The following is a 57371-nucleotide window of genomic DNA, read 5'->3' as shown; positions in this document are numbered from 1 at the left end:
CGCTCCGGCTGGGCGTCCTTGCGATGGAAGAGCCGGACCGCGTGGAGCGCGTGGTGCTGGATGCGATCACCTATACCGGCGAGGGCGCGCCGGAAATCATGAGGCGGCGCGCGAACATCGCGGCCTCGAGGCCAGCAACTTCCGTCCAACCTCGCAAGCGAGCTTCGATGCCATCTTCGCCCGCGACGACCCGTCGACGGTCGATCCCAAAGTGCCGAAGGCATTGGGCGACTATGAACTCAAGCTCACCAACCGGACGCCGAACGGCACCTACATCGATATGGCGATTCATATGCCGATGGTCGATCCGAAACGGCTGCAGTGTCCCGTTTGCATGACGAGAGCCGAGCACGACGGCAATGCGACCGATGCGGAACTGCTCGATTTCTTCTCGCAGTTGCCGAATAAGGACAAGCAGTTTTGCGAGATCAAGGGCGTGGCGCACATTGCGGTGCTGGGTATCAACCGGCATCGTATCTGGCATGTGATGCATGCCTTCTTCACGATGCCTGCGCAGCGTTCAGCCTGACCTGAACGAGAGCGTGCAAAAGCCGGGGAGGGCCGCTCGAGCATCTGGCTGCCGCCTCGGCTTCGTGTGGGATGCGCTAATCAGTCGGGCCACTTTCTCGTGAGCACCGACTGCCGTCCTGGGCGGTGGCCGCCGTCAGAACTTGTGCCGCATGCCTACACGAAGCACGACCTGATGATTGTCGTTCGATGGCGTCACACCGTTGATCGCGGCAACCGCCGTACTTCCCGTCGAGTCCGTGCCGGAAGCCTTTTGATAGATTCCGACGAAGTAGACATCAGTGCGCCTCGAAAGGAAATAGTCAGCGCCGAGTTGGGCCTGATGATAGGTCGCGCCGTCCCGGCCGCTAACCGAACTGCCTTTCGTGTAATCGTAGGCGGCACCCACGAGGAACGAAGGCGTGATCTGATATTTGAAGTTCGCTTCGACGTTGTTGAATATCGCCGTGCCGCGATTGCCGAATGGATTCGGTCCCGAGCCGCCGCCATCGAGATTGTCGAAACGCGTATTCGAATAGGTGCCGCCGAACGTGGCCGCGCCGAACGTGTACGCAGCGCCCGCCGCATAGACTTCCTGCGTGCGCGCATCGGCAAAGCCGGAGAACACGGGCGATGCAATGTTGTTCAACGTCGCGAGCGGCGCCGAGCCGGTCGTGTTCGCGAGCACGCTGGTGCCGTAGAACGAAGTGTTCGGATTGCGGATGTTCAGATAGCCGACGCCAAGCCCGAGCGGCCCATTGTAGTAAGAGCCGCCCAGCGACCAGATCTGATTCTGACTGAAATGACCCGCTACGCCGCCGGGACTGTAGACGCCGCCGAACGTGAAGCCGCCGTAGTTGTTGCTCGTATACTTGATCGCATTGTTGACCCGGTTCGAATTGTTGATGTTATCCAGGTCGCCTGGGTGCGCGGTGTAAAAGCCGCCCCATTGATCGCCCACTTCGAACAGGCCAACGTAGTCCACCACGGAATCATATTGACGCCCGAGTGTCACCGTCCCATAACGCGTGGCCAGTCCGACGTATAACTGACGGCCGAATTCAAGCCCACCCTGGCCGAGTTTGCCGCTGCTCAGATCCATGCCGCCTTCAAGGAGGAAAACCGCTTTCATGCCGCCGCCCAGGTCCTCGCTGCCGCGCAATCCCCAGCGGCTCGCCTGAATCTCGCCGCTCACCATGCTGTACTGGCGCGCGCCGTGTGAGTTGTTATTGAAGGTCAACCCTTCGTCGACGATCCCATAAAGCGTAACGCTGCTCTGCGCCTGTGCGATAGCCGCGTGCGTTCCAAGCGCACCAATTACTCCCGCGATGCAAAGTGACTTTTTCATCCTGTTTCCAGACTGTATCGTTGACGTTGAGTCCCTCGGTGTCAAACCAGGGGCGGATTGCGCGGTCATGATGTGCCGGCCGCGAGGCATGCTACAAAGCAGGCATCCTAAAGAAATGAAATCGAGCGTATATCGACATGAATCCGCTTCGCTCTCTTTGCGTCGGCATTCGATAGCGCCTTTGCGTCCAGATCGATTCCGGTTGCGACGAAAATTAAGCAGCCTATTTTGTCTTGTCAATGGAACATTTGACGCGCGAAATGTTCTATTGGCGCGCAAAGCGTTGAGGCTTCTGCGAAGTGCGTCAGTTGAGTGTTTTCCCCATGGAACAAGCCATCACGCGACTTGTTCTATCGTTGATCCAATCTCGTCCAGCAAACTGTCCGCTCTGATGGATCGAGCGAAACATCGAGCTTGCACGTTACTTACTGCAAGCCAGTTGCTCCCGTCGGTGTTTACGATGTAGAACAATCTTTATTTTCCAATTTGTTCTATTGACCCGACATTACGACACTTCTAGAGTGAACCCCATGGAAACCACACTGCCCCTGCCGAAATATCACCAGATCTACCTGGTGTTGCGTGAGCAACTCCAGGAAGGACGCTTCGACGAAGAAGGCGTGCCCGGTGAACATCTCCTTGCTGAACAGTTTGCGGTCGCGCGCATTACGATCCGCAAGGCAATGGAGATGCTGGTGGCGGACGGGCTGGTCACACGCCGTCCAGGCGTGGGCACGTGGCCGCAGCGCATCGATACGGGAAAAAAGCAGGGCAATGCGAAAGCCACACCGGTTTCGCGCGAGAAAGCGCACCTCACCGGCCTGCTCGAGAACATCGTGAATATGGGGTTGCGCACCACGGTCGAAGTGATAGACAGCACGGAAGTGCTCGCTTCGGACGCCATCGCGGAGGCGCTGCATCTGTCTGTCGGCGATGCCGTCTACAAGAGTATCCGGGTTCGTAGCACGTCGGCGGGACCGGTGTCGTTCATCACGACACACGTGCCGAAAGCCGTCGCCGAAATCAACCGCCGCGACCTCAAGCGCAAGCCCTTGCTGATGCTGCTGGAGGAAGCGGGCGTGCAGCTCGGCGGCGCGACGCAAACCATTTCGGCGCGCCTCGCCGACGCCGTGGTGGCGCGCCATCTCGACGTCGCGGTCGGCTCGGCGTTGCTCGCCGTGACGCGTCTCGTGCGCGACACCGACGAACGGCCGGTGCAATTGCTCCAGGGTCTGTACCGGCCCGATCGCTATCAGTATCAGTTGCAGCTCTCTCGCATTGGCGATATCGACGCCAAGGTCTGGGTCAGCGAGGAACTGTCCGCCACCTTCAACTAACGCAATCTTACGGAGATCGCATGAGTTCGCGTCGCACTTTCCTGCGTCGGTCCACCGCCGCGGCAGCACTGGTTGCAGCACCTTGGGTCGCTCGTGCCGCGAGCGCGAAGAGCATCAAGATCGGCGTGCTGCATCCCGTCACGGGAGCGTTGGCCTATTCGGGGCAGCAATGCCGGCTGGGCGCTTTGCTGGCAATCGAGGACATCAACAACGCAGGGGGCATCAAGTCGCAAGGCGGCGCGCTCGTTGAAGCCGTGGTGGGCGACGCGCAATCGCGGCCCGAGGCGGGCGCCGCCGAGGTCGAGAGGATGAACGAGGCGGGCGTATCGGCAATCGTCGGCGCCTATGCATCGGCGATCTGTCTCGCCACGACCCAGACAGCCGCGAAGTACGGCTTACCGCATGTGGTCGATGTCGGCGTCGCCGATCAGATCGTCGAGCGCGGACTCACGAATACGTTTCGCTTCGGACCCGGCTACCGGATGTGCAGCCAGCGCGCGGTCGACAACCTCAATGCGTTGAATACCGACGCGGGCAAACCGGCCAGAACGGTGATGATCGTGCACGAAGAATCGCTGTTCGGCGCCGGCACGGCTGCGCTGCTCAGCAGCGAGTTGCCCAAGTACGGTTTCGAAATCAAGGAAGTCATCAAGCATCCGAATCCGACACGCGACTTCAACAACATCGTGCTACGCATGCGCGCGGTCAATCCCGACATCGTGATTCCCGCCAACTACTACAACGAATACGCGCTGTTGCTGCGCGCCATGAAACAGCAGAACGTGCGCCCCAAAGCGATTTATTCGGTGTTGGGCGGCGCCGCATCGAGCTACAAGTTTCTGAAGGAGTTTCCGGATATCGCGGACGGCATCATCGATTGCAATCACTGGTTCAATCCGAAGGATGCGCGTGTTGCGCCGTTGCGCAAACGGGTCGAAGCGAAGGGCGCGTACTTCTCATATGAAGTGTTCATGACCTACACCGCGACGATGCTGCTCGCTGACGCGCTGGAGCGCGCGAAATCCGCCGACCGCGCCGCCGTCAATGCGGCGCTCGCCTCGAGCGCTTTCAAGGACCACATGATGCCGTATGGTCCGACGCATTTCGTCAACGGTCAGAACACCGGCGCACAACCGCTTCTTACTCAGGTGGTTGGCAACGATATCAAGGTCGTGCTGCCGCCGGCCTATCGCGAAGTTGCGCCGCAGTTTCCGCTCAAGAGCTGAGGCATTGAATGTTCGATCCGGTGATTCTCCTCTCCGCGCTGCTCAACGGACTGACAACGGGCGCGGTCTATGCGCTCATCGCGCTCGGTCTCACACTGATTTACGGCGTGCTGCACATCATCAACTTCGCGCACGGCGCGGCGTTGATGGTCGCGCTGTATGCGGTCTATCTGCTGAAGGAGCGGCTGGGCATCGATCCTTATCTGGCGCTGCCGCTGGTGACACTCGGCATGTTCGCGTTCGGCTACGCACTGCAGCGCTGCGTGATCAATCGCGCGAGCCACGGCAAGGACGAAAACATTCTGCTGGTCACGCTCGGTCTGTCGATCGTGTTGGAGAATCTGGCGCTCGTGTGGTTCCACTCCGATACGCGCAACATCGAGACGTCTTATACGCTCGCCACGGTCGCTATCGGTCCCGCCATGATCGCGTTGCCAAAGGTCATCGGATTTTTCGGCGCGCTGGTGGTGGCGGCCGCGTTGTTCCTCGTAATCCGCATGACCGATCTGGGCCGCGCGATTCGCGCCGTGTCGCGCGAGAAGCACGGCGCGAAGCTGATGGGTATCGACGTCGACAAGGTCTACGCGCTGTCGTTCGGCATCGGCATGGCATGTGTCGGCGCGGCGGCCTGTTTTCTGTTGCCAACCTATTACGTCAATCCGCAGGTCGGCAACGGCTTCGTGCTGGTTGCGTTTACGATCGTCGTGCTGGGCGGCATGGGCAGCTTCGCAGGTGCACTGATCGGCGGTCTGCTCATCGGCGTGGTCGAGTCGCTCGGCGGCTTGTGGTTCGGCGATTCGCTGGGTCAGATGGGCATCTTCGCGATTTTCATCGTCGTGCTGCTGATGCGTCCGCAAGGGCTGTTCGGAGTGAGGACCTAGGCATGCGCGACGTTCTTTCGATCCTCGTCTTCGGCATCCTCGGGGCCGCGCTTGCAAGCATGCTGCAGTCGGGCGTGTGGCTCACCTTCCTGATGATGTCGCTGTACGCCGTGTTGCTGGCGCAATCATGGAACATCCTCGGCGGCTACGGCGGTCAATTGTCGTTCGGACACGCGTTGTTCTTCGGCGTCGGCGCATACACGCAGGCAATCGCGCAATTGAGTTGGGGCTGGAATCCGTGGCTCGCGTTGCCGCTCGCCATCGCCTTCGGCGTGATCGCCGGGCTGGTGGTCGGCGCGCTCGCGTTTCGCGGCGGCCTCAAAGGTTCGTACTTCGCGCTGGTGACGCTGGCCTTCGCCGAGGTCGCGCGCATTGTCGCGGTGTCGGTGCCGTTCACGGGCGGCGGCGTCGGGCTGATGGTGCCGCTGCATGCGAGCGCCGCGAACCTGCAGTTCGGCACGCGGCGCGGCTATGTGTTCCTGCTGCTGGCATTCGTCATGATGGCGCTCGCCGTCACCGCATGGCTGCGGCATTCGCGCTTCGGCGCCTATCTGCAGGCGGTACGCGACAACGAAAACGCCGCGCGGGCAATCGGCGTCAATCCCGTGCGCGTGAAGCTGGGCGCCATCGCGCTGTCGGCGGCATTCATGAGCGCGGCGGGTGTGTGCTACGTGCAGATGTTCCAGTACATCGACGCCGATATCGCGTTCGGTCCGGCGAAATCGATCGAAGCGCTGGTCGGCGTGATCGTCGGCGGCGTGGGCACGTTGTGGGGACCGGTGCTCGGCGCGGCGCTGCTCTACGTGCTGGGCGAGTTGACCCGCAACCTGTTCGGCGAGTTGCCCGGCATCAGCATGGTGATCTACGGCGTGGTGCTGGTCCTGATCGTGATGTTCCTCCCGCGCGGAATCACGGGCGCGGGTGCGTCGGTGCGGCGCATGACCGGCCGGCCCGCGACGTCGAAGCGCAGCGGCAAGCGCAAGGAGGAAGCCCATGTCTGAAGCGCTGTTACAAGCCCGTGGCCTGTCGATCACGTTCGGCGGCCTGAAGGCCGTGCAGGACGTGAGCCTCGATGTCATGCCGAATACGCTCACGGCGCTCGTCGGCCCGAACGGCGCGGGCAAGACCACGCTGTTCGCGTTGCTGTCGGGTTTTCTGCAGCCCGGCGCGGGCCGCGTGCAGTACCTGGGCCGCGACATTACCGGCATGGCGCCGCACGAGTCCGCGCGGCTCGGTCTGACGCGCACATTCCAGATCGTGCAGCCGTTCGGCGCGCAGACGGTCCGCGAGAACATCGCGGTCGGCGCGCATCTGCATCTGCCTGGACGGCGCGAGGCGCTGGCGGCGGCAGAGGAAGTCGCCGCGCGCGTGAACCTGCACGACCGTCTCGACCAGCCCGCGGCGGACCTGACTGTCGGTGGCCGCAAGCGCCTCGAACTGGCGCGCGCGCTCGCCACCAAGCCGCGTCTGCTGTTGCTGGACGAAGTGCTCGCAGGCCTGAATCCAAGTGAAATCGACGAAATGATCCCGGTAATTCGCGGTCTCGTCGAAAGCGGCGTGACGGTGCTGATGATCGAACACGTCATGCGCGCCGTGATGAGCCTTGCCGAACATGTGTGGGTGCTCGCGCAAGGCCGTCTGATCGCCGGAGGCACGCCGCGCGAGGTGACATCCGATAGCGCCGTGATCGAGGCGTATCTCGGTCACGGCACGGCCGAACGTCTGGCGCGCGAAGGAGGGCAATCATGAGCGCATTGCTCGAAGTGGATGGGCTTCGCACGGGTTACGGCCGAACCGAAGTATTGCGCGGCATCGATCTTCGTGTCGGCGAAGGCGAGATCGTCGTGCTGCTCGGCAGCAATGGCGTCGGCAAGACCACGCTGAACAACACGGTGTGCGGAATCAATGCCGTCTGGCAAGGCGCCGTGCGCTTCGACGGGCACGAGTTGACGGGCCGGCACTATCGCGCCGTCGTGAAGGCCGGGCTGATTCAGGTTCCCGAAGGCCGGCGGATTTTCCCGAATCTGAGCGTGCGCGAAAACCTCGAGCTTGGCGCGTTTTTACGCGGCAAGCCGAATCGCGCCCGCAACCTCGCGCGCATGCTGGAGACCTTTCCACGTCTTGGCGAACGCATCGATCAGCCGGCGGGCACGATGTCGGGCGGCGAGCAGCAGATGCTGGCGATCGGGCGCGGCCTGATGGCCGAGCCGCGCCTGCTGATTCTGGACGAACCGTCGCTCGGTTTGTCGCCGTTGATGGTCGAGGAGATGTTTGCGCTGATCGCGCGCCTGCGAGGCGAAGGACTCGCGATCCTGCTGGTCGAGCAGAACGTCATGCAGTCGCTCGAAACCGGGCAGCGCGGGTATGTGCTGGAGAACGGTCTCGTCCGTTACGCCGGCACGTGCGCGGAATTGATGGCCAGCGACGAGTTGCGTCGCGCGTATCTGGGGATGTAGTCAATGCCAGTAGCACAAACGCTTGCACAAAAACTGATTGCGGCGGCCTGCGGGCGGCCGGAAGTGGAAGTTGGGGAAATCGTCACCTGCAATGTGGATCTCGCCATGTTTCATGATTCGAGCGGTCCACGGCGCCTGAAGCCCATGCTCGAACAACTCGGCGCGTCGTTGTGGGACAAGTCGAAAGTCGTGCTCGTGATCGACCACTATGTACCCGAGACCGACGACGAATCGCGCCGCATCGTGCACATCGCGCGCGACTGGGCGGTGGCGCAGCAGTTGCCGAACGTCTACGACGGCGTCGGCATCTGCCACGTCGTCTTGCCGGAACGCGGCCACCTGCGGCCGGGCATGTTCTGCGTCGGCGGCGACTCGCATTCGCCGACGGGCGGCGCATTCGGCGCGTACATGTTCGGCATCGGCAGCACCGAGATGCTCGGCGTCGCGGTGTCGGGGCAAATCTGGGTCAAGGTGCCGCGCACGTTGCGGATGAACTGGCGGCAGCGCCTCGCGCCGGGCGTCACGGCGAAAGACATGATGCTGCATATGATCGGCCGCTTCGGCATGAATGGCGGCCGCTACCAGGCCGTCGAATTTTGCGGCGAGGCCGTGACGGCGCTGTCGATGCAGGAGCGCATGACGTTGTCGAACATGAGCGCGGAACTCGGTGCTCAAGTAGGCCTGATTGCGGCGGACTCGGTGACCGCCGACTATCTGCGCGCCGTCGGCGTGCAGGACGACATCGACCTCGGCCGCTGGCAAGGCGATCCGCAAGCGCAGGCCGAGACGCACGATTTCGACGCCGCGTGGCTCGCGCCTCAGGTGGCCGCGCCGCACAGTCCGGCGAATACGCGCGACGCCGGCGCATACGGCGATGTGGCCGTCGATGTCGCCTATATTGGCGCTTGCACGGGCGCGAAGCTGGAGGACTTGCGGGCGGCGGCGAGCGTGCTGCGCGGTCATCGCATCGCGAGCGGCGTGCAGCTCGTCGTCGCTCCCGCGAGCGTGCGCGATCGCGAGCAGGCCGCGCGCGAAGGCGTGATGGCCGTGCTGGAAGCGGCGGGCGCCCAACTGCTGGCGACCACGTGCGGCGCGTGCGCCGGTTACGGCGGCTCGATCCCCGAAAACAGCACGGTGATTTCGAGTACCGCGCGCAACTTCAAGGGACGCATGGGCGCGGCGTCGGCGCGGGTTTATCTGGGCTCGCCTTATACCGTCGCGGCGTCTGCGTTGCGCGGGCGTATTACCGATCCGCGCGAGGTGCTGGCATGAGCGAACGTCCGACCAACCCGCCGCAAGTCATGCATGGACAGACGGCCGCTTCGCATCGCGTCTGGCGCGTCGGCGCGGATATCGATACCGATGCGCTCGCGCCCGGCGCGTACATGAAATTCGGTATCGACGAAATCGCGCGGCACTGTCTGGAGATCGCGCGCCCCGACTTCGCGGCGGGCGTGCAGCCGGGCGACGTGCTCGTGGCCGGCCCGAACTTCGGCATCGGCTCGTCGCGCGAACAGGCTGCGGCCGCGCTTGTGCGCCTCGGCGTACGGGCCGTGATCGCGCCGGCATTCAACGGCCTCTATTTCCGCAACGCCTTCAACGTCGGCCTGTTGCTGCTGACGTGCGCCGACGCCGGATCCATCGAAGAAGGCGAGCACATCGCGATCGACCCGCGCGCAGGCCGCATCCGCCGCGCCGATGGCGTCGAACTGACGTGCGAGCCGGTGCCCGCGTTTCTGCTCGACATGGTCGACGCGGGCGGTCTGCTCAACCTGCTCAAGCAGCGTTACCCCACATCCAACGGAGTCATCTCATGCTAGATCCCGTCACGCTGGCGGTCCTCAAAGGGCGGCTGGAACAGATCGCCGACGAAATGGACGCGACGCTCTACCGCAGCGCGTTCAATCCGATCATCGCGGAAGCGCACGACGCCTGTCACGGCATCTACGACGCGCTGTCGGGCGCGACGCTGGTGCAGGGCAAGTCCGGCTTGCCCGTGTTCGTCGGCGCGATGGCGTTCGCGGTGCGGGCGGCGATACGCGTCGCGGGCGAGCGCGGCGGCATGGTCGATGGCGACGTCTGGCTTTTCAACGACCCGTATGAAGGCGGCACGCACGCGAACGACTTCAAGCTGGTGCGGCCCGTGTTTCGCGACGGCAAGCTGTTTTGCTTTCTGGCGTCGGCGGCGCACTGGCACGATGTCGGTGGCGCGGTGCCCGGCAATTACAATCCGGCCGCCACCGAATGCTGGCAGGAAGCCGTGCAGATTCCGCCCGTGCGTATCGTGCGGCGCGGCGAACTCGATGCCGACGTGCTCGCCATCCTGCAGGCCAACACGCGTCTGCCCGACAGCCTGTGGGGCGACCTCAACGGCCAGCTCGCGGCGCTCGAGCTGGGCGCGCGCCGTCTGGACAGCCTGCTCGACGACTACAGCGACGCGACCGTGCTCGAAGCGCTCGCGCTGCTGCGCGAGCGCGCCGTCAAGCTGATGCGCTCGCACGTGGCGGCGCTGCCGGACGGCGACTACGCGTTCGACGACATGCTCGACAACGACGGCGTGCGCGACGAGCCGCTGAAGATTGCGTTGCTTATGCGCGTGGCGGGCGACACGTTGACACTCGACTTCACCGGCACGTCGCCCGCCTGCGCGGGGCCGGTGAACATTTCGCGCGCCACGGCGATCGCCGCGTGCTATGTCGCGCTCAAGCATCTCTTTCCCGACGTGCCGGCCAATGCCGGCGTACTGGACGCCGTGTCGTTCGTGCTGCCGGACGGACTGCTGATCTCGGCGGACCGGCCGCGCCCCGTCGGCGGCTACACCGAAACGATCCTGCGCATGATCGACGTGATCTTCTGCGCGATGGCGCAGGCCGCGCCGGAACTGGCGATGGCCCAGGCATACGGCACCATCAACGCGTTGTCGATCGCCGGGCATCGCAGCGAGGGTGCGCGCAAGGGCCAGCGCTGGGTGATGTTCAGTTTCTTCGGCGGCGGCCATGGCGGCCATTCGCAAGGCGACGGTCTGAGTCACGGCAATGCGCCGATCTCGACGGCGACCATTCCGCCGCTCGAGATTCTCGAAGCGGCGTATCCGGTGCGTTTCACGCAGTGGGCGTTGCGTCCCGACTCGGGCGGCGACGGCACATATCGCGGCGGTCTCGGCGCGATCTACGAAATCGAACTGCTCGAAGTCGAGGCCGAAGCGTTCATTTTCGGCGAACGCGGACGCTCGGCTCCGCAAGGTATCGCGGGCGGCGAAGCGTCCGTGCCCAACGTGTTCCGCTATCAGCATGACGGTGCATGGCATACGCCGCCGATGGCGTCGAAGATGCTCGGCATTCGCCTGAAGCGCGGCGAACGGGTGCGGCTCGAAACGCCAGGCGGCGGCGGTTACGGCACGCCTTCCGGGCGTGACGATGCCGCCCGCAAGCGCGATTCGGCAATGGGTTATGTGACGACAGCTCGGAAGGAGCAACAGGTATGAAGGCGGCTGCACACGGTTCAATCGTCGTCGGTGTCGACGTGGGGGGCACGTTCACCGATCTGTTCGTGCTCGACGAAAAGGCGGGCACGGCGCGCGTCGTCAAGGTGCCGTCCACGCGGGGTGAGGAAGCGCGCGGCTTCATGAACGGCATCGAACGCATCGGCGCACAGGACGACGACGCAGGCGAGCGCGGCGCCGGTGCGATCGCGACGATCGTGCACGGCACCACGGTCGGCACGAACGCCTTGCTCGAACGCAAGGTGGCGCGCACGGGCATCATTACGACGGCAGGCTTTCGCGACGTGCTCGAAATGCGCCGCCGCGACCGGCCGCACACCTGGGGCTTGCGCGGCAGTTTCGAGCCGGTGGTGCCACGCGATCTGCGCCTCGAAGTGAAGGAGCGCGTGCTGGCCGACGGCACGTTGCACACGCCCGTGGACCTCGCGCAGGTGCGGGCCGCCGCGCGCGATCTGCTCGAACGTGGCTGCGAAGCGGTGTGCGTCTTCTTCATCAACGCCTACGCGAATCCGCTCAACGAAGCGCAAGCCGTCGAGGCGGTGCGGGCGATCTGGCCGAACGCGAACGTGACGGCGGCAACCGAGGTGCTGCCCGAAATCCGCGAATTCGAACGATGCTCGACAGCCACGTTGAACGCCGCGTTGCAGCCGGTCGTGGGCAGCTATCTGACGCGTCTGGAAGGCGATCTGAAGGCGCATGGCTTTCGTGGCGAACTGCTGGTCGTGCAGAGCAACGGCGGCATCATGTCGCGCCAGACTGCGTGCGACGTGCCGGTGCGCACGGCGCTGTCGGGTCCGGCTGCGGGCGTGATCGCGTGTGCCGCAATCGGGCGTGCGGCTGGCTATCCGAACCTCGTGACGGGCGACATGGGCGGCACGTCGTTCGATGTGTCGCTGGTGGCGAACGGCGAAGCATCCTTGTCCGCGCAGACTTCGATCGACTTCGGCATGGTGGTGCGCGCGCCGATGATCCAGATCGAGACGATCGGCGCGGGCGGCGGCTCGATCGCGTCGGTCGATGCGGGCGGCCTGCTGCAGGTCGGTCCCGAATCGGCGGGCAGCGTGCCGGGGCCGGCCTGTTACGGACGCGGCAATCTGCGCCCGACGGTGACCGATGCCAACGTGCTGCTCGGACGCATCGCGGCGGATCGTCCTTTGGGCGGAGGCCTGCTGGCACGGATGGACGTCGGCAAGGCGCGTGAGGCGATCAGCGAGCACGTCGCCGCGCCGCTCGGGCTGAATGTCCATGCGGCGGCCGAGGCGATCCTGACGGTCGCCAATGCCAAGATGGCGGGCGCGATCCGGCTGGTGTCGATCGAACGCGGCCACGATCCACGCGAGTTCGCGTACATGCCGTTCGGCGGCGGCGGCGCGTTGCACGTCTGCGCGATGATGCGCGAAGTCGGCACCACGACGGGCATCGTGCCGCGTTTTCCCGGCGTGACGTCGGCAATCGGCTGCGTGATCGCCGACATGCGGCACGACGCGGTGCAGACGCTCAATCGCGCGCTCGCCGATCTCGATGTCGAAGACTTGCGTGCGCGCGTCGCCAGCATGGCCGACGCGTGCCAGCAGCGGCTCGACTCCGCCGGTGTCGCGTTCGACGCGGTGCGCGAGAGCGTCGAACTCGACATGCTCTACGTCGGGCAAAGCCATACGGTGCGCGTGGAAGTGCCGCGCGATGCGCTGCAACGCGCCGCAATCGGCGCGGCCTTCGAAGCGGCGTATCGCGCGGCCTATGGGCGCGCGCTCGACGGCATCGCGGTGCGCATCCTGAACCTGCGTTATGCGCGTATCGGTGTGCGGCCCAAGTTCGATCTGGCGGTGCTCGCGCCGAAAGCCACGGCGATGCCGTCATCGCTCGGTACGCAAGCCGTTTTCCACGCGGGCAAATGGTGGGACGCAACGCGCTTTGCACGCCTCGATCTGCCGGTGGATGCAACGGTCGACGGTCCCGCGATTCTCGAGCAGGGGGATACGACGATCTGGCTCGAACCCGGATTCAGCGGGCGCGTCGATGCGCTCGGCAATCTGTTGATCACGCGCGAGCCCGACTAAGGAGCCGCCCATGACGACCGACACGACGCTGGACGCGCGTCATACCGCACTCATCATCGTCGATCTGCAGAACGACTTCGTGAGTGATGGCGGTGCATACGATCGCGGCGGCGCGGCTTCGGATGCCGCGCGCGCGTTACCGCCGCGCATTGCGCCCGTGGCGCGCACGTTGAAGCAGCGAGGCGGTTTTGTCGCGGCCAGCCAGTTTACGTTGTGGCCGGATGCCCACGGCGAGCCGATGATTTCACCGCATCTGAAGCAACTGCGTCCATTTTTGCGCCGCGGGGATTTTGTCGCCGGCTCGCACGGTCATGCGACGGTTTCCGCACTTCAAAGTCTCATCGACGTGTCGGTCTGGAAGGTTGCCTATTCGGCCTTCTTTAACACGCAGCTCGACTGGGTGCTGCGCCGCGCGCGTATCGACACCGTGGCGATTTGCGGCATCGTTACCAACGGCGGCGTGGCGAGCACCGCGCGCGACGCGCACATGCGCGACTATCGCGTGCTGGTGCTGGGCGATGGCTGCGCGGCATCGACGCAAGCCGCGCATGATACGGCGCTCGCCGATCTGCGCACGATCTGCGAATTGACGACCTGCGACGCTTTCGCGGATCGCCTCGCAATATAAGCGCCACGTTTGCGCGTGCGTGCTCGCGCGCGATCGGCCTTTTGCCTTTTTGAATTGCAGGAGAAAAAAAACCATGGCGACCGAAATCAAACCGCTGAAGACACTTCTCGCACAAGGCGCTTTGCTCGCGCCTGGCGTCTTCGATGCGTTGAGCGCGCTGGTCGCGCAACAGGCTGGCTTCGAAGGGTTGTATCTGTCCGGGGCGTCGATTGCGTACACGCGGCTAGGGCGTTCCGATGTCGGCTTGACGACGTTTCCCGAAGTCGAAGATACGCTCGCGCGCATTACCGAGCGCGTCACGTTGCCTGTGATCGTCGATGCCGATACGGGCTTCGGCAACGCGCTGAACGTCAAGCGTACGGTGCGCGGCTTCGAGCGCGCCGGCGCTGCGATGATCCAGCTCGAGGATCAGACATTCCCCAAGCGTTGCGGGCATCTCGATGGCAAATCGGTGATTCCCGCCAGCGAAATGTGCGGCAAACTGCGGGCGGCCGTCGATGCGAGAGTGAGCGCCAATACGCTGATTCTCGCGCGCACGGACGCAGCGGCTGTCGAAGGGCTGGACGCTGCGCTCGAACGTGCCGAGCGTTATCTGGAGGCGGGCGCGGACGCGTTGTTCATTGAAGCGTTGCGCTCACTCGACCAGATGGAAGCTGTGTGTGAGCGCTTCGCCGGCCGCGTGCCGCTGCTTGCGAATATGGTCGAGGGCGGCAAGACGCCGATACAGAATGCACAGACGCTCACGCAACTTGGCTTTCGTATCGTGATCTTTCCTGGCGGCACGGCGCGCGCGGTGACGCATACGTTACAGGGCTATTATGGCTGCCTGCATGCACACGGGACGACCGCGCCGTGGCGGGACCGGATGCTCGATTTCGATGGCATCAATGAGGTCATTGGTACTCCGGCCCTGATGGCGGAGTCGGAGTTGTACAAGTAGCCGCTTTTGCGCATCGCCGAAGTCATTGCGATTGTTTTAACGAGTCTGGCAAGGTTGGCGTCGGCGATTGGTAGCTTGTGCGCGGTGAGCCGCGTCAGACCGCGTTTTCGCGCTCCATGCGCTGGTCGTCAGCCCCGCGCTGCGGCGTCTGCTGTGCTTTCAGATAGCGTGCGACCTCAGGGTTAGTCACGAAGCTCGCGGCGGAGGAGGCCGCGAGAATATCCCTGGCCTCTTGCGGTTTCGCGATCGCGAAGCCCTGCACGTAGTCGACGCCCAGTTCCTTCAGCGCGCGCAAGGTCTCCAGGTCTTCGACCCATTCGGCGATGCTGCGCATGCCGAGATTGCGTGCGAGAGTAATGATCGCCTCGACGATCGCGATGTCGGCCGGATGGTTGCACATCGTGCGCACGAACTCGCCGTCGATCTTCAGTGCATCGGCCGACAGCTTCTTCAGGTAACGCAACGACGTCTGACCCGCGCCGAAATCGTCGATTGCGATCTTTGCGCCCATGTCGTGCACGCGCCCGATAAAGCGATCCGTATGCTCGAGATCGTGCAGCGCGACGCTTTCGGTGATTTCGATGCACAGGTAATGGACGACGTCCTCGTGACGCGAGAATAGCGTGAACAGTTCGTCGAGGAAGTGTTCGTCGTTGAGCGAACCACCGCTCAGGTTCACGCACACAAAACAAGTGTTGGGGAGCGACGCGCGGTTCTCTCTGAGCCATGCGAGCGTCGTCGAGAGCACCCAGCGGTCGATCGCGATGATGGTGCCGGAGTCCTCGGCGGCGGCGATCAGCTTCGCGGCGGTCGCCACCGAGCCGTCCGGCATGCGCAGGCGCAGCAGCACCTCGAAGTCGAGCGCTTCCGTGGGCGCGCGCATCGACATGATCGGTTGCATCACGAGGAACAACCCCTCGGGCAGCCGGCTCTGGCCCAGCGCCTCGATCAGACTGATTTCGGCGGCGCGCTCCTCGAACGCCGGCGCGCCCTTGCGTAGCGCGACGAGCCGTGCATTGCCGCCGCGTTTCGCGGCGCGACACGCGCGGTCGGCATAGGCGAGGGCGTCCAGCACCCGTTCACCTTGCGAGCACTCGACCACGCCGATCGATCCCCTGACCTGGAACGCTCGCGTGTCGACAAGAAAGGGTGCGGAGTTCAACGCCAGCACGAGTTCGCGGCAGCGCGCGATTGCATCGTCGATAGCCATGTCCGTGAGCACACACACGAATTCGTCACCACCGATGCGCCCGATCGGGACGTGGGAGCCGAGACGCTCGACCAGGCGCGCGGCGACATGCCGTAATATTTCGTCGCCGGTCCCGTGGCCGAACAGGTCGTTGAACAGTTTGAACCGGTCGAGATCGAGATACGCGAGTGCCCACGGGCCGGTTTCGCCGCGTTGCCGGTCAATTGCATGCTCGATGCCGCGACGGTTCAGGAGACCGGTGAGGGGATCGTGCTCGGCTAAAAAGTGCAGCCGCTCCACGGCTTTCGAGCGGTCCGTCACGTCCTCGAGCGAGCCTTCGATGAAGCCTTTCGCGCGAATCGCCCGCAGTGAGTAACGCCGCGCGTCGGTCTTCGTGCCGGCTGCGCCCTCGATTTCGATCGACGCCGAGTCGTCGCGCGCGAGGAGTTCGGAAAGAACGCGCTCGGCGCCCGGGGCGAAATAGTCGGCCCAGCGATGCGTGCCGTCGTGCTGTTGAGGCAGGCCCAGCATCGAGTGCAGCGCCGGATTGGCGCGGACGAAGGCGCTTTCCCCGTTCAGCGTGAAGAGGCCGATCGGCGTGACGTCATACGTGTTGCGCAGCTCGACTTGCATTTGCCGGCGGCGCTCGCGCTCTTCGCGCATACGTTCCGCAATAGCGAACGCACAAAGCATGCTCGACGACAGCGCCGTCACGACGGGGCTCAGCGCGCCCGCCAGCGCTTTCACACCGAGGGCGGCGGCGAGCACTTGCGACAGCGTCGCGAACAGCACGATGGCCATTGACGCGACATACCAGAGCACGGTGCGCGAGCGCGCCTTGATGAACAACTGTACGAGGAAGTAGGTCAGCACCAGGATGCAGAAGCTGGCGCATGCCCACAGCACCGGAATGAAGTGCGCGTAATTCAGGGTGAATGCAGCGACCATCAGCAGGCAGCCGCCATATCGCACGGCGTGCAGGCTCCAGCGCAGGCCGATTGCTTTCAGCTCGCGGCGAAACAGCTCCACGAAGAGCGTCGTGGTTAGCACGTAATAGGCAGCGAAGGTGAATTGCCGCAAAAGCGCGATATGGTCGGGTGGGATGAGCCGGCCCATCCATTCCGTATCGAAGCCCATTGCGTTGGCGCTCAACCGGAGGTTGCCGACGAGCCAGGCGGCAAAGATCACGTAAGTCCATTCGCGATTGATGATTGCCGTAACAAACACGAAGATCGCGAGCGTCACGAGGCCGCCGGTGATCAGCGATGCGCCCTGTTGGAAATCGAGGGTTGATACCTCGAGCTTGTCAGGGCTCGATGCGGAAGCGGTGATATACGCGGGTCCGGAGAAGGTGCCTCGGCACAGGATTGGCGCATTGGGGGCGTGCTCGTCGAGCCTGAGCGCAAAGCCGGCCTTGTTGAATTGCATCGCGCCGCTCGTGTCGTGGCGGTCGCCCGAGCCGAGTAGCGTCAAGACGGGGCCCGTCCGCCAGCAGGATAGCGTCTGGGCGTGCCGCGACGGCAGGTCGATGAACGTGGTGGCGCCACTGGCCAGCGCAGGCGCCGTGAGCATGAACCAGAATGGCGTTTCCGCGAGATGGGTACTGAAACGTGCGGTAGGCGCGGTATCGCGCAGGCGGGCGATGGCGATGGCGGGTGACAGTGTCGCCGACGGATCCGCAATCACAGGAAAGCTGAGCGTGACCGTTCCCGTCGTATCGAATTGGCGCGGCGCCCAGAGCATGACTGCGACGCTGCCAAGCACGATCACAAATGGCGCTACGTATACTGAGAACCGCTGGAAAGCCCAGCCGGTCAGTCGGTCCCGAAGCGCCCACTTAATGCGTGTCATTTGCTGCCCTTCCCCAATGACTTCTTTCTCGATTTCATTGCGATGCTGCGATCCTGCGGTAGTCAGCGGCGAAAGCACGACCGTGCTGACGCCACCGACCTCTTGTCCACCCGAATGGCTTCGGGCGGACATCATGCTTTACGCCTCGCTCAGCGACAGCAGACGGCCTGAGGCGCTGCTCGGCAGGCCGTCGCACTCAGTGCGGAGGTCGGCTTCACCTTGCTTTGATGCGACGCTGACGTCGATGTCGACGTGATCCGTTTCAAAAAAGAATCCGAGGAACGGATGGTTGACCTTCGCCCAGCGCTGACGGACTAAAGCAACCGGTTTCGCCATCACTCGATGCGGCAACCCGCCAACGTGCGCCATTGGCAGGAATTCGTTCTGGCCGTATACGTCGCCGAACAGCATCGCTTCGTATTCCCGATCGAGCGGTGAACGCGCTGTAATCAACATCCAGTCGATCCCGTTTTGCGCGCAATACATGAAATATGCCTTGCACAGCGCCACCTTCACCATCCGACCGATCGCACCGCGCGCAACGCCGAGTCGCGTCGCCTCGGCGAGGCGCGCTTCGCCCAGCCAGTCCGGCAAGCGGACCGATTGTTCGACGGCAAGCGGTCCGAATGCGTTCGTCTGGACCCGCATGGTGCCGAGCGGGCCGCCATCCAGCCGCGACTGCGCGAGCAGCACGGCCGTGCCGGGCGCGCCATCCAACGCCTCGACGCCCATGGTCTCGGCGAATTCCGGCAAGTGGCGCTGATAGGCGGCGCGGCGCATCTCGACGGCCTTGTCGAGGTCCGCCAGGTTACTTACCACCTTAATCGTAAACGGCAACCTTTCCGTTTTCTTTACGGTGCTCGGATTAAAGCGCTCTCCGAGCGACGTATAACCCGTATTTTGCGACAAAACGACTGAATCGATGCGGTCCATTTTCAACCCCGTAGATAAATGAGAAAAATGTCTGTCGCTTTCGAAGCGGCAGAGTCGCTCCCAAGCGACAAACTAGATTCTCATGAACGCAAACGCGGTGATATGCATAGCCGGGAAAATCCGGAGAGCGGGGGTTGAAAAGAGGGTTTTGGGAATCCGAAAAAATTTCGCGCCGGAGATTTCGAATCGCCTTTCTGACTGTGGCGGCGAGCGTAAATCCGCGTTTGAGGGAAGATTGGATCGATATTGCGCGGACGCCCGGTGCAAAACGCGAAAGTGGTGGCTCGGCGCACGCCGGTAACTGCGGCAGGCGCCGAACTTCCGGGTTCGGCCGAATCACGGGCCAGTTAAGACGGCAGCAGGAATGACCGTTGAACTTTGGAAGCGGCCCGTGGGGTGAAGCCGGGCCGAACGGCAGACGTGGAGCGAACCCGCCTCGCGGTCTAGTGGGAGCGTCCGCTTAGTTCCTGTAGCGGCTGACCGCAAAATCGTCGGATTCGATGGCCGGCGTTGTGCCCGACATCAAATCCGCCAGCAGTTGTCCCGAACCGCAAGACATGGTCCAGCCCAGCGTGCCGTGGCCGGTATTCAGCCATAGGCCCTGGATCGCGGTCGGGCCGATAATCGGCGTGCCGTCTGGGGTCATCGGCCGCAGGCCAGTCCAGAAGCTGGCTTGCGTCACGTCGCCTGCATGCGGGAACAGGTCGGTGACAACATATTCGAGCGTCTCGCGCCGGGTGCCGTGCAGTTCCTTGTCGAAGCCCACCAGATTAGCCATGCCCCCCACGCGAATTCGATCCTCGAAGCGGGTGATCGCGACTTTGTAGGTTTCGTCGAGGATGGTCGAGACCGGTGCCTGCGCAGCGTTGCTAATTGGCACAGTGATTGAATAGCCCTTGACGGGATAGACCGGAATGCTAACCAGGTCGCGCAGCAGTGCAGTGGAATAGCTGCCGAGTGCCACAACACACGCGTCTGCCGTCAATGTTTCGCCGTTGGAACGCACACCCTTTAGCGCGCCGCCCTCGACGATCAGGCCGTCGATGCTGCGCTTGAACAGGAACTGCACGTGGCGTGCTTGCGCCATCTCGGCCAGTTTGGTGGTGAACACATGACAGTCGCCGGTTTCATCGCCTGGCAAACGCAGGCCTCCGACCAGTTTATTCTTTGAGCCTTCTAGCGCCGGTTCGGCGCGAGCCAGTTCGTCGCGCGACAGCAACTCATAAGACACGCCCATTTCCTTCAGAACGTCGATGTCCTTGGCGGTGCCTTCCATTTGTTTTTGCGTGCGAAAGACTTGCAGCGTGCCCTGCTGGCGGCCTTCGTAGGTGATATGGGTATCGTTGCGCAGCGCCATGAAGCAGTCGCGACTATATTCGGCGAGCCGCACCATGCGTGCCTTGTTGACGGCATAACGCTTCTTTGTACAGTTAGCCAGCATCTGTGTCAGCCATTGCACCTGAAACAGGGTGCCGTCCGGCTGGAGTGACAGGGGCGGATGCTTCTGCAGCAGCCATTTGACGGCCTTGGCGGGGACGCCCGGCCCGGCCCACGGCGACGCGTAGCCCGGTGAAATCTGGCCGGCGTTGCCGAAGCTTGTTTCGAGCGCAACAGCGGGTTGGCGATCGAGGACCACCACCTCGTGACCGGCACGCGCCAGATACCAGGCGCTCGTGACACCGACCACGCCTGCTCCAAGAATCAAGACTCGCATCAACGCCTCCTTGACGAACGACTGTTCATTTCTGATTCTGGTGCAGATGCAAAGTATGACTGATGCGCCGTTGTTGCATAGTTCGGCGTTCCCCTGTGTTCCGCGCACTGGGTGACAGGGAGGAGATCGGACAGTGGCACGGGACTCAGAGCGTGATCTCTGCTCCGGTGCCTGGAATGTCCCACCATCCAGCTCAATCGCCAGTTCCTCAGTCGCGAGCGTCCACCACCTAAGCCGTGCGGACGAACAAAGCTCGGACCTTGCTCCAGAAATCCCCGCCGAGCACGAAGAAGCTCGCTACCAGCAGAAGATCACCGAGCGCCTGAAGCTGCCAGATGTTCGGCCTTAGACCTGGCCAGATCGTGTCAATATAGGGCTCAAGCATCGCCGAGACGAGTGGCAGGCAGAACATCACCAGCCCGATGGCGTGGCGGATGGGGCCGACAGTTTTGCTGGGTGCCAGACGCTTTGCATGGCCGAACACCATCGACTTGAGCTGTTGAAAGCCGGGCTTGCCCATCACCGCGATACAGGTGATCAGCAGTACCTTGTTGGCGACGAAAATCGCGCCGGTGAGTGCCGCGATGCGCGCGCCCGATGCTCCCATGGAGCCCGCCAGCGGAAGGATTAGCCACAACGCGAAGGCCAGGACGAAGATGCCGATCCCGAGCTTGAAACGCCATCCGCCCGTGGCGGGGACTTCGGCTTTGATGTCTGACGTGGTCATGACACTATCTCCTGTTTTGGACGACTAAATCGCCACAGATTGCCGCGGCGCGCGGCGTGGTTGATCGAGAAGCTGCAACACCAGGCAGGCATATAGGGAGACGGCGATAAAGAGCCCCATGCGCACCGCGAAAGCCGTGTAGACATCTTTGCCCAAGACACTGTCCTGCACCGACTGGCCTAGCAAAATGATCAGGGTAACGAACGTGTTCAGCCAGAAGCTGGGCGGGTATCGCGTGGAACTGAGGGCATACAGCTTGCGTGCCAGCAACAGGCCGAACAGCAGCATCCACAGGAAGAACATCCAGAGATGCACAAACAGACTGAGTGCGAACCAGAACAGGATGGCGAGTACCCCACCGAGTAGAGTCGAGCCGAGCAGTTCGCGAGCGGCACCACGAGCCGTAGTCGTACAACTCTGGCGACCAAGGCTGACCGCCTTCATGATGATCGGTATGTAACCGGCCGGATCGGTTAGCGTCAGCAGGAAAGCAGGCATGACCACCACGGTAGCGCGCAGCGCCAGCCAACTGGCTTTGTTGTCCGGCACCACCGGTGAGGCAGGCGGTACCGGTGCACCGGCTGGTTCGGGGAAAATCCAGTGACTGATGGTGTGCATCAGCACCGCGAGAAGCAGTCCTTTTACCAGCGCGCCGATCACCACGACAGCCAGCGCGAAACTGGCGGTACCGGCCGCCGAAATCATGGTCAAGCCGACCGCGAGGAAGAGCGTGACCAGATTGTTGCCGCCGCGCAGTCCACGGCGGAAGCTCAGGAAGAGACACAGGCCAACTAGCAGCACCCCGCTGGATGGGTAGTAGCGCAGCAAAGGGGTGAGCAGCAACCCGCTGCTGGTTGTCAACATGGCCACTAGCGCCAGGCCCACCCCGGCCTTGGGCGATAGAGGCTGGTTGCGCATGGCAAGGAGAAACACGCAGAGCACCGGGGCGATCATCGGGACCGGCACGTCCAGACCGAAGCTGGTCGCGAGGCACAGGGCGGTGCCGCTCGCAAGGCGCAGCGCACGTCGGCCGCGGAGGGCGCGCTGAGCGAGCGCGGCGCTGTCAGTAGACATACGAAAGCCAGCTCATCAAATGCAGGAACAGACGCCCTAATGGATTGAGCGGATTGCCCTGAGTGGGGAATGCCATGACTTCGGCCTGCCCGCCAACGCGGACGCCGTGCAAACTGGACAACTCGCCCTGAGTGAACTCGACGATCACCGGGAACCGTTGGGCGGGGCGCAACCAGTCGCGGCTGTTCTGCACGGTGGGCAGGCCACCCGGTGGGGCGCTAGGACCGACGCTGACGCCGTAACCGACGCTGCGCACGCGGCCTTCGAATACCTGGCCTGGCAGTGCGTCCAATGCGATGGCAACCGGAGTGCCAGGCTCGACGTGGCCGAGGTTGTTCTCCGTCATTTCCGCGCTGATCCACATATCGTGGATGGTGATCAGCGTCATCACCGGATTACCGGCCGCGGCAAACTGGCCGGCATCGGTGCGCAGATCGGTGATCAGGCCGGCCGAACGTGCCCGCACCTGAGTATTGGCGAGGTCCAGTTCGGCCTTTTCCAAAGCGGTAGCGGCACTACGCAGTTTGGCGTTGTCTTCCTCGCTGCCGCCTTCCTGTTCGCGCGCGCGTTGTACCTCGGCCCGGGCCGCGGCGACTTGACTCGTGGCCTGTTCGAGGCTGGCGCGCGCCAGCTCGAGGCGCCGCTGTGAAATGGTGCCCTGGTCTTCGCGGTACAGGCGTTCGAGACGTTCGCTATCCTGGCGTGCCTTGAGTTCGCCGGCCTGGGCGGCACGCAATGACGCCCGCGCCGAATCGATTCCCGCTGTACTGGCGCCGATCTGCCGGCGCATTGAGTCAAGGTCGGCGCGGGCGCGATCAACGGCAATCCTGTAGTGCTCCGGATCGACCTCAAAGAGGACTGCCCCAGCCTTCACATCCTGATTGTTTCGCACATATACCCGGGTCACCCGTCCCGACACTTCCGATGCGACCGGGACGACGAAGGCTTGCACCCGCGCTTGCTGCGTATACGGGGTGAGCCGGTCGGCCAACAGGTACCAGAGCAGGCTCAGGCCGATCAGCACGACGACCAGTTTGACCCCCTTCCTCGACGGATCGGCAGCGGGCGCTGGCGCGCTCGGCGCAGGGGCTGCAGGCGGTTGCTGAGTGTCGCTCATCGGAACTTACCTCTGCGCAGGGAGGCTGGTGTCGGCGGACGGACGGCTCGGCTCATCCAGCAGATCACCCCAATCGGTGCGCTTCTGCATCTGATGACGGTTGGCCGGATCAACCAGCGGTTGTTCGCTGTACCAGCCGCCGCCAAGAGCCTTGTAAAGGGCGATCAGATCGCTCACGGCGTTGCTGCGGTTGACCAGGTAAGCGTCCTGTTGTGTGGACAGCGCGCGCTGGGCATCCAGTACGCGCTGAAAGTCCGAATAGCCTTCACGGTAGAGTGCGTTGGCCAGCGTCAGTGAGCGCCTGGCGGCCAGTGCCGCATCGTGGAGGATCACGTCGCGCTCCAGTGCCTTGATCAGGCTGCTGGCGGCATCGTCGGCCTCGCGAGCCGCCTGGCGCACGTCGTCCTGGTAGGTAACGATCAGTTGTTGCAGGCGGGCATCCTGTACGCGCACGTTGTTCTTGATGGCGCCATGGTCGAACACATTCCAGCGCAGGCTGGGGCCGCCGATCAGCGTCAGGCCGTTGGGGATGCCTTCGAGGGAGCCGGCTGACCAGACGATGCTGCCCAACAGGGTCACTGACGGATAGAGATCCGCTTCGGCGACGCCGATGAGCGCCGATTGTGCGGCAATCTGCCGCTCGGCGGCGCGTATGTCCGGGCGCCGCAGCAGCAGGTTGGCGGGCACCTCTTGCAGCACCGCGCGATCGATCAGCGGGATGACTCCTTCGCTTTCCGCCAGTTCCGGCAAAGGGCTGGGCGGACGGCCGATCAGGACGGCCAGGGCATTGCGGGTACGCATTATCTGGCTTTCGAATTCAGGGATGCTGCTCAGTGTGCCCAGATACTGTGTCTTGGCTTGCTGGAAATCGAGTTCGTCAGTCTCGCCGCTCTTGAACAGCCGCTCGGTGATCTCATAGCTGCGCTTTTGCAGCCGGGCGTTGTCGCGGGCGATGCGCAGGCGCGCCTCGGCAGTGCGTAGGGCGAAATAGGTCTCCGCCATCTGGGCGTGCAGGAGCACGAGCACATCCTCATAGTTGGCTTTGGCGGCGAACCACGCGGCATCGGCCGATTCGATGGCGCGGCTGAAGCGCCCCCAGAAATCCAGCTCCCAACCGACGTCGAAGCCCGCGCTGTATTGCCAGAAGCTTTTGCTCTGCGGGTTCTGTCCGCCAGATTCCCTACGATCCCGGTACAGAACCTCGCCGCTGGCCACCTGCGCTTGCGGGTAGCGCCCACTCTGGGCGATCCCCAGTTGGGCACGGGCCTCCATGACTCGCAGGCCCGCAATCTGCACACCTGCGTTGTGAGCATCGGCTTCGGCAATCAGATGTTCGAGGGTTGGGTCCGCGAACACTTGCCACCACTGACGGGCGTCGGGTTGTAGACGGACTTCGCTAGCCTGCTCGAGAGCCGGGGTGCTCCAGTGTTCGACCCAGGCGTCGTGCCGTGGCTCGAAGTTCGGCCCCACACGCACGCAGCCGCTGAGGCAGAGTGCGCCGATCAGCAGTAACCGGTTTGAACGTGTTAGGGGCAACATGTGGCATCCTGCGCGACCAAACGAAGTCGACCGTAGACAATGCATTGCTGCCAAATCGCTCCGGTCTGCTGTTCGTTGAAGCCCACGGCGAGTATGTCGTCGGCCGAGACCACGTCGGTCGCACCTTTCCCTACCCGCCGGCTCTAGCAATTTGACTCACGCATCCGTTACCACCACGCTCGGCCCCATTCCTACTGACCATCCGTCACCGAACAGGCCATCGCGGCGAGCAAGAACGGACCGGAGAGGATCAGCCGGAAATCCCTGGTCATGGCGTACTCCGTCCAGACACTGCATCCAGAGGTGGGACCCGTGCCTGATTCAAGTTTTTTCTGAGTCACATCAATAGTGCTGGTTGTGTACTGCTCGGGACAATTGGACCTTGGTCCCATAGCTCTCCCATGGCTATTCGATCAAGCTATGGTTGCGGCGTGATCATCGGGACCGTTCGCCCATTTTGAAGAGAGTTCAGATTGCCCCGTTTTGCGGAGACGGGCGGCGCTGCACCATGCAGCGCAAGACGCACGGTAGGGGGTTGGTAGAGAAAGGAGATCGGATGTCACCATTTCTCAAAATCTGCTGGTTGACCTCATTGAGCGCTTTAGTCGCCATGTGGAGTGCGCACGCGGCGGCACGCTCTCCGGCCGATTGTGCCGCGGAGGCGGACTACGCCGCCCGGAACAGCGCGCCCGGTGGCGAGGTAGCGCGCGGCGCGGTACGAGGTGCTGCATTCGGCGCCATTGTGGGCGGAAATGCTGGCCGTGGCGCCGCTGTGGGGGGCGTTGTTAGTGGCGCGCGCAAGGCAAGGACCAAAGATAACGCTTACCGACAAACTTACGACAATTGCATGCGCGGTGGCCGTTCCGGATACTGAACAGAGGGCCTTCAATAGACCGAATGATTGGAGAACAGCATGAAGAAAATATCTCGCATCGTGATGGCCTGCGTGATCGCTGCCTCTTCCTTGATGTTGGCCTCGGTTGCGGCGGCTCAGGAAAAGGGAGGTGCCGCCGGATCCAAGGGGACTATTACGGATATGAACAGCTATCGTTGCAAGGACATCATGCGCATGTCCGGAGACGACGACCGCGGGATCCCTATCGCCCTTATGCATGGATATTTTCTGGGCAAGAAGGGTGCAACCAGCTTCGATCCCGATGTGCTGGCCAAAGTGACGGATGACTTTACGGACTACTGCCTTGATCACCCGGACGTAAAGGCCCTCGAGGCGTTTGCCAAAGTCTACAAGTAGCCTGCTCTGGGGATAGACTGCAGCGGAACTGCAGCTTGCTGTACCGACTCCGGAGATCGCGATGGGTAAGGGAAGGGAGTTTTGCACACCGCTTCCGGAGCAAGTGCGGTAGATCTGTGTTCAGGAGGGAGGCTTAGCGTGCCGCCGTGCGTGACTGACGCAAGGCCGCATGAGGGAGATAGGGCGAATTGAAGGTTTCCCGAAAGTAGTCGAGAAAGACACGCATACCGGGCGTGATCTTCCTGTCGCGTGTATAGGCAATACCACCCGCCATTGAAGGTACCGCGTTCCCCAGTGTGATTGTCTCGATACGTTTGCCTTCGAGCGACCATGGCCGGTACACCATGTCAGACAGGATGGCGACACCGCTGCCATTGGCAACCATGCTGCGCACTGCCTCGACCGAGGACGTCTGCAAGATCACGTGTGGCAGATAGTCGGTCTTGCTCCAGTAGCGCATGGCCGTGTCGGCGGCTTCGTCGACGGTCAGCATGATGAATGGCTCTTTGGCGACGTCAGCAAACGTCACAGAGCGCTTTTCAAGCAATGGGTGGTGCGACGCGACCCAGAGACGTCGCGTGGACGCGAAGATGCGCTCGACCGCGAGGCTCGAACTTGCGACATTGTCGGCAAGCAGGACGGCCACGTCATATCTGTCGGCGATGAGTCCCTCTTCCATTTCATCGCGACTGACTTCGTGCAACTGGATTGACAGTTGTGGATAAAGCGTTGCGATCCGTTGCAGGTGGTAGGGCAGAAAATAACCAAGGAGCGTGTAACTGGCCGCTACACGCACATTGCTTTCAACCGTGCTCTCCTCGCTCGATTCCCTAAGTGCCTCGTCGACGCTGGCGAGAATGGTGTAGCTGTGTTCGAGAAAGCGCCGGCCGGCATCGGTCAGATCGACACCCTGTGGACCACGCTGCAGCAGTTGCCGGCCGACGGTCTGCTCAAGGTCGCGAATTGCAATGGTCACGGCTGATTGACTGATATTCAGCTCCATCGCAGCGCGCGATAGTTGGCCGAGTTCTGCGGCGGCAACGAAGTACCGCAACTGACGAAGTGTGATGGACATGGTTTTTACGAAGCCTGGAATCGCGTGAATCCCGCTCGAAGGCCCAGGATGGCGCTGATGAGGACGGAGACTACACGCCGTTTGCCCACCTGGGTATGAAAAAAATATATACGGAGACATATAAAGAAACAACTTTTTCGAATCCTGTGCGGCGACTATCGTTGTCCCTGTGGGGTGCGGTGAAGCCCCGATGACATGGGAGACAAAAAGTGCGTCGCAATTCTGTGGACCTGAATTCGGATATGGGCGAGGGGTTTGGCGTCTGGTCGATCGGCGACGGCGTGGATGAAGCGATCATGCCGCAGATCAGTTCGGCGAACATCGCCGCAGGTTTTCATGCCGGCGATCCCTGCACGATCGCGCGTACTGTAGCGATGGCGCGAGATTTCGGCGTTGCGATCGGCGTCCATCCCGGCTATCGCGATCTCGTTGGATTTGGCCGTCGTGCGATCCATGCCTCAGCGGAAGAACTGGTCAACGACGTCATCTATCAGTGCGGCGCGTTGCGCGAATTTGCGAGGTTGCAGGGGCTGGACCTGAGTCACGTCAAGCTCCATGGAGCGCTTTATATGCACGCTGCCGTCGACGAGGCATTCGCTACAGGACTCGTGCGCGCCGTTCGTAAGCTCGACGCCAGTCTGCCGATCTACTGCATGGCGGGTAGCGTCATCGAGCGGGTGGCCAGGACTTCTGGACACCCCGTGGTGCGCGAGTTCTATGCGGACCGTGACTACGACAAATCAGGATCGATTGTGTTTTCGCGGCGAGCTCGCCCGCTTGAGCCACGCGAGATAGCGCACAAGGTCTTGCGAGCGTGTATCGAAGGGCGTGTTGTTACGACTGACGGGCGTGACATCGCCATCGAATTCGAGTCTGTTTGCGTGCACAGCGATACGCCTCATGCCGTCCTGATACTGACGGCTGTACGCGAGATATTGGCGCAGCATGGCATAGCGATTCAACGCGCTGTGCCCCGCATGAACTGACATTGCACAAACAACCGTATTCATCGTTCAAACAGTGTGGAATCCGACAGCGGTGTCCGGCTGTTCTACCCGAAAGTGATCAACATGTCCGAATTCATTCTCGAAGAAGCGACCATCGATTCCGTCCATCGCGCGCTGAAGTCAGGCGCTCTCACGGTGGAACAACTCGTCGAAATGTATCTCGCTCGCATCGAGCAGATCGACCGTAATGGGCCGCGGCTCAATTCGATCGTCTCGATCAATCCGCGGGTGCGCGACGAAGCACGCGCACTGGATCGCGAATTCGCGCGGACGGGCCGATTCGTTGGACCCTTGCACGGCGTTCCGCTCCTTGTGAAGGATCAAATCGAAACGGCCGGCATCCAGACGACCTTCGGGTCGATCGCGCAAAAAGGCTACGTACCCGCGAGAGACGCTACGGCAATTGCGCAGTTAAAGCGTGCCGGTGCGCTTGTGCTCGCCAAGACGACCATGCCGGATTTCGCCACGTCGTGGTTCGGCTTTTCCTCTATGAGTGGCGAGACCCTGAATCCCTATGACCTGGCGCACGACTCGGGAGGATCGAGCAGCGGCACGGCAGCCGGGATCGCTGCAAATCTGGGGCTGGTCGGCATCGGCGAAGATACGGGTGGCTCGATCAGACTGCCTGCAAGCTTCAATAATCTGGTGGGTGTGCGCGTGACACCTGGACTGATCAGCAGGGACGGGATGTCGCCGCTGGTCGTGTTTCAGGACACGGCGGGGCCGATGGCACGCACGGTCACCGACGCGGCGATACTTCTGGATAGCATGGTGGGTTACGATCCGCGCGACGAATACACCGTCGCACACCGGATTGCCGGTCATACCGGTAACTATGCCGATCATCTGGATGCAGGGGGGCTGAACGGTGCGCGTGTCGGCGTGTTGCGTCAGGCGTTCGGTTCCGATAGCGACCCGGCCTGTTCGATGGTGAATGCGGCGGTTCGCCATAGCCTCGAGCAGCTTCAGGCAGCGGGTGCAATCCTGGTCGAGGTGGAGATCCCGCGGCTCATGGAGCAAATCCTGGAGACGTCTCTTTACCTGACGCATTCGCGCGCCGACCTGAACGCGTTTCTCGCCGAGCGACCTGCACTGCCGTACCGTTCGCTGGAAGCGATTCGAGAAGCCAGGCAGTTTCATCCGGTGCTGGATCTTCTGCAAAGCGTATTCGACGGTCCGAAGCATCCAGAGGACGACCCCGACTACTTCCGCAAACTGGCCGCGCGTGACCGCTTTCAGCGGGCGGTTGTGAAGATCATGGCTGATGCTGACGTGCAGGCGTTGTGCTACCCCGCCGTTCAGGTTCCACCACCGAAGAAAGACGACGTGCGAGCAGGGCGGACCAATACGTTGACGTTCCCGACCAACACGCTCATAGCATCGCAGACGTGGATGCCATCGATCTGTCTGCCCGCGGGCTTCACAGAAGCAGGCTTACCGGTAGGCATGGAACTGGTTGTCTATCCGTATCACGAACGTGATCTCTTCCGTTTCGGGTACGCGTTCGAACAGGCTTCGCAACATCGCAAGGCCCCGCATGTTTGAGGTGGCCTCGCCACTTATCGTTTGACCGAGCAGAGCGCAAACAGGATGTGGCGGGTGCCGCCATCCGGAACGCGACTAACGGAAGCCGTAGACCACGACCTTTTTCCCCTCGAAACTTTCTTGCACAGCTTGCTCGCAAAACTCCGGGCACGTCACCATGCCGTCCCCGCTCTTGCCTGACACGGTGACCGCTCTGTAGACAACGGATTCGACGAGCGTCCCGTCGGCAGCGACGACGATGTTCAGATCAGTCTCGACGCCGGCCGGCACGGCTCCGCCGGGGGTATAGACGATTTTCATGGTGCCGGTGCAATCGGAGTTCACCGTGTAGGTTCCGTTCTGGTTCGGATTGAATGTAGTCAGCCCCCCTTTCGGCAGGCCGCCGATAACCCCGAAGTCGGTGCGCGTAAAACCGCCTGCGCCGTTGAACGTCACCAGGGCGACGTCGTCAAGGGTCGACGTAGAGCTGTACGGATGAACCGTCTTATCCGGTCCTATCAAGCCAATAATTTCCCCGTGACCGGTAAACCCATACGGTCCCTTGAGGGTTGCATTCGAGCAAAGACCGCCGCGGCCTTCGTGGCCGCCGTGGTCATCCGGTCCGCCGGCCTGCGCGGCGCCACTGAGCGAGAGAAGTGCAACGGCGGTTGCTGACAAAACGGTTAAACGCTTGATCTTCATGGTCATCTCCTTGTCACCCAATCAGACGCCTAACATCACGCGCGCAGAGGCCCATTGCCTGGCGGGATGAGGCGTCCAATTCAAACAAATGAAAAAAAATCGCTGCAGCGATACCTGGTTTCCGCCGTTTGCGGAAACGAGCGTTAAGAGAACGAGGGGCCGTCGATGCGGTCGGCTGTTGCCGCGTGGGATGCGAGAAAGCCTCGGCGTTGGCCAAAGTCATTAATGGCGAAACGCTTCACCAAGCAGTTATTCTTTGCTCGGTGTCGGCAGGCACGTGCAGAAGGGGTGCACGAAAGTGCGCGCAATGGTGACTTCGTGAGTCAGCCACGCTTTAAAGTCGCATAGCAAAAAGTAGCGTAATCCACGATAGTCGCAGACGCCAGATGAATATCGGACAAAAGGCAGGCGCATTCAGATGGCGCGGCGCGAATGATGGACTGTCGCGCGATAGCGGGCGACACGCAGCCGCCACAGCCAGGTCTTGCGTGACTATTTTGTGTGGGTTGTGTGATCTTCGAACGCGGAGACGATGCCGTCAATCATTGCTGCGATGCGCGCGGTATGCCGAAGGTCTTGATGCGTGACGAGCCAGATTTCGTAGACCGCCCCACGTGCGGGTTCCGGCCATATCTGCACGAGGCCGTCGTGCTCAGCCAGATGTATCGGAAGCTCACCGATGCCGATGCCGGCCTTTACCGCGGTACGCAGCATGAGGCTGGAATTGAAGGTCGATACGATGCGCCCCGCGTGTATCGGCTCGCCAGCAAGAGTCGGTGATCGATTACCGGTCCAGCTTCCCTGGTAGACGACAAGATCGTGGCCCGCGAATGCGGAGCCCGCGGCGGGCTTGCCGTGCTGTTCGAGATAAGCATTCGATGCAAAAAGCGCCATGGGCCAGCGAGCCAGGCGCCGCGCGACCAGATCGGGATTTTCCGGCTTGACTGACCGGACCGCGATATCCGCTTCACGCTTGGCCAGATTGAGCATGCGCGTCGACGTGTCCAGCAGGACGCGCACTTCGGGATGCGCGGCATGCAGGCGTTCGATGGCGGGAAGCAGGAAGTCGAGCGCGATCGAGTCGGTGCTGGTGACTCTTACGTCCCCCGCAAGCCGTGTATCCGTGCCTTGAGTTCGTCTGACGAGTTCGTGTGCGGACTGTTCCATTTTCTCCGCTGATCTCAGCGCGGCCTCGCCTGCGGCGGTCAACGCGTAACCCTCAGAGGTGCGCAGGAAGAGCGTTGCGCGTAGGGCGTGCTCGAGTGCCGCGATCCTTCTGCCGACCGTCGCCTGATCGAGATTGAGCGTCCTGGCGGCTCCACGGAGCGTTTTTTCCCGCTCCACCGCGAGAAACACTCGCGCGTCATCCCAGTTCATCGTGCCGCCCTCCTGATGCAAATTTGCATCTCACAGTGTGAATAATGCTGCGCATATTCATCAATGTCGAGCCCTATACTGAACGCAAGAGTTCCTCGTTCAACGATCCACCCGGATCAATCGAGCCTCATCTATTGAAGGAGTGGTATCCATGTCTGCTTCAACTTATGGTGTGCCGTCGTCCATGACGGCCATTGAGATCAAACAGCCCGGCGGCCCTGAGGTTCTGGTGCCGACTACGCGCCCCGTGCCGATGCCGGACGCCGATCAGGTTCTGATCCGCATCCACGCTGCTGCCGTAAACGGCCCAGACGTTTTCCAGCGCAAAGGGCTGTATGATCCGCCCCCCGGCGCTTCGGACATTCCAGGGCTGGAGGTGGCGGGTCAAGTGGTTGCTGTTGGCTCCGACGTGGCCCAATTCCAGATCGGCGAACTGGTGTGTGCATTGATTCCCGGCGGTGGCTACGCGGAATATGCGGTCGCGCACGCCTGCAACACGATGCATATCCCCAAGGGCCTGACGCTAGTGGAAGCGGGGGCGATGCCCGAAACGTTGATGACGGTATGGCTGAACCTGTTCCAGCGCGGCAAGCTGGTTGCCGGCGAATCGGTGTTGATCCATGGTGGCGCGTCAGGTATCGGTACCACGGCGACCATGCTGGCGAAGGCATTCGGCGCTGCGAAAATCATCACGACAGTTGGCTCGCCGGCGCATCGGGAGGCCAGCCTGGCGCTAGGCGCGGACCTCGCGATAAATTACCGCGAGGATGATTTCGTCGCCGAAACGAAGCGTTTTACGGATGGAAGAGGCGTCGACGTGATCCTCGACATCATTGCCGGCGACTACGTGGCTAGAAACTACGACGCCGCGGCCATGGACGGACGGATCCTCCAGGTGGGCGTGATCAAGGGGCCGGCGAAGGATCTCAACGTCGTGCCGATGTTGACGAAACGTCTAACGCATATGGGCTCGACATTGCGATCGCGTACTTCCGCGGACAAGGCGACGATCATCAACGAACTGGAACGGCAGGTCTGGCCGCACATCGAGAACGGCAAGATCAAGCCGGTTGTCTACAAGACCTTTGCGCTTGCCGATGCTCGCGGCGCTCACGAACTGATCGATTCCGGCACACATTTTGGAAAGATCGTCCTTACGACAGGTGCCGATCTCATTGGCTGAAGCGTGGCCTGCCGCCACCGGGCGGCAGGCTTGCTCGTCAGATCATTCTTTCCTCGTCTTCGGTTGTTCGGGTTGCGGGTCACGCCCGCGTTGCGTCGGCGCTCTCGTACACGCATCCGGAGGCGTTACATAGGCCACGTCGTCGCAGCAGCACGCATAGACCGGAAACCCGTACGCATTCGTGCGGATGATTTTCGTTGGCCCGTGCAGCGGGCACACTGCATTCATGTCGTCTCCTTAAACTCATGGTCGACCGGCTCGACCTCGCAGACGCGTCTCGTCGGTTCGGGACGGCCGAGGACCGGTTCGACTCGTCGATCGACGAGGGCGAGGTAACCCTTTACGGTCCGGCGCTCGAGGAGGGCGCCGGAAAACGACTCACAGCAATATTCTACGACTCTCCGCACGTCGTGGAGGCACGATGGATGTATGGCGGGAATGGCGTCCGTTCACGTAGACCGTCATGGCCCATCCACCGGCGAGGGCCGGTCGGCCGACTTCGATGGGAGTCGGAACGGGACAACCATTTCAGCTCGACAGACTACACGGCCGTGGGTGTACGCGAGCGCAAAGCGGCGGAGCTCAGTGCGGTCATGAGGCGTCATTCGCACGCACCGTTGCTCGGAAGTTCGGACGTCGGATCCACCCCAGAAAGCGGCCACTCAATTCGCGACGATGAACGTTGCTTCATCGGCCTTTGCATGGGTGCGCGGCGGCCCCCGCCGTTTCAATCGCAATCAGAGACGGCGGAGACGGAATGGCGTCCTTTGCTTGCAGGTAGCCGACCAACATCAACGGCAACGCCGTCGCGCCTCTGTCTGATTTCGCATTCGGGCACCTTCACCGCGTCAGCCATTCGGGCTTGCTCGAACCCCGTGGCGTGAGCACCGTCCTGAAGGCCCCGGGAGTCTTCGACAGGACCACCTGATCGGTCATGCCCTGATACGTGCCCAGCGGGGTCTCCGCCGTGAACAGATCGGGAGCGACGTAGGCGTGCTCGTCGGAAGATCCGGCGGTCGCCCGGGCATAGTCCCTGTCGAAGATGCCGAGCGAGAACAGCCACAATACGGTTCGGGTCAGAGAAACGGTGACTCGATAGCTGCCACCCTCGATCGCACGCCGGCGCAGCGCCGCGAGTACGCCGACCGTGCCGAGCCAGCCCACCACGTTGTCGACAATGGGGATGATCGGCGGCGATTTCGGACGCGCGAGCGTACCTTCGACGGCGAACAGCCCCGAGACCGCCGCGCCGATTTCATCGAATCCCGGACGATACTTCCAGGGGCCCTTGGCACCGTGAAGCAGGACACTGGCATGGATCAACCCAGGCCTCCTGCCGCAGAGCTCCTCGGCCTCGAGACCATGGCGTTCCAGATAGCCCGGACGCTTGTTCGCGAAGAAGACATCGGCATCCTTCAACAGAAGATCGAATTTCGCGCGATCCTCCGTCGAGTAGTCCAGGATTGTCGAGCGCATCCCAACCTGAGTGTCCCACGCGAACGCCTCGATCTCGCTGTCGTCGAACGGCCGCCAGATGTTGAGGACATCGGCCCCGTGCAAAGCGAGGTCTCTCCCGATGGCCGCTCCGGCAATCACGTGACCCATCCCAAGTGCGCGAATGCCGTCCAGCGGACTGGTGCCCTCTTTCCTGAAAGGGATCGGCTCGCTCTCGCCGATCTTTTCCACGTTGATCAGCGACATTCTCGAGAGGACCTCGGTGTACTGAAGCTCCTTGCGGAATTCCTCGAAGGTGCGCACCTTCGCGATGACGATCCCGGCTTCCGCCGCCGCATTCTCCAGGTCGTCCGCGCGCCATTGCAGAATGGCGTTGCGCACGGCTTCCGGGCTGGAGTCGCACCGGAGCAGGCTGAGCTCGCGGGCAGCCAGCTTGGGATAGATGTTCAGGGGCACGACGTGCCGTCCGTCGCGGGTTTCGCGAAAGAGATTCGTATCGACTTTGAGGGCCGGAGGACGTCCATTGATCGTCTCCCATTTCAGATCGAAGAACCCGGCGAAGCGTCGCAACGCTTTACGAACGTCCACTTCGATGTCCTGTTCCTCGCCGCTGCGCAGTCGCCATAGCGCAGCGACGCCGACGGCCTTGGCGGCCAGGGCGATCGCGGACAACGAGCCGAACCGGAAGAGCGCGGGAATGATCGGATCCCGGCCGTGGAAAGTGATCTTGCCACCGCTGTCCGCCATCGATAATCCGACGTCTTTCAGTACGTCATTGAGTGCGCCGTGCAGATCGATATCCGAGCTCCGCGCCGGATTCGCGAGTTTCAATTGAATGATTCCGGTAAGCCGATCCGGTTCGCTTTCGATTACAAGATTGGTCGAGTCTTTCATTTGAAGAATTTTTTTCGATAAGGGAGTGTCAACTGCCCACGATCGATCCACGCGAGCCGCGGCCACGCGTGGAGTGGCCGCAGCCGTACCTTTAACGCGCCTTTCCTTTGGTACGCAGTTCGATGAGGCCGAGCAGCATCTCGTCGCGCTCTGCCTCCAGCTCCTGGATGGACCGCGATCCGACTTCGGCATGAACGCCGTCGATGAGCTTCTTCTGCACTTCCGGCGTCAGCTCGGGCGAGCCGAGATCCTTCCACCCAGCCGTCATCGGACCGCTGAACTGATGGAAGAAGTGCTCGATGCCGCCCGGGCCGCCGCCGAGGTGATTGAGCATCATATTGCCCATCACGCCCCAGCGCAGGCCCGGCCCCCATGAGAGAGCGGTGTCGACGTCGGCGGCGCTCAGCACACCCTCTGCCACCAGGAAGTAGACCTCGCGCGCCAGCGCGAACTGCAGACGGTTGGCGACGTGGCCCTGCAATTCCTTGTGCAGGCGCACCACCTGTTTCCCGATTGACGTATAGAACTCCGTGGCGCGCCGGATCGTCTCTTCCGAGGTCTTTGTCCCGCCGACGATCTCGACCAGCGGCATCAGGTGCGGCGGATTGAACGGATGGCCGACGACGCAGCGCTCGGGATGCAGCACGGCGCCCACCTGGATGCTGCTCATGGGCAGGGTCGACGTGCTCGACGCGATGATCACGTGGGGGGGCAGTAGCTCATCGAGTTGCCGATAGAGATCCTGCTTGAATTCGAGCCGTTCGGGGCCGTTTTCCTGGACGAGGTCCACATTCGTGAGCGCTTGTGCGAGCATGGGCGTGAACGTCAGGTTCGCTTGCGACGCGCCGGGCGCAAGGCCCAACCTCTTGAGCGCCGGCCAGGCGGACTCCACGAACTCCTTGAGTTGGGCTTCAGCATTCGGCGCGATGTCCGTCGCAACGACCTTCAGCCCCTTGGCGAGAAACAGTGCGGTCCAGCTGGCACCGATCACGCCGGTGCCGATGACGGCGATGCGGCGAATGGGCTTGGTATCAGTCATGTCATGTCTCCAATGCGTGGGTCAGACTTCGGCATAGGCGATGCCGGTGAGGTTGCCTTGGGCGAAGAGGAAGTTGCGCTGGTTCTTTCCATCGAGGTCGGCGGAATAGACGGAGCCGCCCAGGTCTGTGACGAACATCCGGTTACCGGGAATGTCGAGTGCGATGCCAATTCCCTCCATCAGGTGCGTAACGAGGATTTCAGACGTCGCTGTTCCATCGATCGGCGCACGATTGACGCTGTTGCCGCGCGGAGGATCGCCGCGGTCGGTCCAGTAGAGGACACGCTTCGCGAGGTCGAGCTCGAGGTCGATAGGCTCCGGCAGCCGGTCGAACAGCACCTCGATGTCGGAGCGGTTTGTCGGGCCTTCGCCCTGCGGGATGTCGATATTGGCGCGGAAGATGCGGCCCAGGCCGGCGTTGTCCGGACCTTTCTGCGTCCAGTAGAGCTTCCCGTGCTTCGGATCGGTCGTGATTCCGACGCACCACCGGGTCTGGTCGAGCCGGTCCTGGTCGCCATGCCCGGTCGCGACCAGCGTCTCGACTTGAGAGCCGTCGAGGTTGGCGCGCATCACGCGCATGCCTTCTCGATCGCACCAATAGAGCTTGCCACCTGCCTTGTCGAGATGAATCTGCTTCGGTGTGTGCGTGACGCCTTGCGGGACGACGACCACGCGGTTCCTGCCATCCAGGTCGGCGCGTTCGATCGAGCCGTCGTGGAGGCCGATCGAACCCATGTTGGTCCAATAGATTTGACCGGCATCCACGTCCACGACGATGCCGTCGGGGAGGCGGCAATCCGCGACGATTGTCTTGAGGCCGGATCCGTCGGGATTGATCGAGTGAATGCGGCCACCGCTCAATTCGAGGAAAAACAATCGGCCGGAGCGGGTCGCGTCCGCGGAAAGATTCGTTCCGCTGATTCGAGGCAGGGTCATCGTGTGTCCTTTCGGGTCATTGCCATTGGAGGAGAGACTGAATGTCGAGCGCGACTGGGTACCGCCGGGTAGCCGGGAACGTGCGACAGTTGCGCAACTTGCGTTGGCGTTGGCGCCGACGACTCCGGCGCGAATTTCCTTTTGGTCGTGGCTAGAGCCTTTATGAAAGAGCCGTGGGTTTGTTCATTTTCGTGCCCGTCGTGCCGAAAAGAACGACCTCTGATACCGAAGCCAGGAGAGGTTTATAGAGCCAACTTTCTGATGGTAGTTGGCGGGGCGAAGGGCGGCTATTACATAAAGCTGGAATACGCCTGGTGTCCCGTACCCACTAGACGCATGTTGTTGCGTGATGACCGTTTGACCTTTGAAACCGGCCATCGCTGGCACGAAGTGTCGTAGGTCCGATTCGTGTCGACTCCGGAAGTTCGACGCGAGGCCGGCCTACCCCGGCCACGGTTCACCGCCGAGCTTCCGAACTCGGTTCATCTACGGACGTTCGCCCACGCCGTCGCATGGGTACATGGACGTCAGCTACGCTCAGATAGCGAGCGGCTTAAAAAAGTCGTGGCTTTTCACGTCTTGTTATTGCCTTTTCGACGGTGCACGGTTTTGCGCCTTTTCAGGCGGCGTGCAGATTCACCCGAATCACGACACGATTAGCGCGGGGAGCGCGTCCGTGCATTGGAGACCTGCCATGGCCGAAGTCCCCACAAAAAGACTGAAACTCGAGGACAATCGTTTTCTCTCTCCGCCCGTCGTCGAGGGGCCGCTGTACCAATGCGCGGTGGCGGTGTGCGTCATCGCGTATGACATCGACGCAAGCCTCGATGTGGAGGTCAACGGTACCGTCGTGGTGAGTGGCGTGCCGGGCGGCTTTCCCCAGCCGCAGGGTGCGGTGATCGGATTGCCAAGTCCTCTTGTGGCAGGCAATGTCGTGCGGGCGCGGCAAACTTCTGGCGGCGTCACGAGTGGCTGGTCATCGGCATTGACCGCGCGCGATCATACTCAGGACTTTCCTGATGGACTGCCGCGTCCGGAGATCAGTCCCGCGCCTGTCTACCGATGCGGCGCGCGGACAGGCGTGAACAATCTACTGGCTGGCTGCGACGTGTGGGTCACGGCAGATGGCGCGCAAGTGGGCAAGGTCAGCGGAGCTGCGCCCCACCAGGGAGTCGACGTGACGCCCGACTATGGGCTGCCATCAACCGTTCGCGCGTGGGCGTCATTGTGCAAGGACCCAAGCCCCCCTTCGGTGGCATTCGATACCCAGGAGCCGCCTGACCCGCTACCTGCACCTGCAATCGATCCCGTCTATGAGGGAACGCAACAGATTCGCGTGACGAACCTCGTCGACGGCGCGCGCTTTGAAATCTCGCGTAATGGCGCGTCGCTTGGCGTGTGGCGCACATGGGGATACGCCAGCCTCGTCAATCTCGGCTCTCCATTGAACACCGGCGACACGTTGACCGTGATCCAGCGAATGTGCGCGGGCAAGCCCGCGAGCCCGCCCGGTGGCGTGACGGTCCAACCGTGTTCGGCGCTGCCGGCTCCCCAGGTCTGGCCCGTGCAGGGAGGCGACACGTTTGTCGTCGTGACCCAGATGGCCAGCGGGGCCAAGATCAAGGTGTATGTCAACCATGTGAAGGCGGGTGAGAGCGGCGGACCCATCGTAGGGTTGAAGAAACCGCTACAGCACGGCGATGTCGTCGATGTAGTGCAAACGCTTGGTCAGTGCGTCAGCCAATTTGCGCAGGAACTGTTCGCACAATGTGTGGCGCCTCCCGCAGGTGCTGATCCGGCGGGGCTCGACCTCTTTCCGGTTGGACGGCAGGAATACGACGGAGGTACGGTGTCGGTCAGTGGCAACACCCTGCATGTACGGGGTAGCGTGTATTTCCCCGCCGAGGATGACGGCGTGCAGCAGCCGTTCAACGTGCGCCGCCGCAAGGGTGGCCCGTCACCCGTCGTGTTCCTGGCGCACGGCAATCACTCGCCCGCGGACCCGAGCTATCGCGGCTACGACTATTTCCAGCAGACGCTCGCACAAATGGGCATTGTGGCCGTGTCGGTCGACTGCAACGAGCTTAACGGAAACGCGTCCGGCCCCAGCAACATTCTCGATCGCGCTGATCTGATTAATGCGTCGATCCAGTACTTCACTCAGCTGAATGGAAGCGATCCGGTTTTTAAGCACACACTCGACTTTTCGAGGACGGGCTTGATGGGGCATTCACGTGGCGGTGAAGCGGTGATCATCGCGCCAGGACGCGCCACGAAGCCGGCGGGTACGACGATAGTCGGCGTGCTGTCGCTCGCTCCGACAGACTGGGGTGCGACGAGCGGACCGCCAACCGGATTTGAGTTTCTGACGTTGCTGCCTGCGGCCGACGGCGATGTCACCAGCAACGACGGAGCGAAATACTATGATCGTTGTCGGCCGCCGAAATACAAGTCGCAGTTGTACGTCGATCAGGCCTGCCACAATTATTTCAACCGGCAATGGCTGGAAAACGACAACGCAGGCACTCTGCCGACGATGTCGCGCGCCGACCACGAACGCACACTGCTGTCCTACGGCTGCGCTTTCTTTCGCGATGTGTTGGCCGGGCAGGCGACGGTCGGTTTTCTCATCGGTACCGAAGTCCCGCCAGTGGGGCCCACATCAAATGTTCACCTGGCATTCAAGTGGGCTAAGGCAACGACTGTCGACGACCATCAGGATGGCAACGGCATCGGGCTGAACTCGATGGGGCAACCCACGTCGCAGTCGGGACTGGTCGCCGACGAGTACGACTTCAACCAGACGGGACCACATCAATTCGACGGATCTTTCTACGGCGACACGATCGGTATGGTCGCCGTGCCCCGCAAGAAAGGCGCGACTTTCCGCTCGCAACTCAAAGGCAAGGGGCCGGGCGGGGGCAATGAAATCTGGATCCGCGTTGCGGACGTGTTCGATGGGCAGTTTCCGGGCGCGGCAACCGGTTTTCAGCTCGGCCTGGAACAGGTCGGGGGCACAGTCACATGGGTCGATTCGGACGATGTCGGTGGCGTGCCGCTTCCATTCAATCGCGGCGGACAGACGAAGAGTATGCTGTCTACGCTGCGATTTCCTTTGCGCTGCTTCGGATTGGCGAAACGGAGCGGTGAAGTGCGAGCAATCGTATTGCGCTTCAATCGTGCGGTGCCTCGCGCGCTGGCATTTGACGACCTGCAGATAGTGTGAACGTGGAGATAAGAATGACAACCGGCGACGACGGCGCTTCCCGTGAAGAGCTCCAGCATGCATCTCCATTCAAAATGCCATCCCTGAAGGCGGCGGTGGCCCGTCGGGTGCGCAGCGACAAGCTTCGCCGATTTGTTCTCGACGGCAAAGAAGATTGGGTGAACGAATGGATCGAGATCGATGCCGAGCTAAATGAGGATTTCCCAATCGCCGGCGTGGGGCCTGTGCTTTGGGTCGCAAAGACGCCGCTGATTGAGAGTGAGCGCTTGGCGGGGGGGCGCTATCGTTTTTTTGCGCCCGCGGATACGAAAATAAAGCAGGACGGGAAGCTTGGCCTGGGCCGCGCGGGAACGGGAGTCCCTCATATCGAGCAGCGTAGTCGCATACGGCTCGTTTGGGAGAAGCCCGAATAGCGGGCTATCTTATAGAAGCGAAGATTTGACCAACTGCGCAAACCGGTTCCTCGAGGCAAATGGAGTCCGAGCTAAACAGCGGCAATCATCAGCCGACAGTTGGGTAAGTCGGCCATTCTCGTGGAAGCGGCATCTCTGCCTAAAAAGTGCGGCAGGCTCTCGAAAAAATACCCACGTTTTTAGTCGAGTTCACGCAAACGCTCGTGCATGATTTCGACCCGCTGCAAATGATTGTTGTCCCGTTCGAGCAGGCGTTCGGCAACCAGTGAACAGACCAGATTGACCACCGCAGTCATACCGACCTTGCTGTCGAACAGCATCAGGCCATCCGTGTGGCACCGGATCACCCAGCGCGCCAGTCGCGCCGGTTTCCCCGCAATGACATCCGACATATACAGTATTGGTACGCCAGCCTCGGCCAGTGCGGCCGCGGCCAAACCGACCGCCGGCACACGGCGCCGTAAGCCGACAATGATCACGACATCCTTCGCGCTCAGGCCGCCGAGATATTCTCCGATTGTGTCGCCGGGGGCGGGCAACAACACCACGTCGGAGCGTACCTGAATCAGTTCGCGCCTGATCATCGTGGCCACCGTATGACTATGCCGATACCCAATAATCACTACGCGCCGCGCGTGCGCAACCGCCTCGACGACCTCGCTCAGCACGCGCGTATCGAGCGACCGATACGTATTCGCCAGATTCTCGACCTCGTGCCGCAAATGCTCCTGAATCACGTCGTCGAGCTTCGTCCTTGCATTCTTGCGGCCTCGATCCTGTAGGTACAACGGCGAACCGCCGACCTGCGCCGCGCGCGCAATCGCGCGCGCGTCGTCATAAGACGCATACCCGAGCTTCTGAAAAAAACGCGTCGCGGTCGCTTTCGACACCTGCGCGGTCGTCGCCAGTTCGGTGGCGGTTTGCATCGCCAGTTGTCCCGGCGCACTCAGAATGACATCGGCCAGCCGTTGATCGATCTCAGACAGTTCGTCATAGCATTCGGCGATGCGACTCTCGATCGACTGCGGTGCGCGCTTCTCCTGTTTCGTTTGAGCGTTTGACATTTCGGCCTGTGAGTAAGTAGAGAGCCCGTCGTGGTGCGATATCGGCACCGCGAACGTGCATCGCTGTTCGCGTGCACGCGCCGGGTGCAGATAGTCGGGGTCTCGCGATGACGTCATTATAGGTTGAACCGCGTTGCGTGAAATCTGTGTTTCTTGCAGACCGTAGCAGAAACGGATGTTTTTGAATGTGGATTCGTGAAACCGGTGTTTCTCATATCGAGTTGGTATGGATCATGCATTGGAGAGGCATCGTCCACCTGTCTACGGGAGCTCCCGATGTCGAAGCGCCGCCTCTCCAGCATTGCCCTCGCCGCGTTGTTGCAGTTTGCCGCATTGACCCACCCGGTAGCCTCGAACGCCGATACGCTCGACGACATCAAGAGTCGCGGCACGATGACCGTCGCAATCGATCCGACCTTCGCGCCGTACGAATACACTGACGCCGACAACAGCATTGTCGGTTTCGATCCGGCCGTCATGGCTGCCGTCGCGAAGCATCTGGGCGTGAAGATCGAATATCAGCGCATGTCGTTCAGCGGGATCATTCCGGGCCTGCTCGCGCATTCATTCGACGTCGAAGGTTCCGCGCTGAACGTAACTGCCGAACGCGCAAAGCGTCTCGCGTACATTGTGCCGACCAGCAAGACGGTGAACGGCGCACTAGTGCGCTCCGATTTCGGGAAGATTCCGCCGCAAGCCACCATCGAATCTCTCTCCGGCCTGACGGCTGCGGTCAAGAGCGCAAGCGCGCCCGAACAGATCCTCAAGCAGTTTAACGAGACGCTGAAGGCCAAAGGTCTTGCGCCGATCCAGTTGATTAGCGTGGATAGCGTTGATCAGACGGTGGCTGCATTGTTGACACGTCGCGCCGATTTCGTGTTCGACGATATGACTGTGCTCGCAGGCGTCATCAAACAGAATCCGGGCAAGCTGAAGTCGACCGGTGAACTCGGACCGTCGCAATGGATTGCCTGGGCGACCCGTCCGGACGATACGCGGCTGAACAAGGCGATCAGCGACCAGATTATCGCAATGAAAAAGTCCGGCGAACTTGCGCGCCTGCAAAAGACCAACCTGGGCGTGAGCTTCGATACGCCGACGTCCGATTTCATCCCCGCACAGTAAGTCGAGCAGACTGAATCACATGACAGAGCCAGTACAGACTCTCACCGTCAAGGCGGGACACGGCCGCACCTTCGAAGTGAAGGCGGGCCAACGATTGACGATCATCGACGTCGAGGGCCAGCAGGCCGCCGACTTCGTCGCAGTGGTTGCGTCGAACCATGGCGAGAAGCTGTCGCCGACGCATACGCGCCGTCAGCTTCGGACGCTGTTTTTCAAGATCGGCGACGCGCTTTATTCGTCGCTGGGGCGTCCGTTGTTGCGAGTGGTCGAAGACACCGTCGGTATTCACGATGCTAACGTGCCCGCCTGCGACGACACGCGTTTCACGATCGATTTCAACGTGACCGGGCATCGCAATTGCCTCGACAACATGCACGCGGGTCTCGCGCTGTACGGACTGTCGCCGTTCGATGTACCCGAGCCGTTCAATCTGTTTCAGAACGGCCCGGTCACGCGCGATTGCCGGATGCAGGTCACCGATCCGACTAGCAAGCCCGGCGACCACATCACGTTCGACGTGCTCGAAGACCTGGTGTGCGCGGTATCGTCGTGTCCGCAGGACATCATTCCCGGCAACGGTCTGAAGGTCACCGACATCGCTATTTCCATCCTGCCCGCGACCGCTGTCGCCGCCTGAACGGACTCAACATGCTGCTTCTTAAAGAACCGCCTTCGCGCGCCCCGTTGCCCCCGCAAACCGTCGCCGTGCCTGGGGGCGAAGCGCGCGCGATCGACGTCAAGGCAGGCCAGATCCTGCGTATCGAGGCGACAGAACCGGGTGCGGTCGCGTCGATGTTCGGCTTCAGCCGGATCAACGACGACGTGTATATGTCGGTCCATCACACACGCGTGTTTAGCAATTCGTATGTGTTGCAGGCGGGTATGCGAATCGTTAGCAACCGCCGCCGCGCGCTGATGGTGCTCGGTAAGGACTCGAGCGGCAAGCATGATCTGCTGCTCCCCGCATCGACGACCGCGTATCTCGCGGAGCAGGGCTACGCGGAACAGACGGGTTGCGTCGAATCGGTCGGCGCGTTGATCGAATCGCTAGGCCTGAAGCCGCCAAAAATACCCGATCCGATCAACCTGTTCATGCATGTGGCGTTACATCAGGATGGCCGCATCGAACCGCTGCCCAACACCACCCGCGCCGGTGATTTCGTCGCGTGCCGGGTGGTGACGGACATGGTGTTCATCGTGTCGGCCTGTTGCACCGGCATTGCGGGCAACGACGTGCCAGGCGCGCTCGAACTGTCGGTGGCCGAAGAACTCGACCAACTCTGATTCCGGGAACCAGCCGTGATGGGCTTTGACCCACAAGTGATCCACAGCCTGCCGACACTCATTGACGGCTGGCTGCTGACCGTGGAACTGACGCTGCTCGGCGCAACCGGCAGTCTCGTGTTCGGCCATCTCGCGCTCGCGATGCAACTGACGCGCATCGCGCCGTTGCGCTGGGCCGTGCGACTCTACATCAGCTTCATGCGCGGTACGCCTGCCCTCGTGCAACTGTTCGTGTTGTTCTTCGCGTTGCCGCTGATCGGGCTGGGCGGCCGTCCGATGCTGGCCGCCGCGCTCACGCTCGGGCTGAATAGCGGTGCGTACACGGCGGAAATCCTGCGCGGCAATCTGCGGGTGATCACGGCCGGCCAGTACGATGCCGCGATTGCGCTCGGAATGGCGCCGTGGCGCATTGCGCTTAGGATCGCGCTGCCGCAGATGCTGAAGGCGAGCCTGCCTGCACTCATCAACGAATTCACGATCCTGCTGAAAACCACGCCCCTCGCGTCGGTCGTCGCCGTCACCGAACTGACGTACGCCGGGCAGATGGTGATCGCGCGGACCTACACGTCGACGCAAGTGCTGCTTCTGGTCAGCGTCGGCTATCTGGCGGTCGCGTTGCCGGTTATCTATGCCGCGCGACGCGCGCAGCGTTCGCCACGCATGCCCGGCGTCGAACGAGGCGCCACGGGAGCGGCGCGATGAGCTTCGATCTGAGCGTTCTGTCCAACTACTGGCCGGAGCTTGCGACCGGACTCGGCAGCACGGTCTGGTTGTGTGCGGCCGGCGCCGCAATGGCGGGCGTGCTCGGCGTTCTGCTGACCGTCGGCCAGCGGCGCGGCGGTCCATGGCTGGCGGCGATGATTCGCGGTTACACCGCGTTGACGCTCGGCTTGCCGCTGCTCGTGCTGCTGTATGTGATGTTTTTCGTATTACCCGATTTCGGCGTACTGCTGCCCGCGCCGCTGGTCGGCACGGTGACGCTCGCGATCTATTACGGCCCGTACGTCGCTGAAGTGATTCAGGCTGCTGTCGCCGCCGTGCCTGCGGGAACCGTCGAAGCGAGCGTCGCGATCGGTATGTCGCCGGTGGCGATCGCGCGCCGCATCATCGCCCCGCAAGCGTTGCCGCTGCTGCTGCCCACGCTGACGGGTCTGCTCATCGGCCTGGTGAAAGATTCCGCGTTGCTCTCGGTGATCTCGGTGCACGAGTTCATGTTCGCCGCGAAGGGCGTCGTGTCCGACACGTACGCGCCGCTCGAAGTCTATTTCGTCGTCGCGATGGTCTACTGGGCCGCGACGTCCGTCGTCCACTTTTCGACCCGTCATTGGGAGCGCCGTCTCGGCCGTGCCCATCGGGTCAGCCTACGCCGGTGATCAGCATGAACCCATCCGACAGCACGCCGCCTGTGGCTTTGAAAGCCAGTGGCATCATCAAGTCGTTCGGCGCGAACCGCATTCTCGACGGCGTCGATCTGACGGTCACGCGTGGTGAAACGGTCTGCGTGCTCGGTCCGTCGGGCTCCGGAAAGTCGACGCTGCTGCGCTGCCTGAACTGGCTTTCGCCCCCGGACGAAGGCGCGATCTGGATCGGCGACCAGCGGATCGGTTTGCGCGAGAACTCGAACGGCACGACGAGCCGGCGTCCCGACCGCGAGATACGCGCGCAGCGCAGCCGGATCGGCATGGTGTTTCAGAGTTTCAATCTGTGGCCGCATATGACGGTGCTCGAAAACGTGATGGAAGGATTGCTGTCGGTCAAACGGATAAACCGTCTCGCCGCCACTGACGTTGCCATCGAAGCGCTGCGGCAGGTTGGCCTGAGCGGTAAGCACGCGTCGATGCCCGCGAACCTGTCGGGCGGTCAGCAACAGCGCGTCGGCATAGCCCGCACACTCGCGATGGCGCCCGAGGTAATCCTGTTCGACGAACCGACCAGCGCGCTCGATCCCGAGCTGGTTGGCGAAGTCCTGGCCGTGATGCGGGGACTCGCCGCGAAGGACACGACGATGATCGTCGTCACGCATGAAATCGGTTTTGCGCGCGATGTCGCGGACCGCGTGATCTTCATGGACGGCGGACACATCGTCGAACAGGGGTCGCCAGCACGAGTGCTCGATACGCCGTCGTCGCCGCGACTCCAGCAATTTCTCTATCGCTTTACCCTGGAAAATTCACGCTCATGAACTATACGAATCAATCTGCACTGACCGTCCCTGCCGGGCATGGCAAGGCAGTCCGACTGAAAGCAGGCCAGGCCGTGCGCGTCATCAATACTCATGGCACGCAAGTCGTGGACTGCTGGGCCTGGAATGCATACGACCTGAACGAATACATGTGCATGGAGACCACGCGCGTGTGGAACCAGCGGCTTAATCCGGTGGTCGGCGACAGCTTCGTGACCAACTTGCGCCATCCGATGCTGACCGTCGTGGAAGACACGACGCCGGGCGTGCATGACACCTTCATGGCGGCCTGCGATCGCAAACGCTACGAACTGCTCGGCGTGCGCGGCTATCATCGCAACTGTTGCGACAACATGTTCGAAGGGATGTTCGAACTCGGCGTGACGCCGCCGCGGCAGAACCTCGCTTCGTTCAACATCTTCATGAATATCCGCGTGCAACCGGACGGCATCACGCTACATACGTTGCCCACCGTGACGAAGCCTGGCGAATACATCACGCTACGCGCCGAAATGGATTGCTTCGTTGCGTTTTCCGCATGTCCGCAAGACATCGTGAAGATTCAGGGGCAAGGCGACAACACGCCTCAACCGGTTGACATCGCCGTGCTCGACGACTTTGTCTCCGATCTGCAAGGCACGCAATCGTGGGTTCCGGACGCCTGAGCGTTCATCAATTCAACAATCCCGAGTGGACCCTCACGCACATGGCAATCCCCGCTTTCGACCCGGACACTCCGGCCTTTACGCGCACAGGCATCAACCTCGCGGATCCACGTCTCGGCGCGCAAGCCGTGCTCACCAGTGACGATTTTTTTGCACCGATGGCCCGCATGCTGGCTCCGGAGCCGGCTGTGTTCATCGCCGGCAAATACGACGACAACGGCAAATGGATGGATGGCTGGGAATCGCGTCGCAAGCGCGTGAGCGGCCACGATTTCTGTATCGTCAAGCTGGGCGTGGCGGGCGAACTGATGGGCGTCGATATCGACACGAGCCATTTCACTGGCAACTTTCCTCCAGCGGCATCGATCGACGCGTGCCGCTCGGATGACGACATTCCGCACTCCGACACGCAATGGACCGAAGTGCTGCCGGCGGTGGCACTGAACGGCAACGCGCATCACTTTCTCGCGATCGAACCGGTCGCCGGCGCGGTCTACACGCACCTACGACTGAATATTTACCCGGACGGTGGTGTCGCGCGATTGCGCGTGTTCGGCCGGCCGCGCCGCGAACTCGCGCCGGACGCCGAATTCAACCTCGCGTCAGCGATGCATGGTGCGCGGATCGTCGCGGTGAACGACCAGCATTACGGCCTCGCTTCAAATCTGCTTCTGCCCACGCGTGCAGCCGACATGGGCGAAGGCTGGGAAACCCGCCGGCGTCGCGAACCGGGCTGTGACTGGTGCATCGTCGAACTCGCCGTGCCTGGCGAAATCTGCAAGGTCAATGTCGACACCGCGCACTTCAAAGGCAATTTCGCGGACCGTTGCTCGCTGCAAGGCGCATTCGTCACGGCAGGCACCGACGAATCGCTCATTACTCAATCGATGTTCTGGCCCGTGTTGCTCGAGGAGCAGAAGCTGGAAATGGATCGCGTGCATGCGTTCACGCCCGAACGGATCATGCCGGTTACGCATGTCCGCTTCAACATACTGCCGGACGGTGGCGTGTCGAGACTCTGCCTGTTCGGGCACGCGTCGCGCTGATCCACACCGCCTGCCCGATTTGATTGGAACAAGCGTTCCTGCTTCGAAGACTACATCATTATTTATCTTCAACGAGAAGGCGAGAGCATGGAGCTACGCGAGCGAGAGCAGGGCGGGCAGACGTAACAGTAAGACTGCCGATCGGGACGGCGAGGCAACGATATCGACCTGAACCTGCTGCGGATCCTCGACGCGGTGTACAGCGAGCGCAGCGTGAGCCGGGCGGCAGTCAGGCTCAATCTGTCCCAGCCGCGGGTCGGCAACGCGCTGGTCATCTTGCGTGGGCTTCTGGAGGACCGCCTGTTCGTCCCGACCGGCAGCGGTGTCGCGCGGACTGAACTGATGACCGTGCTGGCGCCACGTATGCGTGAACCGGATGCGAACTCGATGGTCGCGGCTGGCGGAAATCCGACTGGACCCGCGGCGATCCTATGTCGCGGCATTCGCGTCCGCATCAGCGACGGTTGTCTGCTTACGCATCACTCCCGCGTTTCGTACTTGCGCCGGAACGCCATCGGCGTCATGCCCTTCGTCGCGCGGAACTGTCGCGTGAAGTAGCTGGCCTGTCCGTAGCCGAGTTCGGCCGCGATCTGTCCGATCGGCCGATCGGGCTGCATCAGCAGCGCGCATGCGCGCCCGATCCGCAACTGGTTCAGGTAGTCGCTGATCGTCATCCGCGTGCAGCGCTTGAAGAAACGCTGCAGCTGGCTTTCGCTCATCGCCGCGAGTTCGGCGAGCATCGCGAGCCGGATCGGCTCCGCATAGTGTGCGTTCAGAAACGACATCACGCGCTCGAGCCGCGCGCGGTCGCGCGGATTGTCGACGGGTAGGAAACCCTGCAGCGCGAGCGAGCGGCGCTGCGTATCCGAGGCGAGCTGCAGCAGGACCTCGACGAGCCCGAGCCAGCGCGCGGCCGGCGGCGCGTCGCAGAGCGCGAGAAGGCGCTTCGCGGCCTGCGCGCGGACGTCGGCTGAAAACGCGAGCCCGCGCACGGACTCGGCGAGCAGCGCGCGCAGCGGCGCGAACTCGACATAGTGGGTGTGCAGCGTGTCGACCCATGCCTGCGTGAACCACGCGACGAGCGCGCGATGCGGCGCGTCGTCGCGCAGACGCTCGCGCGACTGCCACGCGTGCGGCAGGTTCGGGCCGACGAGCACGAGATCGCCGTCGCCGTAATGCTCGATGTGATCGCCGACGAAGCGCTCGCCGACGCTGTTGAGCGTCAGCGTCAGTTCGAACTCCGGGTGGTAGTGCCAGTTGAACGGAAACGCGGGCAACCGGCGGTCGAATAGCGTCCATGACTGATCGAGCGGGATGCTGACCTGTTCGAATAAGGGACGCATGACCGAAGACCTCGGAACGTGGCGATGATGTCAATCGTGCGGCCTGACGTGGCCGCGATGCGGCAATTGTGCCAAAACTAGCGGTCTCTGCAATACCGCCGCGCGCGTTACGTCGTTAATCTCTGTCCAGCATACGATGCGGGCCCACGGTGGGCCGCACGGACCGGGAGACACGATGGAACACGAACTGCGGTGGGGACTGATCGGTGCGAGCACGATCGCGCACGAATGGATGATCGACGCGATCCGTGCGCAGCCGGGTAATGCGGTGGCGGCGGTGCTGAGTGGCGATCGCGCACGCGGCGAAGCCTATGCGGCGAAGCACGGGATCGCGAAGAGTTGTACGTCGCTCGACGCGCTGCTCGCCGATCCCGGCATCGACGCCGTGTATATCAGCACGACCAACGAGCTTCATGCGACGCAGGCGATCGCGGCGGCCAACGCGGGCAAGCACGTGCTCTGCGAGAAGCCGCTCGCGATGACGCTCGACGACGCGCACGCAATCGTCGACGCATGTCGGCGCGCTGGCGTCGTGCTCGGCACGAACCATCATCTGCGCAACGCCGCGACGCATCTCGCGATTCGGCAACTCGTGCGCGACGGCGCGATCGGCCGGCCGCTCTACGCGCGCGTGTTCCATGCGGTGCATCTGCCCGAGCATCTGCAGGGCTGGCGGATCGCGCAGCCGTCCGCGGGCGCGGGCGTGATTCTCGACATCACCGTGCACGACGTCGATACGCTGCGTTTCATCCTCGACGCGGAGCCGGTCGAGGCGGTCGCGATGACGCCGCCGCCATCGCTTGCGTCCGAAGGCGTCGACGACGGCGTGATGGCCGTACTGCGCTTCGACAACGACGTGCTCGTTCAACTGCACGACGCGTTCACAGTCGCATACGCGGGCACGGGCATCGAGATCCACGGCACCGCCGGCTCACTGATCGGCCGCGATGTGATGACGCAACGCCCGGTCGGCGAAGTGATCGTGCGCGACGCGACCGGTGAACGCACAGTGCCCGTCGTTCATCACAACCTCTACGAACGCTCGCTCGCGCGGTTCAATGCGGCGGTGAAGAGCCGCGGCGTGGAGCAGCCGGCTGCGACCGGCGAGGATGGCGTGCGCTCGCTCGCCGCCGCGCTCGCGGTGCGGCAGGCGGTGCGAAGCGGTGAGCGCACGCGCGTGCAGGCCGGGCTCTGAAGGGGGCGTCGATGAACGGAGCGGATTCGAACATCGGGTGTGGGGGCAACGCGCGATGAGGGACTACGATGTGGTGATCGTCGGCTCGGGTGTCGGCGGCGGGGCGGTCGCGCTGAGCCTCGCGGGCACGGGCGCGCGCGTGCTGATCGTCGAGCGCGGCGAACGGCTGCCGCGCGAGCCGCAGAATACGGATCCGGAGGCCGTGTTCGTCGAGCGCCGCTATCGCGCGCGCGAAACGTGGGTCGATGGGGCGGGCCCGCCGTTCAGCCCGGGCCAGTACTACTTCGTCGGCGGCCACACGAAGTTCTACGGCACGGCGATGTTCCGGTTCCGCGAACGCGATTTCGAGGCGGCCGAGCACGAGGACGGTATCTCGCCCGCCTGGCCGATCCGCTATGCCGATCTCGAACCGTATTACGCCGAGGCCGAGCGCCTCTTCGGCGTGCACGGCCGCCACGGCGACGATCCGACCGAGCCCGCGCGCTCGTCCGCGTATCCGTTTCCGCCGATCCCGCACGAGCCACTGATCGGCCAGCTCGCCGAGCGACTGACGCAGGCCGGGCTGCGGCCGTTCCACATGCCGTCGGCAATCGACCTGCGGCCGGGCGGCGCGTGCGTGCGCTGCGGCACCTGCGACGCGTTTCCGTGCCGCGTCGATGCGAAGGGCGACGCGGAGCGCTGCCTGATCGATCCGGCGTTACGCGATCCGAACGTCACACTGTGGACGGGTGCACGCGCGACGCGTCTCGTCACGGACGACGCGGGCAAGCGGATCGTCGGCATCGAGCTCGACGTCGGCGGCGAGCCACGCGTCGTGCGCGCACCGCTTTTCATACTGAGCGCTGGCGCGATCAATTCGGCTTTGCTGCTGCTGCGCTCGGCAAACGCGTGGCATCCGAACGGCCTCGCGAATTCGTCGGGCATGGTAGGGCGCAATTACATGAACCACAACACAACCGCGTTGATGGGCCTCTTGCCGTGGACCGTCAACGACACGCGCTTCACGAAGACGCTCTCGCTCAACGACTTCTACTTCGGCTGCGACGACGATCGTGCGCCGCTCGGCAATCTGCAGATGCTCGGCAACATCAGCGAACCGATGATCCGCGCCGCGCGGCCGTCGCTGCCGCGCTGGGGCGCCGCGTGGCTCGCGCGTCACAGCGTCGACTGGCTCGCGATGTCGGAGGATCTGCCGCATCCGGACAGCTTCGTGCGGCCACTGGCCGACGAGCGCGTCGAGTTGCACTGGAAACGCACCAACATGGCCCCGCACGCGCGCTTTGTCGAGCGCAGCAAGCGGCTGCTGCGGCAGATCGGTATGCGCGCGGTGCTGAGCCGGCCGTTCGGGATCGATACGCCGTCGCATCAGTGCGGGACCGTGCGCTTCGGCGATGATCCGGCCATCGCGCCGCTCGATCCCTGGTGTCGGGCATTCGATCATCCGAATCTGTTCGTCGTCGACGCTTCGTTCTTTCCCTCGTCGGCGGCGCTCAATCCGGCGCTAACGATCGCGGCGCAGGCGCTGCGGACCGGTCAGTATCTGCGCGAGCGGCTGGGAACGTTCTAGGCGCGCACAAACAAATTGATGGCGGTGCAAACACAACGCCCACTCAGGCCGCATTGCCGTAGAGAGGCAATATTTTCGATTCGAGCATGGCGATCGCCTGGACGGCAAGTTGTGACAGCGTGTGCTTGCTGCTGGTCGCGATCGCAAGACGGCTGAAGAGCGTCGGCTCGGTAATGCGGATTATCTGGAAGCGCCGCTTGAGAACATCGCTGGTGGTCGCATTGAGCGACAGCACTGCATACCCGATGCCCTCGCTGACCAGATCGAGAATTGACGTCACCGCGTCCACCTCCAGCTCGATCCGCAATCTCACGCCCTGTTCCGCGGCAGCCGCCTCGACCATCCGTCTGATCGCGTGCATGCGGCCGGGGATGACCAGCGGGTAGCGCACGATTTCCCGCAGCGTAATCGTTGTCGTGGGCTCGCGCGCTGCCTCCGTGAGCGCATCACCACTGTCCGGGCCGATCAGAAACAGCTCTTCAGTAAAGATGGTCCGCTTGTCGATCAACGGCGTATCGAATGTGTCGTACAGCACCGCGACGTCGATGCGGCCCATCATCAGCCATTCGATCAGATAGGTGGACAAGCCTTGAGCCACCGAGATCGTCGCGCCGGGGAACGACGAACGAAAATCACGCACGAGTTCACGCGTGGCGACCCTGGCGAAGCTGGGGGTAATGCCGATGCCGAAATGACCGCCGACCGCGCCGTGCAACTCGTCCAGATCCTGTGAGGCGCGCTGCACCTGCTGCAGGATACCTTTCGCATGCGCCAGCATGCGCTGGCCGGCCGGCGTCAACGTCACACCGCGGCCGGTGCGCTCGAGCAGCGTATGCCGCAACTCCACTTCCAGATGCCGCACGAGCCGGCTCAAGGCGGGCTGGTTCGTGTCCAGCGTAATCGCGGCACGCGTAAAGCTGCCGAGTTCAGCGACGTGAACGAATGCCTCGAGCTGCTTCAGGTCCATTGTCGGCCAGTCATGTGAAATTCACATATCAGCTAGTTAAATATGGCGATTGTACCGATCCATCATCGCCGCCACAATGCATCCAACCCGTACAAAGCCGCGCCACGCGGCATGACATCGAGACGACGCTCCATGAAATCCTGCCTGCCTCCCGATCCCCACCCCGTTCGACCCGCTCAGCAACTTCCCGCCGGCGCATGCGATGCGCACTGCCACGTGTTCGGCCCCGCGGATCGCTTTCCCTATGCGCCGGACCGCAGCTATACGCCGCCCGACGCCCCGTTCGAGCGCCTGGTCGCGCTGCATGATTTTCTCGGCGCGAGCCGCGGCGTGATCGTGCAGGCAAGCTGCCACGGCACCGACAATACGGCGATGCTGGACGCCATTGCACGCGGCAATGGGCGCTATCGCGGCGTCGCGATCGTCGATGGCGACGTGACTGACGCACAATTGGCCGATCTCGACACGCGCGGCGTACGCGGCGTGCGCTTCAATTTCGTCGCGCATCTGGGCGGCGCGCCCGATCTCGACGTATTCGACCGGGTGCTCGAGCGTATCGAGAGCCTTGGCTGGCACGTCGTGCTGCATCTGGACGCGCAGGACATCCTGCAATACGCCGAGCGGATCGCGCGAATCAAGGTGCCGTTCGTGATCGATCACATGGGCCGCGTACGCGCCGAAGCCGGCGTCGATCAGCAACCGTTCCGCCAGCTTCTGGAACTGATGCGCAATCCGCTCGCATGGGTCAAAGTGTGCGGCGCCGAGCGCGTGTCCGCGGGCCGCCGTCCATTCGACGATGCGATTCCGTTCGCGCGCGCTTTGATCGAAGCCGCCCCCGACCGCGTGCTGTGGGGTACCGACTGGCCGCATCCGAACATCAGCAAGGACATGCCGAACGACGGCGAACTGGTCGATCTGCTGTTCCGCTTCTGTCCGGATGCGGCGCTGCGCGAGCAATTGCTCGTCACGAACCCGGCACGGCTTTACGGATTCTGAGCGATCCGTTCGCTCGACTCGCTTCCCTCACTTTTGAACTGCCACACCGAGAATGGCAGCCAGGCGGAAGTCCGGAAAACGACCGGCTTTCCGCTCACCATTCGAATCAGGAGACAACAATGATCGATATGCATTGCCAGCCGGCCCATTCGGCCCCTGCGGCTTGTTTGCGAGCGGCGTCATGAACGATAGCGCCGTCATGACATCGCCCGCGCGCAGCGCGAAGAAACCCTTCTATCGCGCGCTGTATTTCCACGTGTTGCTCGCGATCTTTCTCGGCGTGCTGCTGGGTCATTTCGCACCGTCGCTCGCCGTGCAGATGAAGCCGCTCGGCGACGCGTTCATCAAGCTGGTCAAGATGGTGATCGGCCCGATCATCTTCTGCACCGTCGTCACCGGCATGGCCGGCATGGGCGACATCAAGAAGGTCGGACGCGTGGGCGGCAAGGCGCTGCTGTACTTCGAAGTCGTATCGACGCTGTCGCTCGTGATCGGACTCGTGGCCGGACATCTGTTTCGTCCCGGCCGCGGCTTCAATCTGAATCCCGCGACGATCGATACCAAGGCGCTCGCCGGATACACGACTGCCGCGCACGAACAGAACACGGTCGACTTTCTGATGCACATCATTCCCGACACCGTGTCCAGCGCATTCTCGAGCGGCAATGTCCTGCAGATTCTGCTGGTCTCCGTGCTGTTCGGCGCCGCGCTCGCGGCTACGGGCGAATACGGCCGGCCGCTGGTTCGCATGATCGACCGGTTTGCGCAGACCTTCTTCGGCATTGTTCACATCATCATGAAGGTCGCGGCGATCGGCGCGTTCGGATCGATCGCGTTCACGATCGGCACCTATGGCATTGGCGCCGTCGTGCCTTTGCTCAAGCTGATCGGCGCCTTCTACGTGACGCTCGCCTTCTTCGTGCTGGTGGTGCTCGGCGTGATTTCGCGCTTGCTGGGTTTCAGCATCCTGCGGTTTCTGAGCTATATCCGCGAGGAAATCCTGATCGTGCTCGGCACGAGTTCGTCCGAGGCCGCGCTGCCGCGGATGCTCGAAAAACTCGAACGGCTCGGCTGTTCGAAGTCGGTGGTGGGTCTCGTGATTCCAGCGGGCTATTCGTTCAATCTCGACGGCACCAACATCTATCTGACGATGGCCGTGCTGTTCATCGCGCAGGCATTCAACATCGAGCTCAGCCTGACGCAGGAACTCACGCTCGTGGGCGTGGCGATGCTGACGTCGAAGGGCGCGAGCGGCGTGGCCGGCGCGGCCTTCGTGATGTTGACCTCGACGCTGCTGGTCTTCCCGATCATCCCGGTGTCCGGAATGGTTCTGATCCTCGGCATTCACCGCTTCATGGGAACGGGGCTCGCAATCGCCAACACCATCGGCAACGGTGTCGCCACGCTAGTGGTGTCGGCATGGGAGCACGAGCTTGACCGCTCGAAACTGAACGCCGAAATGTCGCGCCGCTACACCGAATGACAGGTTAGCCGGCAACAAAATCCCTCGTGTGTTTCGCTGTCTGCGTGCGCTACCCGCGCACGCAGCGGGAGGCGCGCGCGCGTAAAAAAACAAACTGGTTTGGAGACGGAAGCATGATGTCAGTGAACAAAACAGGATTGCTCGGGCGAGCCAATCTCAACGCTGCGTGCGTGGCAACGGCTTTGCTGGCGGCCGGCGGTGTCGGTGTCGCGCACGCAGACGATTCATCGGCGACAGCCGGCGCAGCGGCGGCTCCATCGTCTTTCGTTCAGCTATATGGGCTCATCGGCATGTATATCGACAGTTCGAAACTGAGCACGACGCGTGCGAGCACGGTGCAGCTAGGCGGCGGAGGGATGACGACGTCGTTCTGGGGCATGCGCGGCCGCGAAGACCTCGGTGGCGGCAATGCGGTGATCTTCGCTCTCGAGAGTTTTTTCAGGCCGAACACGGGGCAGATGGGACGCAACACCACAGATGGCTTGTTTTCGCGCAATGCCTATGTCGGACTGACCGGCGCCTATGGCACGTTCAAAGTGGGGGAGCAGACCAATCCGACGTATTACAACCAGCAACTCGTCAACCCGTTCGGTTCGTCCGTGGTGTTTTCGCCGTTGATCGTGCAGTCGTACACCGCGAGCTACGGCAATACGCAGATCGGCGACACGGTCTGGCAAAACGCCGTCGAGTACGTTTCGCCGAACTACGGCGGTCTCACGGGTACCGTGATTTACGGCGTCAGCAGCACCACGGGTCAACAGGGGAAGGACAACATCGGTTTGCATCTGACTTACGCAAACGGGCCGCTCACGGCGGTGTTCTCGGCGCAGCGCGTTCGAACGGCGGCCGTCGCGCCGTCGAGCGGTCAATATCTTTATCTCGCAGGCGCTGCGTACGATGCAAAGCTCGTCAAGCTCTACGGGGCCGCGCAAATGACAAGCAACAACGACGTTGAGACCGGCTCCCATACGTATGAGCTGGGGGTTTCGGTGCCGTTGACGCCGTCGAACCTGATCCTCGCCGAATGGGCGCGCACGAAGCACAGCGCGCCGTCGAACCATAGCAACGTGCGCAACACCGGTTCCATTGCCTATGACTATATTTTGTCCAAGCGTACGTATGTGTACGCGGTCTATTCCTACGACAAGCTGACAGCCAATCCGTCCGGAAGTACATACGGTGTCGGGATGCAGCACACCTTTTGAGGCAAGGCGATTGCACGGCCGAATAAGGCTCGTTTGCGAAGTCAGCGGTGCATGGCGCTTCAGTCGAGCCATTGCGCCGGTAATTCACTCAGTTGTTCGGAGCTACGATGATCATCGATATTCACGGCCACTATACGACC

General features: G+C 62.4%; 51 protein-coding genes (1 of these 51 running past the window's edge). 34 read left to right on the top strand and 17 right to left on the bottom strand.

The window, feature by feature from the left end; all coding sequences use genetic code 11:
- A protein-coding gene (locus PQR42_RS06135; protein ID WP_408493590.1) for an alpha/beta hydrolase crosses the window boundary here: on the top strand, positions 1 to 338 show its final stretch. The gene continues 490 nt to the left of window position 1, outside the view; only the last 338 of its 828 coding nucleotides appear in the window; its start codon lies beyond the left edge, outside the window; the stop codon is at positions 336 to 338.
- Positions 335 to 529, top strand: a complete 195-nt coding sequence (locus PQR42_RS06130; RefSeq protein ID WP_408493589.1) for a hypothetical protein — start codon at positions 335 to 337, stop codon at positions 527 to 529. The genes PQR42_RS06135 and PQR42_RS06130 overlap by 4 nt, the downstream gene beginning before the upstream one ends.
- Before the next feature lie 135 nt (positions 530 to 664).
- Here the strand turns inward: PQR42_RS06130 and PQR42_RS06125 are convergent, their stop codons facing one another.
- Entirely contained in the window at positions 665 to 1855 is a 1191-nt protein-coding gene (locus PQR42_RS06125) for a porin (RefSeq protein WP_408383574.1), read from the bottom strand.
- A gap of 530 nt (positions 1856 to 2385) precedes the next feature.
- On the opposite strand from PQR42_RS06125, the gene PQR42_RS06120 reads away from it, so the two are divergent.
- The 12 genes from PQR42_RS06120 (at position 2386) to PQR42_RS06065 (ending at position 14882) form a co-directional block, all read left to right on the top strand.
- Positions 2386 to 3192: a GntR family transcriptional regulator gene (locus tag PQR42_RS06120; protein WP_408383576.1), complete on the top strand. Its 807-nt coding sequence runs from the start codon at positions 2386 to 2388 to the stop codon at positions 3190 to 3192.
- A gap of 20 nt (positions 3193 to 3212) precedes the next feature.
- Positions 3213 to 4418 (top strand): ABC transporter substrate-binding protein, encoded by a 1206-nt coding sequence (locus PQR42_RS06115; RefSeq protein WP_408383578.1) that lies wholly within the window; start codon positions 3213 to 3215, stop codon positions 4416 to 4418.
- Between the two features lie 8 nt (positions 4419 to 4426).
- Entirely contained in the window at positions 4427 to 5299 is an 873-nt protein-coding gene (locus PQR42_RS06110) for a branched-chain amino acid ABC transporter permease (protein ID WP_408204724.1), read from the top strand.
- 2 nt (positions 5300 to 5301) lie between these two features.
- A complete protein-coding gene (locus PQR42_RS06105; RefSeq protein ID WP_408383580.1) occupies positions 5302 to 6300 on the top strand; it encodes a branched-chain amino acid ABC transporter permease in 999 nt (332 codons plus the stop codon).
- The gene (locus PQR42_RS06100) at positions 6293 to 7048 is read left to right on the top strand and encodes an ABC transporter ATP-binding protein (protein WP_408383582.1); all 756 of its coding nucleotides are present in this window, start codon (positions 6293 to 6295) and stop codon (positions 7046 to 7048) included. Before PQR42_RS06105 ends, PQR42_RS06100 begins: the two co-directional genes overlap by 8 nt.
- Positions 7045 to 7755: an ABC transporter ATP-binding protein gene (locus PQR42_RS06095; RefSeq protein ID WP_408383584.1), complete on the top strand. Its 711-nt coding sequence runs from the start codon at positions 7045 to 7047 to the stop codon at positions 7753 to 7755. Before PQR42_RS06100 ends, PQR42_RS06095 begins: the two co-directional genes overlap by 4 nt.
- Positions 7756 to 7758: 3 nt before the next feature.
- The gene (locus PQR42_RS06090) at positions 7759 to 9027 is read left to right on the top strand and encodes a 3-isopropylmalate dehydratase large subunit (protein ID WP_408383586.1); all 1269 of its coding nucleotides are present in this window, start codon (positions 7759 to 7761) and stop codon (positions 9025 to 9027) included.
- Entirely contained in the window at positions 9024 to 9575 is a 552-nt protein-coding gene (locus PQR42_RS06085) for a LeuD/DmdB family oxidoreductase small subunit (RefSeq protein ID WP_408204729.1), read from the top strand. Before PQR42_RS06090 ends, PQR42_RS06085 begins: the two co-directional genes overlap by 4 nt.
- Complete coding sequence (locus PQR42_RS06080) at positions 9569 to 11239, top strand: hydantoinase B/oxoprolinase family protein (RefSeq protein ID WP_408383588.1); 1671 nt, start codon at positions 9569 to 9571, stop codon at positions 11237 to 11239. Before PQR42_RS06085 ends, PQR42_RS06080 begins: the two co-directional genes overlap by 7 nt.
- Positions 11236 to 13314 (top strand): hydantoinase/oxoprolinase family protein, encoded by a 2079-nt coding sequence (locus PQR42_RS06075; protein ID WP_408383590.1) that lies wholly within the window; start codon positions 11236 to 11238, stop codon positions 13312 to 13314. The genes PQR42_RS06080 and PQR42_RS06075 overlap by 4 nt, the downstream gene beginning before the upstream one ends.
- Before the next feature lie 10 nt (positions 13315 to 13324).
- Entirely contained in the window at positions 13325 to 13942 is a 618-nt protein-coding gene (locus PQR42_RS06070; protein ID WP_408383592.1) for a cysteine hydrolase family protein, read from the top strand.
- A 73-nt stretch (positions 13943 to 14015) separates the two neighbouring features.
- Complete coding sequence (locus tag PQR42_RS06065) at positions 14016 to 14882, top strand: isocitrate lyase/PEP mutase family protein (protein WP_408383594.1); 867 nt, start codon at positions 14016 to 14018, stop codon at positions 14880 to 14882.
- A 94-nt stretch (positions 14883 to 14976) separates the two neighbouring features.
- Here PQR42_RS06065 and PQR42_RS06060 read toward each other — a convergent pair whose 3' ends face one another.
- From PQR42_RS06060 to PQR42_RS06030, 7 genes are all read right to left on the bottom strand, one after another.
- Positions 14977 to 17922, bottom strand: a complete 2946-nt coding sequence (locus PQR42_RS06060; RefSeq protein WP_408383685.1) for a putative bifunctional diguanylate cyclase/phosphodiesterase — start codon at positions 17920 to 17922, stop codon at positions 14977 to 14979.
- Between the two features lie 138 nt (positions 17923 to 18060).
- Positions 18061 to 18741, bottom strand: a complete 681-nt coding sequence (locus tag PQR42_RS06055) for an N-acyl amino acid synthase FeeM domain-containing protein (RefSeq protein ID WP_408383596.1) — start codon at positions 18739 to 18741, stop codon at positions 18061 to 18063.
- 574 nt (positions 18742 to 19315) lie between these two features.
- Positions 19316 to 20569, bottom strand: a complete 1254-nt coding sequence (locus PQR42_RS06050; protein ID WP_408383687.1) for a D-amino acid dehydrogenase — start codon at positions 20567 to 20569, stop codon at positions 19316 to 19318.
- Between the two features lie 229 nt (positions 20570 to 20798).
- Positions 20799 to 21296: a transporter suffix domain-containing protein gene (locus tag PQR42_RS06045; RefSeq protein ID WP_408383598.1), complete on the bottom strand. Its 498-nt coding sequence runs from the start codon at positions 21294 to 21296 to the stop codon at positions 20799 to 20801.
- A 24-nt stretch (positions 21297 to 21320) separates the two neighbouring features.
- The gene (locus PQR42_RS06040; RefSeq protein WP_408383600.1) at positions 21321 to 22370 is read right to left on the bottom strand and encodes a DUF2955 domain-containing protein; all 1050 of its coding nucleotides are present in this window, start codon (positions 22368 to 22370) and stop codon (positions 21321 to 21323) included.
- A complete protein-coding gene (locus PQR42_RS06035) occupies positions 22360 to 23487 on the bottom strand; it encodes an HlyD family secretion protein (RefSeq protein ID WP_408383602.1) in 1128 nt (375 codons plus the stop codon). The genes PQR42_RS06040 and PQR42_RS06035 overlap by 11 nt, the downstream gene beginning before the upstream one ends.
- A 6-nt stretch (positions 23488 to 23493) precedes the next feature.
- Positions 23494 to 25026, bottom strand: coding sequence for an efflux transporter outer membrane subunit (locus tag PQR42_RS06030; protein WP_408383604.1), 1533 nt, complete (start codon positions 25024 to 25026; stop codon positions 23494 to 23496).
- A 913-nt stretch (positions 25027 to 25939) separates the two neighbouring features.
- Here PQR42_RS06030 and PQR42_RS06025 point away from each other — a divergent pair.
- Entirely contained in the window at positions 25940 to 26278 is a 339-nt protein-coding gene (locus PQR42_RS06025; protein ID WP_408204740.1) for an HdeA/HdeB family chaperone, read from the top strand.
- 133 nt (positions 26279 to 26411) lie between these two features.
- On the opposite strand, the gene PQR42_RS06020 is transcribed toward PQR42_RS06025, so the two are convergent.
- Positions 26412 to 27353: a LysR family transcriptional regulator gene (locus tag PQR42_RS06020; RefSeq protein WP_408383689.1), complete on the bottom strand. Its 942-nt coding sequence runs from the start codon at positions 27351 to 27353 to the stop codon at positions 26412 to 26414.
- 209 nt (positions 27354 to 27562) lie between these two features.
- On the opposite strand from PQR42_RS06020, the gene PQR42_RS06015 reads away from it, so the two are divergent.
- Complete coding sequence (locus PQR42_RS06015; protein ID WP_408383606.1) at positions 27563 to 28339, top strand: 5-oxoprolinase subunit PxpA; 777 nt, start codon at positions 27563 to 27565, stop codon at positions 28337 to 28339.
- Between the two features lie 84 nt (positions 28340 to 28423).
- Positions 28424 to 29905 (top strand): amidase, encoded by a 1482-nt coding sequence (locus PQR42_RS06010; protein ID WP_408383608.1) that lies wholly within the window; start codon positions 28424 to 28426, stop codon positions 29903 to 29905.
- 75 nt (positions 29906 to 29980) lie between these two features.
- On the opposite strand, the gene PQR42_RS06005 is transcribed toward PQR42_RS06010, so the two are convergent.
- Together PQR42_RS06005 and PQR42_RS06000 are read right to left on the bottom strand one after the other, a co-directional pair.
- Entirely contained in the window at positions 29981 to 30586 is a 606-nt protein-coding gene (locus tag PQR42_RS06005) for a hypothetical protein (protein WP_408204743.1), read from the bottom strand.
- 492 nt (positions 30587 to 31078) lie between these two features.
- Positions 31079 to 31963: a LysR family transcriptional regulator gene (locus PQR42_RS06000; RefSeq protein WP_408383610.1), complete on the bottom strand. Its 885-nt coding sequence runs from the start codon at positions 31961 to 31963 to the stop codon at positions 31079 to 31081.
- 151 nt (positions 31964 to 32114) lie between these two features.
- On the opposite strand from PQR42_RS06000, the gene PQR42_RS05995 reads away from it, so the two are divergent.
- Positions 32115 to 33146, top strand: coding sequence for an NAD(P)H-quinone oxidoreductase (locus PQR42_RS05995; RefSeq protein ID WP_408383690.1), 1032 nt, complete (start codon positions 32115 to 32117; stop codon positions 33144 to 33146).
- Between the two features lie 840 nt (positions 33147 to 33986).
- On the opposite strand, the gene PQR42_RS05990 is transcribed toward PQR42_RS05995, so the two are convergent.
- The 3 genes from PQR42_RS05990 to PQR42_RS05980 form a co-directional block, all read right to left on the bottom strand.
- Entirely contained in the window at positions 33987 to 35495 is a 1509-nt protein-coding gene (locus tag PQR42_RS05990; protein WP_408383612.1) for a CoA transferase, read from the bottom strand.
- 91 nt (positions 35496 to 35586) lie between these two features.
- Positions 35587 to 36534 carry a 3-hydroxyacyl-CoA dehydrogenase NAD-binding domain-containing protein gene (locus PQR42_RS05985; protein ID WP_408383614.1) on the bottom strand — a complete coding sequence of 316 codons (948 nt, stop codon included), beginning with the start codon at positions 36532 to 36534 and terminating at the stop codon, positions 35587 to 35589.
- A 21-nt stretch (positions 36535 to 36555) separates the two neighbouring features.
- A complete protein-coding gene (locus tag PQR42_RS05980; protein WP_408383616.1) occupies positions 36556 to 37470 on the bottom strand; it encodes a 3-hydroxyacyl-CoA dehydrogenase in 915 nt (304 codons plus the stop codon).
- Between the two features lie 694 nt (positions 37471 to 38164).
- Here PQR42_RS05980 and PQR42_RS05975 point away from each other — a divergent pair.
- Together PQR42_RS05975 and PQR42_RS05970 are read left to right on the top strand one after the other, a co-directional pair.
- Positions 38165 to 40696 (top strand): alpha/beta hydrolase, encoded by a 2532-nt coding sequence (locus PQR42_RS05975; protein WP_408493588.1) that lies wholly within the window; start codon positions 38165 to 38167, stop codon positions 40694 to 40696.
- Positions 40697 to 40710: 14 nt separating this feature from the next.
- A complete protein-coding gene (locus PQR42_RS05970; RefSeq protein ID WP_408383620.1) occupies positions 40711 to 41109 on the top strand; it encodes a hypothetical protein in 399 nt (132 codons plus the stop codon).
- A gap of 179 nt (positions 41110 to 41288) precedes the next feature.
- Here PQR42_RS05970 and PQR42_RS05965 read toward each other — a convergent pair whose 3' ends face one another.
- On the bottom strand, positions 41289 to 42173 hold the full coding sequence (locus PQR42_RS05965) for a MurR/RpiR family transcriptional regulator (RefSeq protein ID WP_408204751.1): 885 nt from the start codon (positions 42171 to 42173) through the stop codon (positions 41289 to 41291).
- Between the two features lie 276 nt (positions 42174 to 42449).
- Here PQR42_RS05965 and PQR42_RS05960 point away from each other — a divergent pair, with 276 nt between their 5' ends.
- From PQR42_RS05960 to PQR42_RS05920, 9 genes are all read left to right on the top strand, one after another.
- The gene (locus PQR42_RS05960) at positions 42450 to 43298 is read left to right on the top strand and encodes a transporter substrate-binding domain-containing protein (RefSeq protein ID WP_408383622.1); all 849 of its coding nucleotides are present in this window, start codon (positions 42450 to 42452) and stop codon (positions 43296 to 43298) included.
- 19 nt (positions 43299 to 43317) lie between these two features.
- Positions 43318 to 43935: a DUF1989 domain-containing protein gene (locus PQR42_RS05955; protein WP_408383624.1), complete on the top strand. Its 618-nt coding sequence runs from the start codon at positions 43318 to 43320 to the stop codon at positions 43933 to 43935.
- An 11-nt stretch (positions 43936 to 43946) separates the two neighbouring features.
- Entirely contained in the window at positions 43947 to 44582 is a 636-nt protein-coding gene (locus PQR42_RS05950) for an urea carboxylase-associated family protein (RefSeq protein ID WP_408383626.1), read from the top strand.
- A gap of 18 nt (positions 44583 to 44600) precedes the next feature.
- On the top strand, positions 44601 to 45284 hold the full coding sequence (locus tag PQR42_RS05945; protein ID WP_408204801.1) for an amino acid ABC transporter permease: 684 nt from the start codon (positions 44601 to 44603) through the stop codon (positions 45282 to 45284).
- Positions 45281 to 45955, top strand: a complete 675-nt coding sequence (locus PQR42_RS05940) for an amino acid ABC transporter permease (protein ID WP_408383628.1) — start codon at positions 45281 to 45283, stop codon at positions 45953 to 45955. The genes PQR42_RS05945 and PQR42_RS05940 overlap by 4 nt, the downstream gene beginning before the upstream one ends.
- A 5-nt stretch (positions 45956 to 45960) precedes the next feature.
- A complete protein-coding gene (locus tag PQR42_RS05935) occupies positions 45961 to 46764 on the top strand; it encodes an amino acid ABC transporter ATP-binding protein (RefSeq protein WP_408383630.1) in 804 nt (267 codons plus the stop codon).
- The gene (locus PQR42_RS05930; RefSeq protein ID WP_408204757.1) at positions 46761 to 47429 is read left to right on the top strand and encodes a DUF1989 domain-containing protein; all 669 of its coding nucleotides are present in this window, start codon (positions 46761 to 46763) and stop codon (positions 47427 to 47429) included. The genes PQR42_RS05935 and PQR42_RS05930 overlap by 4 nt, the downstream gene beginning before the upstream one ends.
- Before the next feature lie 41 nt (positions 47430 to 47470).
- Positions 47471 to 48475 (top strand): allantoicase, encoded by a 1005-nt coding sequence (gene alc / locus PQR42_RS05925; RefSeq protein WP_408383632.1) that lies wholly within the window; start codon positions 47471 to 47473, stop codon positions 48473 to 48475.
- Between the two features lie 162 nt (positions 48476 to 48637).
- Complete coding sequence (locus tag PQR42_RS05920; protein WP_408493611.1) at positions 48638 to 49033, top strand: LysR family transcriptional regulator; 396 nt, start codon at positions 48638 to 48640, stop codon at positions 49031 to 49033.
- Here PQR42_RS05920 and PQR42_RS05915 read toward each other — a convergent pair.
- A complete protein-coding gene (locus PQR42_RS05915) occupies positions 48955 to 49818 on the bottom strand; it encodes a helix-turn-helix domain-containing protein (protein WP_408383634.1) in 864 nt (287 codons plus the stop codon). The genes PQR42_RS05920 and PQR42_RS05915 overlap by 79 nt on opposite strands.
- Before the next feature lie 175 nt (positions 49819 to 49993).
- Between PQR42_RS05915 and PQR42_RS05910 the strand changes: the two genes are divergently transcribed.
- Together PQR42_RS05910 and PQR42_RS05905 are read left to right on the top strand one after the other, a co-directional pair.
- Complete coding sequence (locus PQR42_RS05910; protein ID WP_408204760.1) at positions 49994 to 51013, top strand: Gfo/Idh/MocA family protein; 1020 nt, start codon at positions 49994 to 49996, stop codon at positions 51011 to 51013.
- Between the two features lie 55 nt (positions 51014 to 51068).
- Positions 51069 to 52580 carry a GMC oxidoreductase gene (locus tag PQR42_RS05905; RefSeq protein ID WP_408383636.1) on the top strand — a complete coding sequence of 504 codons (1512 nt, stop codon included), beginning with the start codon at positions 51069 to 51071 and terminating at the stop codon, positions 52578 to 52580.
- Positions 52581 to 52623: 43 nt separating this feature from the next.
- On the opposite strand, the gene PQR42_RS05900 is transcribed toward PQR42_RS05905, so the two are convergent.
- On the bottom strand, positions 52624 to 53547 hold the full coding sequence (locus PQR42_RS05900) for a LysR family transcriptional regulator (RefSeq protein WP_408383638.1): 924 nt from the start codon (positions 53545 to 53547) through the stop codon (positions 52624 to 52626).
- A gap of 132 nt (positions 53548 to 53679) precedes the next feature.
- On the opposite strand from PQR42_RS05900, the gene PQR42_RS05895 reads away from it, so the two are divergent.
- The 3 genes from PQR42_RS05895 to PQR42_RS05885 all read left to right on the top strand — a co-directional run bounded on the left by PQR42_RS05895 (position 53680) and on the right by PQR42_RS05885 (position 57231).
- Positions 53680 to 54543, top strand: a complete 864-nt coding sequence (locus tag PQR42_RS05895) for an amidohydrolase family protein (RefSeq protein WP_408383640.1) — start codon at positions 53680 to 53682, stop codon at positions 54541 to 54543.
- A gap of 181 nt (positions 54544 to 54724) precedes the next feature.
- On the top strand, positions 54725 to 56026 hold the full coding sequence (locus PQR42_RS05890) for a dicarboxylate/amino acid:cation symporter (protein ID WP_408204764.1): 1302 nt from the start codon (positions 54725 to 54727) through the stop codon (positions 56024 to 56026).
- Between the two features lie 116 nt (positions 56027 to 56142).
- Positions 56143 to 57231, top strand: a complete 1089-nt coding sequence (locus PQR42_RS05885; protein WP_408204803.1) for a porin — start codon at positions 56143 to 56145, stop codon at positions 57229 to 57231.
- The last annotated feature ends 140 nt before the right edge of the window (positions 57232 to 57371 follow it).

This window comes from Paraburkholderia sediminicola, from assembly GCF_046027355.1.
Taxonomy (GTDB): domain Bacteria; phylum Pseudomonadota; class Gammaproteobacteria; order Burkholderiales; family Burkholderiaceae; genus Paraburkholderia; species Paraburkholderia sediminicola_B.
This window is presented reverse-complemented; position numbering and strand designations above follow the sequence as displayed.

Bases quoted from the DNA above. Each gene is read 5' to 3' on its own strand.
- PQR42_RS06060 (WP_408383685.1), bottom strand. From the start codon at position 17,922: ATGACACGCATTAAGTGGGCGCTTCGGGACCGACTGACCGGCTGGGCT.
- PQR42_RS06070 (WP_408383592.1), top strand. From the start codon at position 13,325: ATGACGACCGACACGACGCTGGACGCGCGTCATACCGCACTCATCATC.
- PQR42_RS05935 (WP_408383630.1), top strand. From the start codon at position 45,961: ATGAACCCATCCGACAGCACGCCGCCTGTGGCTTTGAAAGCCAGTGGC.
- PQR42_RS06065 (WP_408383594.1), top strand. From the start codon at position 14,016: ATGGCGACCGAAATCAAACCGCTGAAGACACTTCTCGCACAAGGCGCT.
- PQR42_RS06075 (WP_408383590.1), top strand. From the start codon at position 11,236: ATGAAGGCGGCTGCACACGGTTCAATCGTCGTCGGTGTCGACGTGGGG.
- PQR42_RS05950 (WP_408383626.1), top strand. From the start codon at position 43,947: ATGCTGCTTCTTAAAGAACCGCCTTCGCGCGCCCCGTTGCCCCCGCAA.
- PQR42_RS06000 (WP_408383610.1), bottom strand. From the start codon at position 31,963: ATGAACTGGGATGACGCGCGAGTGTTTCTCGCGGTGGAGCGGGAAAAA.
- PQR42_RS05960 (WP_408383622.1), top strand. From the start codon at position 42,450: ATGTCGAAGCGCCGCCTCTCCAGCATTGCCCTCGCCGCGTTGTTGCAG.
- PQR42_RS05890 (WP_408204764.1), top strand. From the start codon at position 54,725: ATGAACGATAGCGCCGTCATGACATCGCCCGCGCGCAGCGCGAAGAAA.
- PQR42_RS06115 (WP_408383578.1), top strand. From the start codon at position 3,213: ATGAGTTCGCGTCGCACTTTCCTGCGTCGGTCCACCGCCGCGGCAGCA.
- PQR42_RS06010 (WP_408383608.1), top strand. From the start codon at position 28,424: ATGTCCGAATTCATTCTCGAAGAAGCGACCATCGATTCCGTCCATCGC.
- PQR42_RS06095 (WP_408383584.1), top strand. From the start codon at position 7,045: ATGAGCGCATTGCTCGAAGTGGATGGGCTTCGCACGGGTTACGGCCGA.
- PQR42_RS06020 (WP_408383689.1), bottom strand. From the start codon at position 27,353: ATGTCCATCACACTTCGTCAGTTGCGGTACTTCGTTGCCGCCGCAGAA.
- PQR42_RS06005 (WP_408204743.1), bottom strand. From the start codon at position 30,586: ATGAAGATCAAGCGTTTAACCGTTTTGTCAGCAACCGCCGTTGCACTT.
- PQR42_RS06045 (WP_408383598.1), bottom strand. From the start codon at position 21,296: ATGACCACGTCAGACATCAAAGCCGAAGTCCCCGCCACGGGCGGATGG.
- PQR42_RS06085 (WP_408204729.1), top strand. From the start codon at position 9,024: ATGAGCGAACGTCCGACCAACCCGCCGCAAGTCATGCATGGACAGACG.
- PQR42_RS05955 (WP_408383624.1), top strand. From the start codon at position 43,318: ATGACAGAGCCAGTACAGACTCTCACCGTCAAGGCGGGACACGGCCGC.
- PQR42_RS05930 (WP_408204757.1), top strand. From the start codon at position 46,761: ATGAACTATACGAATCAATCTGCACTGACCGTCCCTGCCGGGCATGGC.
- PQR42_RS06090 (WP_408383586.1), top strand. From the start codon at position 7,759: ATGCCAGTAGCACAAACGCTTGCACAAAAACTGATTGCGGCGGCCTGC.
- PQR42_RS06035 (WP_408383602.1), bottom strand. From the start codon at position 23,487: ATGAGCGACACTCAGCAACCGCCTGCAGCCCCTGCGCCGAGCGCGCCA.
- PQR42_RS05965 (WP_408204751.1), bottom strand. From the start codon at position 42,173: ATGTCAAACGCTCAAACGAAACAGGAGAAGCGCGCACCGCAGTCGATC.
- PQR42_RS06040 (WP_408383600.1), bottom strand. From the start codon at position 22,370: ATGTCTACTGACAGCGCCGCGCTCGCTCAGCGCGCCCTCCGCGGCCGA.
- PQR42_RS05985 (WP_408383614.1), bottom strand. From the start codon at position 36,534: ATGACTGATACCAAGCCCATTCGCCGCATCGCCGTCATCGGCACCGGC.
- PQR42_RS05945 (WP_408204801.1), top strand. From the start codon at position 44,601: ATGGGCTTTGACCCACAAGTGATCCACAGCCTGCCGACACTCATTGAC.
- PQR42_RS05970 (WP_408383620.1), top strand. From the start codon at position 40,711: ATGACAACCGGCGACGACGGCGCTTCCCGTGAAGAGCTCCAGCATGCA.
- PQR42_RS05980 (WP_408383616.1), bottom strand. From the start codon at position 37,470: ATGACCCTGCCTCGAATCAGCGGAACGAATCTTTCCGCGGACGCGACC.
- PQR42_RS06025 (WP_408204740.1), top strand. From the start codon at position 25,940: ATGAAGAAAATATCTCGCATCGTGATGGCCTGCGTGATCGCTGCCTCT.
- PQR42_RS05975 (WP_408493588.1), top strand. From the start codon at position 38,165: ATGGCCGAAGTCCCCACAAAAAGACTGAAACTCGAGGACAATCGTTTT.
- PQR42_RS05910 (WP_408204760.1), top strand. From the start codon at position 49,994: ATGGAACACGAACTGCGGTGGGGACTGATCGGTGCGAGCACGATCGCG.
- PQR42_RS05915 (WP_408383634.1), bottom strand. From the start codon at position 49,818: ATGCGTCCCTTATTCGAACAGGTCAGCATCCCGCTCGATCAGTCATGG.
- PQR42_RS06030 (WP_408383604.1), bottom strand. From the start codon at position 25,026: ATGTTGCCCCTAACACGTTCAAACCGGTTACTGCTGATCGGCGCACTC.
- PQR42_RS05995 (WP_408383690.1), top strand. From the start codon at position 32,115: ATGTCTGCTTCAACTTATGGTGTGCCGTCGTCCATGACGGCCATTGAG.
- PQR42_RS06105 (WP_408383580.1), top strand. From the start codon at position 5,302: ATGCGCGACGTTCTTTCGATCCTCGTCTTCGGCATCCTCGGGGCCGCG.
- PQR42_RS06100 (WP_408383582.1), top strand. From the start codon at position 6,293: ATGTCTGAAGCGCTGTTACAAGCCCGTGGCCTGTCGATCACGTTCGGC.
- PQR42_RS06125 (WP_408383574.1), bottom strand. From the start codon at position 1,855: ATGAAAAAGTCACTTTGCATCGCGGGAGTAATTGGTGCGCTTGGAACG.
- PQR42_RS06110 (WP_408204724.1), top strand. From the start codon at position 4,427: ATGTTCGATCCGGTGATTCTCCTCTCCGCGCTGCTCAACGGACTGACA.
- PQR42_RS05905 (WP_408383636.1), top strand. From the start codon at position 51,069: ATGAGGGACTACGATGTGGTGATCGTCGGCTCGGGTGTCGGCGGCGGG.
- PQR42_RS05900 (WP_408383638.1), bottom strand. From the start codon at position 53,547: ATGGACCTGAAGCAGCTCGAGGCATTCGTTCACGTCGCTGAACTCGGC.
- PQR42_RS05940 (WP_408383628.1), top strand. From the start codon at position 45,281: ATGAGCTTCGATCTGAGCGTTCTGTCCAACTACTGGCCGGAGCTTGCG.
- PQR42_RS06050 (WP_408383687.1), bottom strand. From the start codon at position 20,569: ATGCGAGTCTTGATTCTTGGAGCAGGCGTGGTCGGTGTCACGAGCGCC.
- PQR42_RS05895 (WP_408383640.1), top strand. From the start codon at position 53,680: ATGAAATCCTGCCTGCCTCCCGATCCCCACCCCGTTCGACCCGCTCAG.
- PQR42_RS06130 (WP_408493589.1), top strand. From the start codon at position 335: ATGACGAGAGCCGAGCACGACGGCAATGCGACCGATGCGGAACTGCTC.
- PQR42_RS05990 (WP_408383612.1), bottom strand. From the start codon at position 35,495: ATGAAAGACTCGACCAATCTTGTAATCGAAAGCGAACCGGATCGGCTT.
- PQR42_RS05885 (WP_408204803.1), top strand. From the start codon at position 56,143: ATGTCAGTGAACAAAACAGGATTGCTCGGGCGAGCCAATCTCAACGCT.
- alc (WP_408383632.1), top strand. From the start codon at position 47,471: ATGGCAATCCCCGCTTTCGACCCGGACACTCCGGCCTTTACGCGCACA.
- PQR42_RS06080 (WP_408383588.1), top strand. From the start codon at position 9,569: ATGCTAGATCCCGTCACGCTGGCGGTCCTCAAAGGGCGGCTGGAACAG.
- PQR42_RS06120 (WP_408383576.1), top strand. From the start codon at position 2,386: ATGGAAACCACACTGCCCCTGCCGAAATATCACCAGATCTACCTGGTG.